At 67.0% G+C, this 56,354-nt stretch carries 53 protein-coding genes and 1 pseudogene (2 of these 54 only partly in view); 27 read left to right on the top strand and 27 right to left on the bottom strand.

Annotation, left to right across the window (positions count from 1 at the left end; all coding sequences use genetic code 11):
* A protein-coding gene (ptsP, locus tag OB2597_RS19750; protein WP_009807395.1) for a phosphoenolpyruvate--protein phosphotransferase crosses the window boundary here: on the top strand, nt 1–396 show its 3' end. The gene continues 1,848 nt to the left of window position 1, outside the view; only the last 396 of its 2,244 coding nucleotides appear in the window; the start codon falls outside the window, past its left edge; its stop codon occupies nt 394–396.
* A 12-nt stretch (nt 397–408) separates the two neighbouring features.
* On the opposite strand, the gene OB2597_RS19745 is transcribed toward ptsP, so the two are convergent.
* Nucleotides 409–1,281 (bottom strand): S-methyl-5'-thioadenosine phosphorylase, encoded by an 873-nt coding sequence (locus OB2597_RS19745; RefSeq protein ID WP_009807394.1) that lies wholly within the window; start codon nt 1,279–1,281, stop codon nt 409–411.
* Between the two features lie 220 nt (nt 1,282–1,501).
* Between OB2597_RS19745 and OB2597_RS19740 the strand changes: the two genes are divergently transcribed.
* A complete protein-coding gene (locus tag OB2597_RS19740) occupies nt 1,502–3,130 on the top strand; it encodes a SulP family inorganic anion transporter (RefSeq protein WP_040609465.1) in 1,629 nt (542 codons plus the stop codon).
* A 66-nt stretch (nt 3,131–3,196) separates the two neighbouring features.
* On the opposite strand, the gene OB2597_RS19735 is transcribed toward OB2597_RS19740, so the two are convergent.
* Nucleotides 3,197–3,946, bottom strand: coding sequence for a hypothetical protein (locus OB2597_RS19735; protein ID WP_009807392.1), 750 nt, complete (start codon nt 3,944–3,946; stop codon nt 3,197–3,199).
* Between the two features lie 162 nt (nt 3,947–4,108).
* Nucleotides 4,109–4,714, bottom strand: coding sequence for a flavin reductase family protein (locus OB2597_RS19730; protein ID WP_009807391.1), 606 nt, complete (start codon nt 4,712–4,714; stop codon nt 4,109–4,111).
* An 80-nt stretch (nt 4,715–4,794) separates the two neighbouring features.
* On the opposite strand from OB2597_RS19730, the gene OB2597_RS19725 reads away from it, so the two are divergent.
* Together OB2597_RS19725 and OB2597_RS19720 are read left to right on the top strand one after the other, a co-directional pair.
* Nucleotides 4,795–5,292 (top strand): GNAT family N-acetyltransferase, encoded by a 498-nt coding sequence (locus OB2597_RS19725; RefSeq protein WP_040609995.1) that lies wholly within the window; start codon nt 4,795–4,797, stop codon nt 5,290–5,292.
* Nucleotides 5,293–5,375: 83 nt separating this feature from the next.
* Nucleotides 5,376–6,143 carry an EcsC family protein gene (locus tag OB2597_RS19720; protein ID WP_009807389.1) on the top strand — a complete coding sequence of 256 codons (768 nt, stop codon included), beginning with the start codon at nt 5,376–5,378 and terminating at the stop codon, nt 6,141–6,143.
* Here OB2597_RS19720 and OB2597_RS19715 read toward each other — a convergent pair.
* From OB2597_RS19715 to coxB, 11 genes are all read right to left on the bottom strand, one after another.
* The gene (locus OB2597_RS19715) at nt 6,140–7,555 is read right to left on the bottom strand and encodes an FAD-binding oxidoreductase (RefSeq protein WP_009807388.1); all 1,416 of its coding nucleotides are present in this window, start codon (nt 7,553–7,555) and stop codon (nt 6,140–6,142) included. The genes OB2597_RS19720 and OB2597_RS19715 overlap by 4 nt on opposite strands.
* Nucleotides 7,556–7,593: 38 nt before the next feature.
* On the bottom strand, nt 7,594–8,433 hold the full coding sequence (locus tag OB2597_RS19710; RefSeq protein ID WP_009807387.1) for an MBL fold metallo-hydrolase: 840 nt from the start codon (nt 8,431–8,433) through the stop codon (nt 7,594–7,596).
* A gap of 201 nt (nt 8,434–8,634) precedes the next feature.
* On the bottom strand, nt 8,635–9,219 hold the full coding sequence (locus OB2597_RS19705) for a GNAT family N-acetyltransferase (protein WP_009807386.1): 585 nt from the start codon (nt 9,217–9,219) through the stop codon (nt 8,635–8,637).
* On the bottom strand, nt 9,219–10,481 hold the full coding sequence (locus OB2597_RS19700) for a M16 family metallopeptidase (RefSeq protein ID WP_009807385.1): 1,263 nt from the start codon (nt 10,479–10,481) through the stop codon (nt 9,219–9,221). Before OB2597_RS19700 ends, OB2597_RS19705 begins: the two co-directional genes overlap by 1 nt.
* Nucleotides 10,478–11,866 (bottom strand): threonine synthase, encoded by a 1,389-nt coding sequence (gene thrC, locus OB2597_RS19695; protein ID WP_009807384.1) that lies wholly within the window; start codon nt 11,864–11,866, stop codon nt 10,478–10,480. The genes OB2597_RS19700 and thrC overlap by 4 nt, the downstream gene beginning before the upstream one ends.
* Nucleotides 11,863–12,549 (bottom strand): SURF1 family protein, encoded by a 687-nt coding sequence (locus tag OB2597_RS19690; protein WP_009807383.1) that lies wholly within the window; start codon nt 12,547–12,549, stop codon nt 11,863–11,865. Before OB2597_RS19690 ends, thrC begins: the two co-directional genes overlap by 4 nt.
* Before the next feature lie 86 nt (nt 12,550–12,635).
* The gene (locus OB2597_RS19685) at nt 12,636–13,436 is read right to left on the bottom strand and encodes a cytochrome c oxidase subunit 3 (protein WP_009807382.1); all 801 of its coding nucleotides are present in this window, start codon (nt 13,434–13,436) and stop codon (nt 12,636–12,638) included.
* 31 nt (nt 13,437–13,467) lie between these two features.
* The gene (locus OB2597_RS19680) at nt 13,468–14,043 is read right to left on the bottom strand and encodes a cytochrome c oxidase assembly protein (RefSeq protein WP_009807381.1); all 576 of its coding nucleotides are present in this window, start codon (nt 14,041–14,043) and stop codon (nt 13,468–13,470) included.
* Complete coding sequence (locus OB2597_RS22320; protein ID WP_009807380.1) at nt 14,043–14,213, bottom strand: hypothetical protein; 171 nt, start codon at nt 14,211–14,213, stop codon at nt 14,043–14,045. The genes OB2597_RS19680 and OB2597_RS22320 overlap by 1 nt, the downstream gene beginning before the upstream one ends.
* Nucleotides 14,213–15,151 (bottom strand): heme o synthase, encoded by a 939-nt coding sequence (gene cyoE, locus OB2597_RS19670; RefSeq protein ID WP_009807379.1) that lies wholly within the window; start codon nt 15,149–15,151, stop codon nt 14,213–14,215. The genes OB2597_RS22320 and cyoE overlap by 1 nt, the downstream gene beginning before the upstream one ends.
* Before the next feature lie 76 nt (nt 15,152–15,227).
* Nucleotides 15,228–16,139, bottom strand: coding sequence for a cytochrome c oxidase subunit II (gene coxB / locus OB2597_RS19665; RefSeq protein ID WP_040609463.1), 912 nt, complete (start codon nt 16,137–16,139; stop codon nt 15,228–15,230).
* 195 nt (nt 16,140–16,334) lie between these two features.
* On the opposite strand from coxB, the gene tldD reads away from it, so the two are divergent.
* The 3 genes and pseudogenes from tldD (at nt 16,335) to topA (ending at nt 21,716) form a co-directional block, all read left to right on the top strand.
* Complete coding sequence (gene tldD / locus OB2597_RS19660; protein WP_009807377.1) at nt 16,335–17,753, top strand: metalloprotease TldD; 1,419 nt, start codon at nt 16,335–16,337, stop codon at nt 17,751–17,753.
* 93 nt (nt 17,754–17,846) lie between these two features.
* Nucleotides 17,847–18,988, top strand: a pseudogene (dprA, locus tag OB2597_RS19655) (DNA-processing protein DprA).
* Between the two features lie 124 nt (nt 18,989–19,112).
* Entirely contained in the window at nt 19,113–21,716 is a 2,604-nt protein-coding gene (topA, locus tag OB2597_RS19650; RefSeq protein ID WP_009807374.1) for a type I DNA topoisomerase, read from the top strand.
* Here topA and OB2597_RS19645 read toward each other — a convergent pair.
* Nucleotides 21,713–22,990 (bottom strand): Glu/Leu/Phe/Val family dehydrogenase, encoded by a 1,278-nt coding sequence (locus OB2597_RS19645; protein ID WP_009807373.1) that lies wholly within the window; start codon nt 22,988–22,990, stop codon nt 21,713–21,715. The genes topA and OB2597_RS19645 overlap by 4 nt on opposite strands.
* Nucleotides 22,991–23,174: 184 nt before the next feature.
* On the opposite strand from OB2597_RS19645, the gene OB2597_RS19640 reads away from it, so the two are divergent.
* The 3 genes from OB2597_RS19640 (at nt 23,175) to OB2597_RS19630 (ending at nt 25,175) form a co-directional block, all read left to right on the top strand.
* Nucleotides 23,175–23,747, top strand: a complete 573-nt coding sequence (locus OB2597_RS19640; protein WP_009807372.1) for a L,D-transpeptidase — start codon at nt 23,175–23,177, stop codon at nt 23,745–23,747.
* Between the two features lie 100 nt (nt 23,748–23,847).
* Nucleotides 23,848–24,552, top strand: coding sequence for a CoA transferase subunit A (locus OB2597_RS19635; RefSeq protein ID WP_009807371.1), 705 nt, complete (start codon nt 23,848–23,850; stop codon nt 24,550–24,552).
* Complete coding sequence (locus tag OB2597_RS19630) at nt 24,552–25,175, top strand: 3-oxoacid CoA-transferase subunit B (RefSeq protein ID WP_009807370.1); 624 nt, start codon at nt 24,552–24,554, stop codon at nt 25,173–25,175. The genes OB2597_RS19635 and OB2597_RS19630 overlap by 1 nt, the downstream gene beginning before the upstream one ends.
* A gap of 81 nt (nt 25,176–25,256) precedes the next feature.
* Here OB2597_RS19630 and OB2597_RS19625 read toward each other — a convergent pair whose 3' ends face one another.
* Complete coding sequence (locus OB2597_RS19625; protein WP_009807369.1) at nt 25,257–26,087, bottom strand: lytic transglycosylase domain-containing protein; 831 nt, start codon at nt 26,085–26,087, stop codon at nt 25,257–25,259.
* Nucleotides 26,088–26,421: 334 nt separating this feature from the next.
* Here OB2597_RS19625 and OB2597_RS19620 point away from each other — a divergent pair, with 334 nt between their 5' ends.
* From OB2597_RS19620 to OB2597_RS19570, 12 genes are all read left to right on the top strand, one after another.
* The gene (locus tag OB2597_RS19620; RefSeq protein WP_009807368.1) at nt 26,422–26,613 is read left to right on the top strand and encodes a hypothetical protein; all 192 of its coding nucleotides are present in this window, start codon (nt 26,422–26,424) and stop codon (nt 26,611–26,613) included.
* 123 nt (nt 26,614–26,736) lie between these two features.
* Nucleotides 26,737–26,907, top strand: coding sequence for a hypothetical protein (locus OB2597_RS22315; protein WP_009807367.1), 171 nt, complete (start codon nt 26,737–26,739; stop codon nt 26,905–26,907).
* 135 nt (nt 26,908–27,042) lie between these two features.
* Nucleotides 27,043–27,903 carry a Flp pilus assembly protein CpaB gene (cpaB, locus tag OB2597_RS19615; RefSeq protein ID WP_040609461.1) on the top strand — a complete coding sequence of 287 codons (861 nt, stop codon included), beginning with the start codon at nt 27,043–27,045 and terminating at the stop codon, nt 27,901–27,903.
* 171 nt (nt 27,904–28,074) lie between these two features.
* Nucleotides 28,075–29,499: a type II and III secretion system protein family protein gene (locus OB2597_RS19610; protein ID WP_009807365.1), complete on the top strand. Its 1,425-nt coding sequence runs from the start codon at nt 28,075–28,077 to the stop codon at nt 29,497–29,499.
* Between the two features lie 5 nt (nt 29,500–29,504).
* Nucleotides 29,505–30,164, top strand: a complete 660-nt coding sequence (locus tag OB2597_RS19605; protein ID WP_040609992.1) for an OmpA family protein — start codon at nt 29,505–29,507, stop codon at nt 30,162–30,164.
* A 194-nt stretch (nt 30,165–30,358) separates the two neighbouring features.
* Nucleotides 30,359–31,609: an AAA family ATPase gene (locus OB2597_RS19600; RefSeq protein ID WP_040609457.1), complete on the top strand. Its 1,251-nt coding sequence runs from the start codon at nt 30,359–30,361 to the stop codon at nt 31,607–31,609.
* Between the two features lie 18 nt (nt 31,610–31,627).
* On the top strand, nt 31,628–33,133 hold the full coding sequence (locus OB2597_RS19595) for a CpaF family protein (protein ID WP_040609455.1): 1,506 nt from the start codon (nt 31,628–31,630) through the stop codon (nt 33,131–33,133).
* Between the two features lie 5 nt (nt 33,134–33,138).
* Nucleotides 33,139–34,107 carry a type II secretion system F family protein gene (locus OB2597_RS19590; RefSeq protein ID WP_009807361.1) on the top strand — a complete coding sequence of 323 codons (969 nt, stop codon included), beginning with the start codon at nt 33,139–33,141 and terminating at the stop codon, nt 34,105–34,107.
* Nucleotides 34,108–34,122: 15 nt separating this feature from the next.
* A complete protein-coding gene (locus OB2597_RS19585; protein ID WP_009807360.1) occupies nt 34,123–35,115 on the top strand; it encodes a type II secretion system F family protein in 993 nt (330 codons plus the stop codon).
* 95 nt (nt 35,116–35,210) lie between these two features.
* Nucleotides 35,211–35,669 carry a tetratricopeptide repeat protein gene (locus OB2597_RS19580; protein WP_238529742.1) on the top strand — a complete coding sequence of 153 codons (459 nt, stop codon included), beginning with the start codon at nt 35,211–35,213 and terminating at the stop codon, nt 35,667–35,669.
* 31 nt (nt 35,670–35,700) lie between these two features.
* Entirely contained in the window at nt 35,701–36,546 is an 846-nt protein-coding gene (locus OB2597_RS19575; RefSeq protein WP_009807358.1) for a tetratricopeptide repeat protein, read from the top strand.
* A 3-nt stretch (nt 36,547–36,549) separates the two neighbouring features.
* A complete protein-coding gene (locus OB2597_RS19570) occupies nt 36,550–37,041 on the top strand; it encodes a prepilin peptidase (protein WP_009807357.1) in 492 nt (163 codons plus the stop codon).
* Here the strand turns inward: OB2597_RS19570 and OB2597_RS19565 are convergent.
* Nucleotides 37,014–38,555 carry a hypothetical protein gene (locus tag OB2597_RS19565; RefSeq protein WP_148234766.1) on the bottom strand — a complete coding sequence of 514 codons (1,542 nt, stop codon included), beginning with the start codon at nt 38,553–38,555 and terminating at the stop codon, nt 37,014–37,016. The genes OB2597_RS19570 and OB2597_RS19565 overlap by 28 nt on opposite strands.
* A 167-nt stretch (nt 38,556–38,722) precedes the next feature.
* Here OB2597_RS19565 and OB2597_RS19560 point away from each other — a divergent pair, with 167 nt between their 5' ends.
* Nucleotides 38,723–40,036: an ATPase gene (locus OB2597_RS19560; RefSeq protein WP_009807355.1), complete on the top strand. Its 1,314-nt coding sequence runs from the start codon at nt 38,723–38,725 to the stop codon at nt 40,034–40,036.
* Nucleotides 40,037–40,051: 15 nt separating this feature from the next.
* Here the strand turns inward: OB2597_RS19560 and OB2597_RS19555 are convergent, their stop codons facing one another.
* On the bottom strand, nt 40,052–41,596 hold the full coding sequence (locus OB2597_RS19555; protein ID WP_009807354.1) for an MDR family MFS transporter: 1,545 nt from the start codon (nt 41,594–41,596) through the stop codon (nt 40,052–40,054).
* A gap of 165 nt (nt 41,597–41,761) precedes the next feature.
* On the opposite strand from OB2597_RS19555, the gene OB2597_RS19550 reads away from it, so the two are divergent.
* The 4 genes from OB2597_RS19550 (at nt 41,762) to OB2597_RS19535 (ending at nt 46,032) form a co-directional block, all read left to right on the top strand.
* Nucleotides 41,762–42,340 (top strand): MarR family winged helix-turn-helix transcriptional regulator, encoded by a 579-nt coding sequence (locus OB2597_RS19550; RefSeq protein ID WP_009807353.1) that lies wholly within the window; start codon nt 41,762–41,764, stop codon nt 42,338–42,340.
* Between the two features lie 36 nt (nt 42,341–42,376).
* Nucleotides 42,377–44,785 (top strand): ligase-associated DNA damage response DEXH box helicase, encoded by a 2,409-nt coding sequence (locus OB2597_RS19545; RefSeq protein WP_009807352.1) that lies wholly within the window; start codon nt 42,377–42,379, stop codon nt 44,783–44,785.
* 79 nt (nt 44,786–44,864) lie between these two features.
* Nucleotides 44,865–45,557, top strand: a complete 693-nt coding sequence (gene pdeM / locus OB2597_RS19540; protein WP_009807351.1) for a ligase-associated DNA damage response endonuclease PdeM — start codon at nt 44,865–44,867, stop codon at nt 45,555–45,557.
* Between the two features lie 61 nt (nt 45,558–45,618).
* Entirely contained in the window at nt 45,619–46,032 is a 414-nt protein-coding gene (locus OB2597_RS19535; RefSeq protein ID WP_009807350.1) for a PaaI family thioesterase, read from the top strand.
* Here OB2597_RS19535 and folD read toward each other — a convergent pair.
* The 9 genes from folD to tolB form a co-directional block, all read right to left on the bottom strand.
* Nucleotides 46,029–46,931 (bottom strand): bifunctional methylenetetrahydrofolate dehydrogenase/methenyltetrahydrofolate cyclohydrolase FolD, encoded by a 903-nt coding sequence (gene folD / locus OB2597_RS19530; protein ID WP_009807349.1) that lies wholly within the window; start codon nt 46,929–46,931, stop codon nt 46,029–46,031. The genes OB2597_RS19535 and folD overlap by 4 nt on opposite strands.
* A 152-nt stretch (nt 46,932–47,083) precedes the next feature.
* Nucleotides 47,084–48,760: a formate--tetrahydrofolate ligase gene (locus OB2597_RS19525; RefSeq protein WP_009807348.1), complete on the bottom strand. Its 1,677-nt coding sequence runs from the start codon at nt 48,758–48,760 to the stop codon at nt 47,084–47,086.
* A 336-nt stretch (nt 48,761–49,096) separates the two neighbouring features.
* Entirely contained in the window at nt 49,097–49,726 is a 630-nt protein-coding gene (locus OB2597_RS19520) for an MOSC domain-containing protein (RefSeq protein WP_009807347.1), read from the bottom strand.
* Nucleotides 49,727–49,743: 17 nt separating this feature from the next.
* Complete coding sequence (locus tag OB2597_RS19515; protein ID WP_009807346.1) at nt 49,744–50,541, bottom strand: methyltransferase domain-containing protein; 798 nt, start codon at nt 50,539–50,541, stop codon at nt 49,744–49,746.
* A gap of 71 nt (nt 50,542–50,612) precedes the next feature.
* Nucleotides 50,613–52,532 carry an ATP-dependent zinc metalloprotease FtsH gene (gene ftsH, locus OB2597_RS19510; RefSeq protein ID WP_009807345.1) on the bottom strand — a complete coding sequence of 640 codons (1,920 nt, stop codon included), beginning with the start codon at nt 52,530–52,532 and terminating at the stop codon, nt 50,613–50,615.
* Nucleotides 52,533–52,612: 80 nt separating this feature from the next.
* Nucleotides 52,613–53,857: a tRNA lysidine(34) synthetase TilS gene (gene tilS / locus OB2597_RS19505; RefSeq protein ID WP_009807344.1), complete on the bottom strand. Its 1,245-nt coding sequence runs from the start codon at nt 53,855–53,857 to the stop codon at nt 52,613–52,615.
* 5 nt (nt 53,858–53,862) lie between these two features.
* Complete coding sequence (ybgF, locus tag OB2597_RS19500) at nt 53,863–54,702, bottom strand: tol-pal system protein YbgF (protein ID WP_009807343.1); 840 nt, start codon at nt 54,700–54,702, stop codon at nt 53,863–53,865.
* A gap of 13 nt (nt 54,703–54,715) precedes the next feature.
* Complete coding sequence (pal, locus tag OB2597_RS19495) at nt 54,716–55,231, bottom strand: peptidoglycan-associated lipoprotein Pal (protein WP_009807342.1); 516 nt, start codon at nt 55,229–55,231, stop codon at nt 54,716–54,718.
* An 82-nt stretch (nt 55,232–55,313) separates the two neighbouring features.
* Nucleotides 55,314–56,354 carry the 3' portion of a Tol-Pal system beta propeller repeat protein TolB gene (gene tolB, locus OB2597_RS19490; protein ID WP_009807341.1) on the bottom strand. Its footprint extends 291 nt past the window's final position, so only the last 1,041 of its 1,332 coding nucleotides appear in the window; its start codon lies beyond the right edge, outside the window; it ends in the stop codon at nt 55,314–55,316.

The raw sequence follows: 56,354 nt of genomic DNA, 5'->3' as shown, positions 1-56,354 counted from the left end.
TTCTTCGAAGAGGTGCAGTTCCTCTCGATCGGCGGCAACGATCTCAAGCAGTTCTTCTTCGCCGCGGACCGCGAAAACGAACGGGTCCGGCGGCGCTACGACACGCTCAACGTCTCGTTCCTGACCTTCCTGCAGGGGATCGTGGACCGCTGCACCGAAACGGGAACGCCGCTCAGCTTCTGCGGCGAGGATGCGGGCCGCCCGGTCGAGGCGATCTGCCTCGCGGCCATGGGCCTGCGCACGCTGTCGATGCGCCCGGCCTCGATCGGGCCGGTCAAGTCGCTGCTCATGCGCACCGACCTGCGTGCCCTGCGCGAGGTGATCGACAGGGCCCGGGACGAGGGCCGGCAGTCGGTGCGCGACCCGGTGATGGAGTTCCTGCGCAACCAGGGCTGAGGCGCGGCCGGCTCAGCGGGGCGTCAGCACCCGCCCCGCCACCGTCTCCAGCCGCGCCACAAGGTCGGGGTCGCGCCTCTCCGGGGCGGTCAGGACGGCATTGTCGAGCGCGCGGTCGCAGGATTGCGCGCAGTCCGATGTCAGCTCGCCGGGCATCCGCGCGATCATCTCCCGCGCATTGGCCGAATTCGCGGTCAGCGTGCGGATGATCTCGGTCACGTCCACCTCGCCGTGGTCCGGGTGCCAGCTGTCGTAGTCCGTCACCATCGCGACGGTGGCATAGTGCAGCTCGGCCTCGCGGGCCAGCTTGGCCTCGGGCATGTTGGTCATGCCGACCACGTCGCAGCCCCAGTGATCGCGATACATCCGGCTCTCCGCGAGGGACGAGAACTGCGGCCCCTCCATGGCCAGGTAGGTGCCGCCCTCGTGCACCGTGACCCCCGCCGCGCGCGCCGCCGCGGCCGCCGCCGCGCCGAGCGCGCGGCAGGTCGGGTGGGCCATCGAGACATGGGCGACGCAACCGCCCGAGAAAAAGCTCTTCTCGCGGTTCACGGTCCGGTCGATGAACTGGTCGGGGATGACGAAATGACCGGGCCCCATCTCCTCGCGGAAGGAGCCGCAGGCCGAGACCGACAGGACATGGGTCGCCCCCAACTGCTTGAGCGCGTCGATATTCGCGCGATAGGGGATATCCGTCGGGGCGTGGACATGGCCGCGCCCGTGCCGCGGCAGAAAGGCCAGCCGCAGCCCCCCGAGCTCGCCGGTCAGGATGGCATCCGAGGGCGCCCCCCAGGGGGTCGTCACCTCCTGCCAACCCGCGCCCCCGAGCCCCTCGATCTCGTAGAGACCCGATCCGCCGATCACCGCCAGCACCTGTTCACCCATCCGAGCTGCCCTTCCCTCTCACCGGGGCGCCGCCTCTGCCACGCGAGAGGCCGCCCCACCCTTCTTTGGTCCGGAAATATCCCGGGGTCCGGGGCAGAGCCCCGGTCCGGAATGATCCGCAAATGCAACGGCCGGGCCCGTCCGGACCCCGACCGCACTTGCTGCGACGCAGCGCTTGCGCTATCGGAACGGCATATCACATTCCCCGTCAAGGTCACGCATGACACGCTCACTCCTGGCAGCTTTTGCCAATCGCCTCGCATTGCCCGATCTCCGCCTGCTGCCCGAGGAACGGTTGACCCCCGGCCGCCTGCGGATCGAGATCCTGGCCGGCCTGACCGTCGCGCTGGCGTTGGTGCCCGAGGCCGTCGCCTTCGCCTTCGTGGCGGGGGTGCATCCGCTCGTCGGACTCTATGCCGCCTTCCTCGTGGGCCTCGTCACCGCGCTGATCGGCGGGCGGCCTGGCATGATCTCGGGCGCGACCGGCGCGCTGGCCGTGGTCATGGTCTCTCTCGTGGCCGAACACGGGGTCGAATATCTCTTCGCCACGGTCGTGCTCATGGGGATCCTGCAGGTCATCGCGGGGGTGATGCGATGGGGCAAGTTCATCCGCCTCGTGCCGCATCCGGTGATGCTGGGTTTCGTCAACGGGCTCGCCATCGTGATCTTCCTCGCCCAGCTGACGCAGTTCAAGGTGCCCGGCACGGCCGAGGTGTCGGGACACGGCGCCGGGGGCGGCGAATGGCTGAGCGGGCCCTCGCTCTGGATGATGCTGGCGCTGGTCGCCGGGACCATGGCGATCATCTGGCTGATGCCGCGCGTCACCCGCGTGATCCCTGCGCCGCTGGCCGGGATCGGGATCACGGCGGCTGTGGTCATCGCCTTCGGGCTCGACGTGCCGCGTGTCGGCGATCTGGCGTCGATCGAGGGCGGGCTGCCGCCGTTCCACATCCCCGTCGTCCCCCTGACCTGGGAGACCTTCGAGATCATCCTGCCATACGCGGTGATCCTCGCCGCCATCGGCCTGATCGAGAGCCTGCTGACCCTCAACCTCGTCGGGGAGATGACTGGCAAGCGCGGCGGGGCCAGCCAGGAATGCGTGGCGCAGGGCGCGGCCAACGTGATCACCGGGTTCTTCGGCGGCATGGGCGGCTGCGCCATGATCGGCCAGTCGATGATCAACGTGAAGTCGGGCGGACGGACGCGGATCGCTGCGGTGGCGGCCGCGCTCTTCCTGCTCAGTTTCATCCTCTTCGCGGCCCCGCTGATCGAGGTCATCCCACTGGCGGCGCTGGTCGGCGTGATGTTCATGGTGGTGATCGGGACCTTTGCCTGGAACTCGATCCGCATCCTCGCCAAGGTGCCGATGACCGACGCCTTCGTCATCATCCTGGTGACGGTGGTGACGGTCTATGCCGACCTCGCGGTGGCCGTGGTCGTGGGGGTCATCGTCTCGGCGCTGGCCTATGCCTGGAACAACGCGCGCCGCATCCATGCCAAGACCTATGTCACGCCCGAGGGCGCCAAGGTCTATCAGGTGCAGGGTCCGCTCTTCTTCGGCTCGGCCGAAGGCTTCACCGAACTTTTCGACGTCAAGGCCGACCCGGCGCGGGTGATCGTGGATTTCGCCGACAGCCGGGTGGTGGACCAGTCTGCGCTTCAGGCGATCGAGGCGATGGCGATGAAATACGAGGCGGCGGGCAAGCGGATCCAGCTGCGTCACCTCAGCCGGGACTGCCACCGTCTGCTCTCCAAGGCCGGCCATCTGATGGTCGACAGCGAGGACGACCCGGAATACGCGCTGGCAGTGGATTACGGCGTGCGGACGGGGATCCTCGGCGGTCACTGATCGCGGCGGCCTGAGGCCCAGCGCCATCGGTCGGCCGCCCCGGCGGGCGACACCGGGGCGGTCGTTTCAGGCGGGAATCGCCGGGCGGTCGTCGCCGGCCGCGACGAGGCGGTCGAACCAGCCCGTGTCCCGCTCGTATCCGAGGTCGATGACGATCTCGTGCAGCTCGGGAAAGCGGCTGAACTGGTCGATGATCCGCGCGCGGTGGTGCGGCGCGCGCCATTTCTCGATGCGCTCGCGGGTCAGGCCCGGCGTGTCACTAGCGCCTGAGGCCGAGCCCGCCCTCTCGTGCTTGTGGACCTCTCCGAACCTGCCGGTGAACTCCAGCTCGAGGCAGGTCGCAAGGAGGTTCTGCACACGGTCCGGATCCGAGACCAGGTGTTCGTATTTGAGAAGGACCACGCCCTGGGGCAGGTGGCCCGCCTCGATGGTCTCGTTGATCCGCGCATGGGTCTGGAGGACCCCCGGCAGAAGCTGCTCGGGCCGGCCCTGGGCGGCGACGAAATAGCTCTTGTCGGCGGAACAGGCGTAGTCGTCGGGCAGGCGCGGGTCATAGCTCGTCAGGATGTCGCGCGGGTCGCGCAGCATGACGATCATGTCCAGCCGCTTGCGCCCCTCGGCCGCGGCGACGATCTTTTCGAAATCGAAGATGTCGAAGGACCGGCGAGAGCAGGTGTTGCCGGGCATGTGCAGGACCGCCCGCGCCGGGAACTCGGGCCCGGGGATGTTGAAGCCGTCCAGACATCGCTGCAACATGCCGTACAGCAACGTGCTGCCCGCCCGGTTGTGACCGGTCACCAAAAGATGTCTGCTCATGCCCCATACCCCTTGTCAGGATAGTCTTCTTGTCTGGGCACAAGATTGGCGCGGAAGGTTTAAACTGCGTTAACCGACAGCGCGTTGCCGGCAGAGAGCCCTCCGGCGCATCTTTCGGGTCGTGACCGGCGGCGCCTGCAGGGCCCGCATCGGTCCCGCGGATCAGTCGTCGGGCCGGACCAGCGAAAAAACCTCGCGGATCACGGAATAGTCGCGGTATCCGAGACGCGTCAGCGGCTGGAAGCGGGTCACGTCGAAGATCCCGTCGATCAGGCAGTCGTCACGCATGTGCACCCCGACCACCTCGCCCAGAACGAGATGATTTCCCTCGCCTTCCAGGTCGACGATTTGCGTCAGGCGGCATTCCAGCGCGGCGGGGGCGTTGGCGACGCGGGAACAGGCGATCATCTCGCAGCCGGTCTTTTCGATGCCGGCCTTTTCGAACTCGTCCTCCTCCGCGGCGAAGCCCGACGAGGTGATGTTCATCACGTCCTTCGCGGCATATTCGACGATATTGACGCAGAAGACGCCGGTTTCCCGGATATTCGCCGTGCTATCCTTGCCGAAGTCACGGTCCGCCTTCGAAGAGGTCGAGGCGAACATCACCTGCGGCGGCACATAGGCCACGGCGTTGAAGAAGCTGTACGGCGCCAGATTGTCGAACCCGTTCTCGCCCCGCGACGAGATCCAGCCGATCGGGCGCGGCGTGACAATCGCGTTGAAGGGATTGTGCGGCAGGCCGTGACCATCCTTGGGTTGATAAAACATCGCGCGCTCCTTGGTTTGCCCTGCTGATAACCGCATGTTAGGTGCCGAAAAACCCCGAAAGCGACAAGGAGGTCGGCTGCGTGTTCGCCCTGCGGGAAGAAACCGCCGACGACTGGTGGGAGGTCGAGGCGCTCTACGACCTGTGCTTCGCCCCGGGTCGCGAGGCGCTGTCGTCCTACCGGCTGCGTGACGGGGCCGCCAAGGTCGCCCCCCTGTGCCTCGTCGCCCGCGACGACACCGCGAGCGTGGGCGGCGCGATCCGGTACTGGCCCGTGCGGATCGGCGGACAGCGCGCGCTGCTGCTGGGCCCGGTGGCCGTCCACCCCACCCACCAGGGCGAGGGGCTGGGTGCCCTGCTGATCGCCGAGTCGTTGAACAAGGCGCAGATGACGGGCTGGGCCCGGGTCATGCTGGTCGGGGATCCCCCCTATTACGGCCGCTTCGGTTTCGCGCGCCTCGACGGGGTCGAGATGCCGCCGCCGACCAACCCCGAACGGGTACTCGGACGCGATCTCGTGCCCGGGGCCTGGGCCGGCGTGCGCGGCGTGGTGCGCCGCGATCCGGACGCCGGGTCTTGAACCTGCGGCACGGGGTACAGATCTATCGGGATGATGAGGACAGACCCGTGACAGACCGCCGCCGCCGAGACCTATCCGCCACCGTGATCGACGACCTGCCGCAGAAGCCGGTGGATGTCGAAGCCGAGCTGGATGCCCTGGCCAGGCGCTACCGCCAGGCCGGCGGCGTCGGGTTGCAGATCCTGAACCTCGTCGGCGACAGTGCCGAGGGGCTTCTCAAGCGGCTGCCGCGCGACATCCGCGAGCGGCTCGACAAGACGACCGAAGCCGCGCTGGCCGCGTCGATGCGGGCCGCCCAGGGCTCGCGCCGCTACGTCGCGGACCAGCCCGGCTGGGTCAACCTCGCGGTCACCACCTCGATGGGCGCGGCGGGCGGCTTCGGCGGCCTGCCGAGCGCAATGGCCGAACTTCCCATCACCACGACGGTGCTTCTGCGGGCGATCCAGGGGGTGGCGGCGGAATACGGCTTCGACGCCGAAAGCGACGGGGTGCAGTTCGACTGCATCCGCGTCTTCGCCGCCGCCGGTCCGCTGGCCGAAGACGACGGCACCGACCTGGCCTTCTACACCTCGCGGGTGGCGCTGACCGGGGCCACCGTCCAGGGCCTGATCGCGCGGGTCGCGCCACGCCTCGCCACCGTATTGGGACAGAAGCTCGCTGCCCAGACCATCCCGGTGCTGGGGGCGGCGGCCGGCGCCCTGACGAACTATGCCTACACGAGTTATTACCAAGAGATGGCGCATGTGCATTTCCGCCTGCGCAAGCTCGCCATCGAGGCCGACCGCCCGCACCCGCAGCTTGTCGCGGAGCTGCAGGAGCGCGTCGCCAAGCCGCGCCTCCGCCGCTCCTAGCCGCGCAGCACCGCGCCCGGGTTCATGATGCCCTGAGGATCGAGCGCCGCCTTGATCGCGCGCATCATCTCGAGCTTGACCGGATCGCCGTAGCGTTCGAGGTCCTCGGTCTTGAGGCGTCCGATGCCGTGTTCGGCACTGACCGACCCCTCGAGCTCGTGCACGAGGTCATGCACCGCGCGCTTGACCTCGCCTGCCTGCCCGCGCCAGTCGGCGGCAGGTGCCCCCTTGGGCGGAAAAACGTTGTAGTGCAGGTTCCCATCGCCCAGATGGCCGAAACAGTTGATCCGGAAAGGTCCCATCCCGGCGACAGTCTCCGAGGCCCGGTCGATGAACTCGGGCAGGTTCGAGAGCGGCAGGCTGATGTCGTGGCTCGAGACCGATCCGATCAGGCGGTTGGCCTCGGGCACTCTCTCGCGAACCTCCCAGAAGGCGTCCGCCTGAGCCGCGGACTGGGCGATCAGGGCATCGCTCACCAGCCCCCGTTCGAGCGCCTCGGCAAAGATCGTCTCGAACACCGTGTCCGGATCGATCCCGGCCGGCAGCCCGAGGTCGATCAGCACCATCCAGTCGGGCGCGGGATCGAAGGGGCGCCGGATCTCCGGCTGCGTCTCCTCGAGAAAGCGCAGCCCCTCGCCGCCCATCAGCTCGAAGGCCGAGATCGCCTCGCTCACATGGTCGCGCGCCAGAGCCAGCAGGTCGAGCGCGGCGCGCGGGTCCGGCACGACCGCAAGGGCCGTCCCCTGCCCCGCCGGACGCGCAAAGAGCTTGAGCGCGGCGGCCGTGATGACCGCCAGCGTCCCTTCCGAGCCGACCAGCAGGTTGCGCAGGTCGTAACCGGTGTTGTCCTTGCGCAGCCGCGTCAGCCCGTTCCAGATGCGCCCGTCCGGCAGCACCGCCTCGAGCCCCAGGCAGAGATCGCGCGCATTGCCATAGCGCAGCACGTTCACCCCCCCGGCATTGGTCGCCAGGTTGCCTCCGATCCGGGCCGAACCCTTGGCCGCGAGCGAGAGGGGAAAGAGCCGCCCCGCGGCCTCTGCCGCCCGGTGGACATCCTCCAGCACGGCGCCCGCCTCGACCACGGCGACATTCTCGACCGGGTCGACCTTGCGGATCGCGGTCATCCGCTCCAGCGACAGGATCAGGGGCGCGGGCCCCTCCGGCACGACCTGCCCGCCGACAAGTCCGGTGCCGCCGCCATAGGGCACGACCGGCACCCGCGCGGCATGGGCCGCCGCCATCACGGCCGAGACCTCCTCGACGTCGCTCGGCGCCACGACCAGCCCGGCCCGGCCCACCCAGGTGCCCCGCGGCTCTTCGAGATAGCGGGGGGCCAGGTCGCGAAAGGCCCGGCGGTCCAGCCGGTCGCGCAACCGCGCGGCCAGCGTGTCGTCTGCGGGATTCAGTGTCATGCGCGGAGTGCTAGCACCCCGGCGCGCCATCGCCCAGCCTATTCCGCGTCACGCAGCCAGGCGGGCTGCAGCACGATCACGGTCCTCCGCTCCGGCAGGTCGCGCAGCGACAGGGTGATCTCGCTCTCGCGGCGGATATCGATGTCGAACGCGTCCTCGACCCCCTCGAGGAACCATTGCAGCGAGGCGCCCGAGAACCAGTGCATCGGCAGCACGACCGAGGATTTCAGCCGCTCCACCACCCGCACCATCGAGGCAGTGTCCAGGGTCATGCCGCCGTCCACCGGCACCATCACCACGTCGAGCCGCCCGATGGCGGCATACTGGTCCTCGTTCGGCTCGTGATGCAGATGACCCAGATGGCCGATGCAGAGTCCCTCGACCTCGAAGATGAAGATCGAATTGCCGTTCTCCTCGACCCCGCCCATCGACCGGATGTCGGTCGCGACGTTGCGGATCAGCATCTCTCCGAGATCGAGATGGTGGTCCGCCGGCTCGCCATAGGTCCCGGACCAGCCACGCAGCACATGGGGGATGGCCGGGTCCGGCGCGCCGGTGAAATGGCTGGTATGCGCATGGTTCATCGTGACGATATCGGGGATGAAATCCGCACTGCCGAGAAAACCGGCGTAATCTGTAACCGCCGACAGCCCGCCGGCGGTCTGGATGAGATAGGAGGAATGGGTGACATAGGAGATCCGGACCGAGAAATCCGGCACCGCGTCCCGGAAGCCGGCCTTGTGAAGATACTCCACCCCCGGCGCGGCATCCGCGATGGCGATGCAATGGCTCATCCGGGCCTGCGAATAGGCGGGCGCCGCCGGCAGCCCCAGTCCCAGGCCCAGTCCCAGCCCCATTCCCAGGATCAAGTTGCGCATCGCGATCTCCTCGCGGTGCAGCCTAGCATGGCCCCGCGCCCGGACCGCGCTCACAAATCCGTCAGCCGCCCCCGCGACCGCCCTTTGCCTCTTCAGCGGGCATCAACTTCTTCTTGCCGGTCAATATCCCCGCCGGAGGCCCCGCGACCATTCCCCCGGAATGGGCGCAAGATTCGCGTGCGCCGCAGGCGCGCAACCGGGTCACCCGGCGTCGGTGCGCCCGCGCCGGTCCATCCGCAGGGCGGCATAGAGGACATGCGTCCGCCACCGCCCGTCGATCTGGAGATAGCTCTGCGCCACCCCCTCGTACTTGAAGCCGCATGTCTCCAGCAGCGCGCGCGAGGGCGTGTTCTCGGGCAGGCAGGCGGCCTCGATCCGGCTCAGGTCCATGCGGTGGAAGGCGTGGTGGACCACGGCGTCGATCGCCTCGCGCATGTAGCCCTGCCGGGCAAACCGTTCGCCGGTCCAGTAGCCGATGGTGCCTGCCTGGGCCGGGCCGCGGCGGATGTTGTCGAGGGTGATCGCGCCCAGCAGCGTCTCGTCCTCGCGACGGATCAGGAAAAGGGGCACGGCCGAGCCGTTGCCGATCGACCGCTGCGCCCAGTAGACCCGGTTGGTGAAGGCCCGGCGCGACAGGTGGTCGGGCGCCCAGGACGGCTCCCAGGCCCTGAGATAGCGTTCGCTCTCGCGGCGCAGCTCCGACCAGGGACGGTGGTCGCCGTGAACCGGCGGCCGCAGCGTCATGCGCTCCGTCTCGATCTTCAGCTTGCGCCGGTTCAGGATCATCAGGCCGCGCGCGCGAGCGACAGGCCGGCGTGGTCCGGCACCCGGTCCACCGGTCCGTAGACCGCAAGGGCCATCGGCGCCTCGGTCGCCATGCGCCCGGCATAGGCGCGCAGATCGTCGCGGGTCACCGCCTCGATACGCTCCACCACTGTCTCCAGCGGCGGCACGTGGCCCCAGATCTGGACCATGCGCGCCATGCGTTCGGCGCGCGAGGAGGGCCCCTCGAGCCCCATGAGCAGCCCCGCCTTCATCTGCGCCCGGGCGCGGGCGGTCTCCTCTTCGCTGAAGTCGTCGGCGGCACGTTTCATCTCGTCGATGGTGATCCGGGCGAGATCGCCGGCCTTGTCGTCCGATGTGCCGGCATAGACCGTGGTCATCCCGGTGTCGGTATAGGCGCCGGCCTGGGCGAAGATCGTGTAGCAGAGACCGCGGCGTTCGCGGATCTCCTGGAACAGCCGCGAGGCCATGCCCCCGCCCATGGCCGCCGCGTAGACCTGGGCGACGTAGGCATCGGGATGCCTGTAGTCCGGGCTTTCGAACCCGAGCGCGATATGCGCCTGTTCCAGCGTCTTGACCACCCGGCTCTCGCCACCGACGAAGGTCGCGCCGTTGGCAAGCGTCTGGTCGACCGGGGTCATGTCGCCGAAGAGCCGTTCCGCCGCCGCGACGACCGCCGCGTGATCGACATCGCCCGCCGCCGAAAGGATCATCTGACCGGGGCCGTAGTTCTCGCGCACGAAGCGGGCGAGATCGTCGCGCTGAAATGCCCGGATGCGTTCCTCGGGCCCCAGGATCGTCCGGCCGAGCGGCTGCTCGGGATAGGCCTTTTCCTGCAACCAGTCGAAGATAATGTCGTCGGGCGTGTCGAGGGCCTGTCCGATTTCCGACAGGATGACCCCGCGCTCGACCTCTATCTCGTCCTCGTCGAGGGTCGAGTTCCGCAGTATGTCCGCGAGCACCTCCAGCGCCAGCGGCACGTCGGCACCGAGCACCCGCGCGTAATAGGCCGTCACCTCGCGCGAGGTATAGGCGTTCATGTAGCCGCCCACGTCCTCGATCGCCTCGGCGATCTGGACGGGGCTGCGCGTCGCCGTGCCCTTGAAGGCCATGTGTTCCAGAAAATGCGCGAGCCCGTTCTGCTCGGGCCGTTCGTCGCGGCCGCCGGCGGCGACCCAGATCCCGATCGAGGCGGATTTCAGGCCGGGCATCCGCTCGGTCACGATGCGGAAACCGTTGGGAAGCGTGTGAAGCTCAGGTGTCAATTCGCGATGTTTTCCCGGATGAAGTGTTCGATTTCGGCAAGATCGTTCTCGACCCGCGTGACTCTTTCGTCGCGGTCGAAGAGATCGGCCATGTGGGGCGGCAGGCCGGGCCGGGCCCCGGTGGCGGCCTCGACCGCATCGGGGAACTTGGCCGGATGCGCCGTCGCAAGGGTGATCATCGGGACGCCCGGGTCCAGATGCTCCTCGGCCACCTTCACCCCGACCGCGGAATGCGGGCAGAGCGTCTCTCCGGCCGTCTCGCGCAGGCGGCGGATCGTGGCGCCCGTCTCCTCTTCCGAGGCGCGGCCGGACAGGAACAGGTCCTGCAGCCGTTCCAGCGCGCCCTGCGAGACGGTGAAGCCGCCGGCCTTCAGCTCGTCCATGAGCTGGGCCACCGCCGCGCCGTCGCGGTCGTAGGCCTCGAAGAGCACGCGTTCGAAGTTCGACGAGACCTGGATGTCCATCGAGGGGCTGATCGAGGGGATCACCCCCTCGGGGAGGTATCTGCCGGTGGTCAGGCAGCGGTGCAGGATGTCGTTCTGGTTCGTCGCAACCACCAGCCGGTCGATCGGCAGGCCCATGCGGCGGGCGATGTAGCCGGCGAAGATGTCGCCGAAATTGCCCGTGGGAACCGTGAAACCGACCTTGCGGTGCGGCGCGCCGAGCGCCACGGCCGAGGTGAAGTAGTAGACGACCTGCGCCAGCACCCGCGCCCAGTTGATCGAGTTCACGCCGGCCAGCCGGACCTCGTCGCGGAAGGCGAAATCGTTGAACATGTCCTTCACCCGCGCCTGGCAGTCGTCGAAATGGCCGGTGACCGAGAGGGCGTGGACATTCGTCTCGGCCGGGGTGGTCATCTGGCGGCGCTGCACCTCGCTGACCCGGCCATGGGGGAACAGGATGAAGACATCCACCGCGTCGAGCCCCCGGAACGCCTCGATCGCGGCCGATCCGGTATCGCCCGAGGTGGCGCCGACGATGGTCACGCGGTCGCCCGAGCGGGTCAGCGAGGCCTCGAACAGCTGACCGATCAGCTGCATGGCGAAATCCTTGAAGGCCAGGGTCGGCCCGTGGAACAGTTCGAGCAGGAAGTGACCGGGGCCGAGCTGGACCAGCGGCGCGCGGGAGGCATGTTCGAAGCCGGCATAGGCGCGGGCGATGATGCCCCGGAATTCGTCGTCGGAAAAGGTGTCGCCGATGAAGGGCCGCATGATGCGAAAGGCGACCTCCTCGTAGGGCTGGTTGGCAAGTGCCGCGATCTCGTCGCCGGAGAGCGTGGGGATATCGGCCGGCACGTAGAGCCCGCCGTCGCGTGCCAGCCCGGTCAGCATCGCCTCTTCGAAGGTCAGCTCGGGGGCGCGGCCCCTGGTCGAGATGTACTTCACGTCGTGTCGTCCCCCTGCGGTCTCAGCGTCCGATAAAACAGATAGCCGGTCATGGCCAGCCAGATCGCGGCCAAAGAGAACCAGGTGATGGCATATTCGCGGTGGTCGTTGGGGATTCCCTCGGACGAGACCGGCATCGGATCGACGGCGCCGTCGTCGAAACCGGGGTCGCGGATGACGACCAGCACGGGCTCGGTTCCCAGAGCCGAGGCCATTTCCGGCACGTCGCGCGCGAACCAGAGCCCGCCGGCGAGATCGGGGGACGGCGTGAAGCCGTCGGTCTCGTCCGGCCAGAGCAGGTTGCCGCGGATCGTGACCTCTCCGGCGGGCAGTTCCGGCGCCTCGTCGGGCTGCGGCAGGAAACCGCGGTCGACGAGGATCGACCGCTCTCCGGTCTCGAAACGCTGGATCAGGCGGTGACCCGCGCCGGAATGCTTGCGGCTGGCCAGCACGCGCAGCCCGGTCTCGCCAAAGCGGCCCGTCACCTCGACCGGCAGGTACTGGTCCGTGCCCGGGACGGCGACCGTGGGCAGAGGGCCGGGCATGGCCGCGATGCGGCTCTCGATCCCGGCCAGCATCTCCTGCTTCCACTGCAGACGCTCGACCTGCCACAGGCCGAGCGAGACCAGAACCGCGCAGCCTCCGATGCCGAAGATCAGCGGTCCGATCAGTTTCTTGAACATGGCGTTGCCTTTTCAAAGCCGAAGGCGCGAAGCGATGCCCCGCGCCTTCCCATCAAGCGTAGGGTGGGGTTTCACCCCACCATGTGTCAGCCGCCCCAGATGTAGACGGCCGCGAAGAGGAAGAGCCAGACCACGTCGACGAAGTGCCAGTACCATGCCGCCATCTCAAAGCCCACATGGCTCTTGGCGGTGAAGTCGCCGGCATAGACGCGCAGCAGGCAGACGAAGAGGAAGATCGTTCCGATGATCACATGCGCACCGTGGAACCCGGTCGCCATGAAGAAGGTCGCGCCGTAGATGTTGCCCGAGAAGCCGAAGGCGGCGTGGCTGTATTCATAGGCTTGGAACAGGGTGAACACGATCCCCAGCCCGATGGCGAGCATCAGGCCCCATTTCATGTCCTGGCGGTTTTCCTCGTGCACCAGCGCGTGGTGCGCCCAGGTGGCCGCCGCGCCCGAGCAGAGCAGGATCAGCGTGTTGATCAGCGGCAGGTGCCAGGGGTCGAAGGTCTCGATTCCCGCGGGCGGCCACTGGCCGTCGACACCGGGGCTTTCGGGGCCCATCGGGTACATGGCGTGCTTGAAGAAGGTCCAGAACCAGGCCGAGAAGAACATCACCTCGGACATGATGAACAGGATGAAGCCGTAGCGCAGGCCGATCATCACCACGGGCGTGTGGTCCCCGGCCTTGTTCTCCTTCACCGTTTCGAGCCACCAGCCGAACATGGTGTAGAGGACGGCGACCAGCCCGATCAGGAAGAGCCAGGGCCCGCTGCCGTGCATCCACTGCACCGCCCCGAAGAGCATGATGAAGGCACCGACCGACCCGATGAAGGGGTACAGCGACGGTGTCAGGATGTGGTAGTCGTGGTTTTTCTCATGCGCCATCTTGGTGCCCTCGTTCCCTCGCCTGAGGTCTTCAGTTTATATCTTCGCCGGTCCCGGTCGCAAGCTGCGCCTGCTGTTCGGGAAGCTCCGTCTCGTAGAAAGTATAGCCCAGCGTGATCGTTCGAACGTGTTTCGCGTCGCGGTCCTCGACCATCTCGGGATCGACGTAGAAGGTCAGCGGCATCTGCACCGTTTCCCCCGGCTGGAGGACCTGTTCGGTAAAGCAGAAGCAGTCGATCTTGGTGAAATATCCGCCCGCCTCGTAGGGGAAGACGTTGTAGCTTGCCGTGCCGGCGACGGGGCGGTCGGTCGGGTTGTGCGCCTCGTAGAAGGCCAGCCCGGTCTCGCCGATGCGCACGGTCATCTCGCGCTCGACCGGCTTGAAGGTCCAGGGCATGCCGCTGTCGACCGTGGCGTCGAACCGGACCTTGATCGTGCGGTCGAGGATCACGTCCGAGCCGGCATCGGCCTCCTGCGTGACGCCGCCGAAGCCCGTGACGCGGCAGAACAGGTCGTAGAGCGGGACCGACGCGAAACCGAGCGAGGCCATGACGGCCACGATGCCCACGGTGGTCAGGACGGTCTTCTTCGGTCCGGTCAATGCCATCAGTTCCCCTCGCCGGTCTGGGCCGCGCCGGGCAGCTGGATCGGGCTCTGCGACACCTTCGCGATCGTCAGGCCGAAGACCAGCGACACGAAGACCGCCAGCACCACCCCGAGACCGAGGTTCCGGCTCCAGCGCCGCTTGTGCAGGTCATGGGGCTCGCGGAACGACATCACCACCCCCCCAGGCCCCAGGGCCGCAGCGCCGCCTCGGCGAGGAGGGCGCCGAAATGCAGGAAGAGATAGAGCAGCGAGAAGGTGAAGTAGCGTTTCTCGACCCGGTAGGCGTCGGCCTCCGCCAGGGGTTCGTCACGGCGCAGGATATCCCAGGCCCCCTTGACGAAAAGCGCGTTCATCAGGACGGCGACGGCCAAGTAGAGCGGCCCGCCGATCGAGGTGAAGGCGGTGCCGATCGCCAGCGCTGCCAGCGGGAAGGTGTAGGCGAAGATGTGCCTCCGCGTGGCGCGGCGGCCGTGCGTGACGGTCAGCATGGGCACGCCGGCCTCTTCGTAATCGGACTTCATGAACAGCGCCAGCGCCCAGAAGTGCGGCGGGGTCCAGAGGAAGGTCAGCCCGAACATCAGCACGGATTCGAGCGAGATGCCGCCCGTGACCGCGGCCCAGCCGATCATCGGAGGGAAAGCGCCCGCGGCGCCGCCGATGACGATGTTCTGCGGCGTCCAGCGCTTGAGCCACATGGTGTAGACGACGGCATAGAAGAAGATGGTGAAGGCCAGCAGCGCGGCGGCGGCCCAGTTGGTCGCCAGGCCCAGCATGATGACCGAAAAGCCCGACAGGGTCAGGCCGACGGCCAGCGCCTCCTCGGGCGCGACGCGGCCCGAGGGGATCGGCCGGCGCGACGTCCGCTTCATGACGCGGTCGATATCGGCGTCGTACCACATGTTCAGCGCGCCCGAGGCCCCGCCGCCGATGGCGATGCAGAGCACGGCGAAGAAGGCCACGAACGGGTGGATCGCCCCCGGCGCGGCCAGCAGCCCGACCGCCGCGGTGAAGACGACCAGCGACATGACGCGCGGCTTGAGCAGCGCGACGTAATCGCCGAACTGGGCCTCTCCGGGCGTGGTCTGTGTCTCGAAACTCGCGTCGGTCATGCGTGGTCCTGTGTCTGCCTGCACGGCGCGCCGTGCATCGTCGGCGCCGCCCGGCCGAGGGCCGGGCGGCCACCGATCAGCTGTTCACGTCGATCTCGGAGGGATCGACATAGCCGCCCGCCTCTTCCGATGCGGCGAGCCAGGCCTGGTAGAGTTCCGGGCTCACCACCTTGACCGTGATCGGCATGTAGGCGTGGTCCTTGCCGCAGAGCTCGGAACACTGGCCGAAATACACCCCCTCGCGGTCGGCCGAGAACCAGAGCTGCGCCAGGCGGCCGGGCACCGCGTCCTGCTTGACCCCGAAGGCGGGGATCGTCCAGGCGTGGATCACGTCGGCGGCGGTGACGGTCATCACCACCGTCGCGCCGACGGGGATCACCACGGCCGTGTCGGTGGCCAGCAGGAACTCGTCCTCGTTATAGCCGTTGGCGACCAGCTTGGCGCGCATCGCTTCGTTCAGCACATAGGCCCGGGCGCCGGTCTCCTCGTCCTCGGAGGTCATCGTGTAGGGCTGGCCGATCATGTAGCTGTCGAAGGCCAGCTCGGATTCGGTGTCGGTGTATTCGTAGCCCCAGTACCACTGGTAGCCCGTCACCTTGATGTTGATGTCGCCCTCGGGAAAGGTCTGCTGCTTGAAGAGCGTCGGCAGCGAGAAGGCGCCGATGAACACCAGGATCAGGATCGGAACGATGGTCCAGGTGATTTCCAGCGGCGAATTGTGGGTGAAGGTGCCCGGCGTCGGGTTGGCCTTGCGGTTGAAGCGGAAGATCGCGATCAGCAGCAGCGCGCAGACCAGGATGACGATGGCCGTGATGATCCAGAGGATCATGTAGTCCAGCCACTGCAGGTCGCGCGCGACTTCGGTCACGGCAGGCTGGAAACCCACGCCACCGTTTTCCGGCTTGCCGACGGTCTCCAGTTCCTGCGCCGCCACGGGCAGTGCGGCGAAGGACGCCATGAGGGCCGAAAGGCTGGTGATTTTACGCATGAGACACCCTGTTCCGTTAAGGCTCTTGTTCCGACAAGGGGCGAAAGGCCGAATTCCGGAGGCCGCCCGTTGTTTGCGGTCGTTTAAAACCATATTCTTTCCGTCACCACAATAATCCCGCTTGCGGCAAACGGACGCTTTTTTGATCTGGATCAAGAAAACGGGCCGGTTCCGCGCCGCGACAGGAGGCCTCGCATGCCCGATACACCATTCCGCCCGTTCGAAACCCTGCTGGACGAGGGGCGCGCCCTGTCGATCCTGCGCGAGGCGGTGGCCGGGGGCGACGACGGCGAGCTGTTTCTCGAACGCAAGCGGTCCGAGATGCTGCATTTCGACGACGGGCGGGTGAAGACGGCCAGCTATGACGCCTCCGAGGGATTCGGCCTGCGCGCGGTCGCCGGAGAGGTCACCGGCTATGCCCACGGGACCGAGATCTCGGAAGCGGCGCTCAAACGCGCGGCCGGGACGGCGCGGCTGGCGGTCGGGGACGGCGGCGGAACGATGGCTCCCGCCCCGCGCGCGACGAACCGCAGGCTCTACACCGATGCCGATCCGATCGCCGGAGCGGACTTTCCGGTCAAGGTCGAGACCCTGCGCGAGATCGACGCCTATGCCCGCGACCGCGACCCCCGGGTCGTGCAGGTCTCGGCGACGATCGCGGCCTCGCTGCAGGAGGTCGAGATCCTGCGGCCCGAGGGCGGCATCCTGCGCGACGCCCGCCCGATGGTGCGCGTCAACGTCTCGGTCATCGTCGAAAAGGACGGGCGGCGCGAAAGCGGCACCGCCGGCGGCGGCGGGCGCGTCGGGCTCGACGGGCTGCTGGATCCGGCGGACTGGCAGGCCAAGGCGGACGAGGCGCTGCGGATCGCGCTGGTCAACCTCGACGCCGTGCCGGCGCCGGCGGGGGTGATGGACATCGTGCTCGGCCCCGGCTGGCCCGGAATCCTGCTGCACGAGGCGATCGGCCACGGGCTGGAGGGCGATTTCAATCGCAAGGGCAGCTCGGCCTTCGCCGGGCTGATGGGGCAGCAGGTCGCGGCCAAGGGGGTCACGGTGCTGGACGACGGCACGATCCCCGACCGACGCGGGTCGATCACGGTGGACGACGAGGGCACGCCCTCGGGCAAGAACGTGCTGATCGAGGACGGCATCCTGGTGGGCTACATGCAGGACCGGCAGAACGCGCGGCTGATGGGGGTCGAGGCCACCGGTAACGGCCGACGCGAGAGCTATGCCCATGCGCCGATGCCACGGATGACCAACACCTACATGCTGGGCGGCGAGGCCACCCCGGAGGAGATCGTGGCCGAGATGAAGGACGGGATCCACGCCGTCGGCTTCGGCGGCGGACAGGTCGACATCACCAGCGGCAAGTTCGTCTTCTCCTGCACCGAGGCCTACCTGGTCAAGGACGGCAAGCGCGGCGCGCCCGTGAAGGGCGCCACGCTGATCGGCGACGGGCCGCAGGCGCTGACCCGGATCCGGGCGCTCGGCAACGACATGGCGCTGGACCCGGGCATGGGCAATTGCGGCAAGCAGGGACAGTGGGTGCCCGTGGGCGTCGGGCAGCCCTCGGTGCTGATCGGCGGGCTGACCGTGGGCGGGTCGGCCTGAGCCCCGCCTTGCCGGGACTCCGTTAACCATCGGATTCATCTAAAATTAACCGGGCCGACCCTATACCTGATTCCGCAAGCAGGCGGAGTCACGATGGTCGTGGATTTACATCCTTCCACTCACCCCCCACTCCCACCCACCACGGAAGAAGACCGGTTGTCGTGGCTCCGTCTCTTGCGCTCCCGCCGGGTCGGGATCTCGACCTTCTACAGGCTGTTGTCGGAGCACGGCACGGCCTCGGCGGCGCTCGTGGCACTGCCGGAGATCGCCGCCGCCGCCGGGGTCGAGGGATACGAGGTCTGCCCCGAACCCGTCATCACCGCCGAACTGCGCGACGCCCGCAAGGCGGGCGCGCGCCTGATCTGCATCGGGACGGAAGATTACCCCCCCGGACTGATGGATCTGGCCGATCCCCCGCCGATGCTCTGGGTCATCGGCCAGACATCCGCGCTGCACCGCCCGATGATCGGGGTGGTGGGTGCACGCAATGCCTCGTCGCTCGGGCTGCGCATGGCGCGCAACCTCGCTGCCGCCCTGTCCGAGGCCGGATACGTGGTTGTCTCGGGCCTCGCCCGCGGGATCGACGCCGCCGCGCACCAGGCCTCGGCCGAAACCGGCACCGTGGCGGTCATGGCCGGAGGCGTCGATGCCCTCTATCCGCCCGAGAACGCCACCCTGGCGGATGCGATCCCCGGGACCGGCGCGCGGCTGTCCGAGATGCCGATGGGCCGGCAGCCGCAGGCCCGCCACTTCCCGCGCCGCAACCGGATCATCCCGGCGCTGGCCCGCGCGCTCGTGGTGGTCGAGGCGGCGGCGAAATCCGGCAGCCTGCTCACCGCGCGCGCCGCGCTCGACCAGGGGCGCGAGGTGCTGGCCGTGCCGGGCCACCCCTTCGACGCGCGGGCGGCAGGCGGCAACATGCTGATCCGCGACGGCGCGATCCTGGTGCGGTCCGCGCGGGACGTCATCGCGCCCTGCCGCCCGAGCAACCCGAGCAGACGGTGCTGGACCTGCCCGAGACGCCCGCGCCCGAGGCCCGCGACCCGGCGCAGACGGCGGCGCTTCACCGGGAAATCCTCGACCGGCTCGGCCCCGCCCCCATTGCCGAGGATCAGCTTATCCGCGATCTCTCGCGCGCGGCCCGGCACGTCACACCGGCCATCACCCAGCTCGAGATGCAGGGACGCGTGCGGCGGCAGGCGGGCGGGCTGCTGGCCCTCGATCCCGGCGCGTGACGGGCCGACCTTGCCGCATTTCCCGGTCGCGCCCGGCGCTCCGCGTCCCCTCCATTGACATTAACCTCTTGCGGGTCACATGGTCCGCCGCCATATAGCTCGCCCAGAGTTGAGAGGATTGTTCATGCCAGTTGTTGTTGTCGAATCTCCGGCCAAAGCTAAGACAATCAACAAGTATCTGGGATCCGACTACACCGTTCTCGCGTCCTACGGCCATGTCCGCGACCTGCCGCCCAAGGACGGCTCGGTCGATCCCGAGCACGATTTCGACATGAAATGGGAGGTCGCCAGCGACAGCAAGAAGCATGTGAAGGCCATCGCTGACGCGCTCAAGGACGACAACGCGCTGATCCTCGCCACCGACCCCGACCGCGAGGGCGAGGCGATCTCGTGGCACCTGGAAGAGGCACTGCGCAACCGCAAGGCGCTGAAGAAGGACACCCCGGTGAGCCGGGTGGTGTTCAACGCCATCACACAGGCCGCTGTGACCGAAGCGATGAAGAACCCCCGGCAGGTCGACGGCGACCTGGTCGAGGCCTACCTCGCCCGGCGCGCGCTGGACTACCTTGTCGGGTTCAACCTGTCGCCGGTGCTGTGGCGCAAGCTGCCCGGCGCCAAGTCCGCCGGCCGCGTGCAATCGGTCTGCCTGCGGCTGATCGTCGAACGCGAGATGGAGATCGAGGCGTTCCGCGCCCGGGAATACTGGTCGGTCACCGCCCTTCTCGCCACGCCGCGCGGGCAGGAGTTCGAGGCGCGGCTGACCGTGCTCGGCGGCAAGAAGCTCGACCGGTACGACATCGCGGACGCGACCGCCGCCGAGCTGGCGGTCCAGGCCGTGACCTCGCGCGATCTGAGCGTGCAGTCGGTCGAGGCGCGGCCGGCCACGCGCAACCCGTCGCCCCCGTTCATGACCTCGACGCTCCAGCAGGAAGCCTCGCGCAAGTTCGGGATGGGGGCGCGGCAGACCATGCAGGCGGCGCAGCGGCTCTACGAGGCCGGACACATCACCTATATGCGGACCGACGGCATCGACATGGCCCCCGAGGCGGTCGAGGCCTGCCGCGCCGCCATCGCCGGCCGCTACGGCAAGGACTATGTCCCCGGTCAGGCGCGGGTCTACAAGAACAAGGCGAAGAACGCGCAGGAAGCGCACGAATGTATCCGCCCCACCGACATGGCCGCGGATGCCGAGGCCCTGCGCCTGACCGAGCCCGACCAGAAGAAGCTCTACGACCTGATCTGGAAACGCACGCTGGCCTGCCAGATGGAAAGCGCGCGTCTGGAACGGACCACGGTGGACATCGGGTCGCGCGACGGCCAGGTCGGCCTGCGGGCCACCGGCCAGGTCGTCCTGTTCGACGGTTTCCTCCGCGTCTACGAAGAGGGGCGCGACGATGTGGTCGACGATGACGACAAGCGCCTGCCGCAGATTTCGCAGGGCGATGCGATGGACAAGCGCAAGGTCACGCCCGACCAGCATTTCACCCAGCCCCCGCCCCGCTATACCGAGGCGACGCTGGTCAAGCGGATGGAAGAGCTGGGCATCGGGCGCCCCTCGACCTATGCCTCGATCGTCACCACGATCCAGGACCGGGGCTATGTGCGCAAGGACAAGAACCGGCTGATCCCCGAAGACAAGGGGCGGCTGGTGACGGCCTTCCTCGAGAACTACTTCCGCAAGTACGTGGAATACGACTTCACCGCGGATCTCGAGGAAGAGCTCGACGACGTGTCGGCGGGCGACCGGGATTACAAGGACGTGCTGGGCCGGTTCTGGCGCGACTTCTCGGCCGCCATCGCCGAGACGTCGGAGCTTCGGATCACCGAGGTGCTGGAAAAGATCAACGAGGTGCTCGAGCCGCATCTCTTCCCGCCGACCGAGGATGGAAGCGACCCGCGGCTCTGCCCGCATTGCGGCGCCGGCCGGTTGTCGATGCGCACCGCGCGCTCGGGCGGTGCCTTCATCGGCTGCTCCAACTACCCCGAATGCCGCTATACCCGGCCCTTCGGCCCCCCGGACGCCGAGGCCGAGGCCAGCGCCATCCCGCCCGAGGGCAAGCTGCTGGGCGTGGACGACGGAGACGAGATTCGCGTCTTCAAGGGCCGGTTCGGGCCCTACGTCCAGCGGGGCGAGGTGACGGAAGAAAACAAGAAGCCCCCGCGCCAGTCGGTGCCGAAGGACTGGGTCCCCGAGGATCTGACGCTGGAACAGGGCGTCATGCTGCTGACCCTGCCCCGCCTGATCGGGCAGCACCCCGAGGACGGGGTGAGCGTCTGGGCCAATATCGGGCGCTACGGCCCCTATATCAAACATGCCGAGAGCACCTCGGACCGCGGCGGCACCAACGCCAACCTCGACGGGATCGACGAGGTCTGGACCGTCGGCATGAACCGCGCGGTGCAGCTGCTGGCCGAAAAGGTGGCCAGCCGCGGCGGACGCGGACGGCAGGCCAAGGTGCTGAAGGAACTGGGCGAACATCCCGATGCGGGCGGCGCGGTCAGCGTCATGGAAGGCAAGTACGGCCCCTACGTGAAGTGGGAAAAGGTCAATGCGACCCTGCCGAAAGAGACCGATCCAGAGACCGTGACGATGGAACAGGCGGTCGACCTGATCGCGGAACGGGCGGCCAAGTCGGGCAAGAAGGCCCCGAAGAAGAAGGCGGCGCCCAAGAAGAAGGCCACCGCCCGGAAGACGCCGGCCAAGAAGGCCCCCGCCAAGAAGGACTAGCCGCCGAAATAGCTGCGGTCTCCGCGGCTTCTGATCGCGTGGGCGATCCGCTCGATGGCCAGCACGTAGGCGGCTTCGCGCACCTGGAGCCGCTCTTCCTCGGCCCGGTCGAAGCACCGGCCGGCGGTATCCTGCATGCGCTGTGTCAGCTGGTCGATGACCTTCCCCTCGCTCCACCGTTCGCCGGTGCGGCCCTGTATCCATTCATAGTAGCTGACGGTGACGCCGCCCGCGTTGACGAGCACGTCCGGCAGGACGGTCTTGCCCGCCCCGGTCAGGGCCGCATCCCCGTCGGGCGAGACCGGCCCGTTGGCAATCTCGAGCAGCAGCGGCGCCCGGACGGCCGCGGCATTGTCCCCGGTGATCGCGTTCTCCATCGCCGCGAGAACGAGGACGTCCACATCGAGCGACAGGAGAGCGGCCTGGTCTATTTCCTTGCCGCCATCGCCCTCCTTTACCGAACGGCCGGCATAGAGCGCGCCCGAAAGCTCCTTTTCCCTCTCCTTGTAGTCGAAGAGCCTGCGCGGTTCGAGGCCGTCGGGATCGTGGATCGCCGCCTGGCTGTCCGAGACCGCCACGACGCGATACCCCGCCTCGTGGGCGAGGCAGGCGAAATGCGACCCGGCATTGCCGAACCCCTGAACGGCGATCCTGGTCTGGCGCGGCGTGCGGCCCTGCCGCTTCATCCAGTTGTCCAGAACGATCAGCGCGCCGCGGCCGGTCGCCTGAGCCCGCCCTTCCGAGCCGCCTAGGCAGACCGGCTTGCCGGTCACGGCGGCCGGCTGGTGGCTGCGCCTGATGTCGGCGTATTCGTCCGCCATCCAGCCCATCACCCGCGCGTCGGTGTTGACGTCCGGCGCCGGGATGTCCCTGTCGGGGCCGATGATGTCGGCGACGGCGGTGATGTAGTTCCGCGACAGACGTTCGACCTCGAGCGGCGAGAGCTTCTTCGGGTCGACGCGGATACCGCCCTTGCCGCCGCCGAAGGGCAGCGCGTGCAGCGCGCATTTGACGGTCATCCAGAAGGCCAGCAGGGTGCATTCCCCTTCGTCCACGGCCGGATGAAACCGGACGCCGCCCTTGGCCGGTCCGAGTGTCTTGTCGTACTGCACCCGCCATCCCGGAAAGACCGCCAGCGACCCGTCGTCCCGCCGCAGCGGCACCGAGACGCCGAGGGATTTGTCGGGCTGGCGCAATATGGCCTGCACGTCGGGCGAGACATCGCGGTCGTCGAAAATCCTCTGGACCAGGGCGGGGAGTTCGAAAGGGTTCATCGATTGCGTCCGGTTCTGTGCTGTCTCGCCCATCAGCTAGGCGGAAAGGTGCGACCGGACAGGGGTGGAGCGGCTCGCAACCGCGGCCATGCGTCGCGAAAACATCAGTTCAACGGAATGTGAGTGGCCACTTCGCGGCGCTGCGGCAATTGTCGCGGCGAACCATGCAGACAGGAGTTCTACGATGAACAGACGACCTGGTCCCAGCCGGCGCGCCTTTCTGGCCGGCGGCGTCCTCACCCTGGCGACGCCACACCTCCTGCGTGCGCAGGATATCGCGGAAGCGCCCGAGGAGGGTGTCCGGCGGAATGTCTCGAGCTTCGCCTCGCAGGACTGGCAGGACCATTTCGACACGCTCGGCGCGGCGGCGATCGTGTGCGACACCACCAGCCGGGCGCTGCATTTCTGGTCCGGCGACGGCAGCGACTATCGCATCTATCCGACCTCCGTTCCCCGGACGGACGAACTGACCAAGCGCGGCTATACCCGGATCGTGCGCAAGAAGGTCGGCCCGGACTGGACGCCGACCCCCAGCCAGAAGGAACGCTTCGGTTGGGAATATATGCCGCCGGGCCCGGACAACCCACTCGGGACCCATGCCATGTACCTCGACTGGCCCGCCTATCTGATCCACGGCACCCACGATACGCGCAAGATCGGCCGGCAGAGTTCCGACGGCTGTATCGGCCTGTTCAATCCCGCGATCGAAGAGCTGTTCGCCATCACGCCGATCGGAACGCAGGTCCGCGTGATCTGACCATGCGGGCCGCCCGGCGGCCCGCTTTCCGCAGTGCGGCAAATCATTGACTCTCGTCCTCCGCCCAGCCATCACCTTGGCAATCACTCAGGAGGACCCCATGAAAAAGATCTACGGCTCCGCCGCAGAGGCGCTGGACGGGTTGCTGTTCGACGGGATGTTCATCGCGGCGGGCGGCTTCGGCCTCTGCGGCATCCCGGAACTGCTGCTGCAGGCGATCAAGGACGCCGGGACCCGGGACATGACCTTCGCGTCCAACAATGCCGGCGTCGACGATTTCGGCATCGGCATCCTGCTGCAGTCCAGGCAGGTCAAGAAGATGATCTCGTCCTATGTCGGCGAGAACAAGGAATTCATGCGCCAGTACCTCTCGGGCGAGCTCGAGCTGGAGTTCAACCCTCAGGGCACCCTGGCCGAGCGCATGCGCGCCGGCGGCGCGGGGATCCCGGGCTTCTACACCAAGACCGGCGTCGGCACCCAGATCGCCGAGGGCAAGGAGCACAAGGACTTCGACGGAGAGACCTACATCCTCGAACGCGGCATGTTCGCGGACCTGTCCATCGTCAAGGCGTGGAAGGCGGACGAAACCGGCAACCTGGTGTTCCGCAAGGCCGCCCGCAACTTCAACCCGCCCGCCGCCACCTGCGGCAAGGTCTGCGTGGTCGAGGTCGAGGAGATCGTGCCGACCGGATCGCTCGACCCAGATCACATCCACCTGCCGGGCGTCTATGTGCATCGCATCATCCAGGGCGAGCACGAGAAACGGATCGAACAGCGCACCGTGCGCAAGAGGGAGGAAGCCTGATGCCCTGGGATCGCAACCAGATGGCCGAACGTGCGGCCGCGGAACTCGAAGACGGCACCTATGTGAATCTCGGGATCGGCATCCCGACCCTGGTGTCCAACTATGTCGGCGACAAGGACATCACGCTGCAATCGGAAAACGGCATGCTGGGCATGGGCCCCTTCCCCTTCGAGGGCGACGAGGATCCGGACCTGATCAACGCCGGCAAGCAGACGATCACCGAACTGCCGCGCACCGCCTATTTCGACAGCGCGACCTCGTTCGGGATGATCCGCGGCGGCAAGATCGCGGCCGCCATCCTGGGCGCGATGGAAGTGGCCGAGAACGGTGACCTCGCAAACTGGATGATCCCCGGCAAGCTCGTCAAGGGGATGGGCGGCGCGATGGACCTCGTCGCCGGCGTCCAGAAGGTCGTGGTGGTCATGGATCATCAGAACAAGGCCGGAGAGTCCAAGGTGCTGAAGGAATGCACCCTGCCGCTGACCGGCACGGGCGTTGTCGACCGGATCATCACCAACCTCGGCGTGCTCGACGTGGTCGACGGCGGTCTGAAGATCGTCGAACTGGCCGACGGCGTGACCGAAGAGCAGTTGCGCGACGCCACCGAGGCGACCATCGTCTGAACCGGGCGGGCGGCTGTCGGGCCGCCCCCCCCCTCCTCTCCTATGCGCCGGATCGCGGCCGACCGTGCCCGGCGGGCCCCCTCATGGCTGGCGAAAGGCGCAGCCGTCCGAGATGAGCACCGGCGGCGTCAGGCAGAGACCGCGCGCCACCGAGAAGGCGGCCAGCACCTTCGGGACATAGGCGCGGGTCTCGTCGTAGGGCGGAACGCCGCCATGACGGAGCACGGCATTCTCGCCGGCATTGTAGCCCGCCAGCACCATCACCGGATCGCCGCCGAAGTCCGAGATCAGCCGGTCGAGATAGCTGACCCCGCCGCGGATGCTTTCGCTCGCGTTCATCCGGTCCTCGACGCCGAACCGCTCGCCCGCGGCGGGCATCAGCTGCATGAGGCCCTGCGCCCCGGCACTGCTGATGGCATCGGCCCGGCCGCCGGATTCCACCGCGATCACCGCAAGCGCCAGCGCCGGCGACACCTGCGTGCCGACCGTCGAGAGCAGGATATCCGCCCCGTGTGCCTGGGTGATCGCCAGCAGCGTTTCGAGACGCGGGACCGGCACCGCCTGGCCGTCGGGCGGGTTCGACAGGCGCACCAGCGCCGGATCCAGCCGGTCCGGCCGGGCGTCGGTGAGGGCGGGCGACACATCTTGCCAGAACCAGTCGTAGACCGCGCTGGCGGTGGTCCCGGCGGCCGGGTCGGCCGGGACATCCGCTTGGGGTTTCGCCTGCGCGGGCGGCGGCAGCGGATCGGTGATCTGCACCGTGATGCGGTTCCCGCTCGCGCCGGAGGGCGGCTTGACCCGCTTGAAGGTGAAGTCCGGGAACTCCGGCGGTTCCGCGCCGGCAGGTCCACCCGGCAGCAGGGCAAGCGCGACGCCCGACAAGAGTGCCAGAGAATATAGGATACGGCGCATGGCGTTCGCCTGTTTCGGACTGCTCGTTTTGCGCGAAGTCTGTCAGAAAGGCCGGATCATAGCCAGACTGGCGTGGCGGTTGTGACAAAATTGCCTCCTTCCGCAGGGTCAACAGCCGGGCCCGGAAAGATAAACTCGTTTAAATTCGGGTCGTTAATCTTTTGTCAGTTGCGTTTCGGGATTTCTTCTGTTTCGCGCCATTCGTGCCCAAATGATGCCCAAATCGGCTGGCTATATTGCCCCGTGCCGCGAAGGTGGGCCCGGAAAGAGAGAGCCGGTTCCGAAGATCGACGCGGACCACCGATACTTAACGATCCTCTGGAGGGACGACGATATGATCAAGTTCATCAAAAACTTCCGCAAGGACGAAGCCGGCGCCGTCACGGTCGACTGGGTCGTTCTGACTGCCGCCGTTGTGGGCCTGGGCGTTGCCGCCTACGGTTCGATCCGGGATGGCGCCACCGAACTGACCGGCAACGTCGGTTCGTACATGGGCTCCGTCACCGTTGGCGGCTCTGGCAGCTGAGTTCGGGCTCCGGCCTGACGACGTGAAACAGGCCGCGCCCGTCCCGTGGGCGCGGCCTTTCTCGTTCCGGCGCAGCCCGTGCCGGGACAGGTTCGGCACCTCCGACAGTGACAGGATCGAGACATGAAGAGCGTTCTCAGGACTTTCCGCGACCACGAGGCCGGTGCCGTCACCGTGGACTGGGTCGTGCTCTGTGCCGGCGTCATCGTCGTCTTCGCGGCCGCCTACAACACGGTGCGGGGCGATACCACGGAACTGGCCTCCAGCATCGGCTCCTACGTGGCCAGCCGCTGACGCGTCTTCGAACTTCCCCGCGGTGTCCCCGCTTTCGCCACAATCGACGGCAAGTATCGAAACAGTGGGTGCCCGCAGGCTGCGGGGACAGGTGGGGGGACCGCGCGGTCCGGCCCATTGCGAAAGGGACATAACATGAGAGCAGTTTTCGGAGTTGTATTTGCCCTCGGCCTCGGTCTTGCCGGGTTCGCGGTAATCATGGTCAAGGATTTCCTGGCGCAGCAGGCCGCTGCCGCGGAAGCCGCGGTGGCCGAGCCAGTGACAGTGCCGACCAAGATGGTCTATGTGGTCAACCGCCAGCTGAAATACGGCGAACAGCTGAGCCGTGCCGACGTGCGCCAGATCGAGTGGCCCGCGGCGGCCATCCCCGAAGGCGTCTTTCACGAGGAAAACACGCTGTTTCCCGAAAACGATCCCCGTCCGCGCTTCGTCCTGCGCACGATGGAACGGAACGAAGCCGTCCTGACGGGCAAGGTCACCGCACCCGGCGAGGATGCCGGGCTGACCTCGCGGCTGGAAAAGGGCATGCGCGCCTTCGCGATCAAGGTGGACGTGGCCTCGGGGGTGTCGGGCTTCCTGCGACCGGGCGACAAGGTCGACATCTACTGGACCGGCCGGGTGAGCGGCATGGACCGCAACGCGTCGGGCGAGGTCACCAAGCTGATCGAGACCGGGATCCAGCTGATCGCGGTCGACCAGATGGCGAACGGCGACCATTCCGAGGCGATGATCGCCCGGACCGTCACCGTCGCGGTGAACCCGCAGCAGGTCGGCGCACTGGCACAGGCGCAGTCCACCGGCCGCCTCGCCCTGTCGCTCGTCGGGAACCTCGACGACACGGTCGCCGAGGCGATCGAAGTGGACCAGCGGTCGCTTCTCGGCCTCTCCGAGGCACCGCAGATCAGCGAGGAACGCCAGAAACCCAAGGAGGAGGTCTGCACCATCCGGACCCGCCGCGGTGCCGAGGTCGTGGAGACGCCGATCGCCTGCAAATGACGTGATCCACACGTCGGTTGACACGAAGCCGCGGGCGCGCCCTGCGGCTTCGTTGCATCAGCGTCGGGCCGAAAGGCTTTGAATCTTGCATGAAAAACCAAACTGGCGCAGTATGTGGCCAATTCCGGGCGAAAAGACCCGATCCGAGGCGTGATCCGAGAGGCAGGTCACATGACATATAGCAGTTACCTGAGGGCCGCCCTTTTCGGGATGACCCTTGCTACAGGCAGTTTTCCCGTGACCGCGCAGGCCGAACGGCTGACGATCGTCAACCGCAATTCGGAAAGCCGGCTCAACGTGGCGATCAACCGGGCGGTCGTCGTCGAAAGCGACGTCTCCTTCGCGGAACTTTCGATCGCCAATCCGCAGATCGCCGACATCTCGTCGCTGTCCGACACGTCGATCTATGTGCTCGGCAAGACGCCCGGGATCACCACACTGACACTGCTGGATGCCGAGGGGCGGCTGATCTCGAACGTCGATGTGGTCGTCTCGGCGGACATCTCGGAATTCAAGGAACGACTGCGCCAGATCCTTCCCGACGAGAAGATCGAGGTGCGCACCGCCAATGACGGCATCGTCATGTCCGGCGTGGTCTCGTCCTCGCAGAAACTGCAACGCGCGCTCGATCTCGCCGAGCGCTACGCCCCCGAGCGGGTTTCGAACCTGATGTCGGTCGGCGGCGTGCAGCAGGTGATGCTCAAGGTGCGCTTCGCGGAAATGCAGCGTTCGGTCTCCAAGTCGCTCTCGGCCTCGCTCGCGGCGGACGGGTCGATCTTCGGCGGCAATGTCGGGGTGTCGGGCGGCACGGGGCGCTATTCGAACGCGGGCAATCAGGGCAACGGGCTGGGTGGCAACCTGCCGACCCCCAACACGAATTCCGGCGCGACCCTGCTGGGGTTCAACGCCGGAGCGGTCCAGGTCGGCGTGCTTCTGGAGGCGCTCGAAGCCAAGGGCGTCGTGCGCACGCTGGCCGAGCCGAACCTGACGGCCCTGTCGGGACAGGAAGCCAAGTTCCTCGCCGGGGGCGAATACCCGGTGCCGGTCGCGCAGGATGGCGGCACGGTCACGGTCGAATTCAAACCCTTCGGCGTCGAGATGAACTTCATCCCGCGGGTCGTGGACGACGACATCATCAACCTGGAGCTTCAGGCCGCCGTCTCGGCCATCGACCCGAACAACGGGTTCGAACTCAACGCCTTCCGCATCGACGCCTTCACCCGGCGCGAGACCTCGACCACGGTCGAACTGCGCGACGGCGACAGCTTTGCCGTCGCGGGCCTCTTGCAGGACGATTTCCGCGACACGAACAGCCAGGTGCCTTGGCTGGGGGACATCCCGGTGATCGGCGCGCTCTTCCGCAGCGCTGACTATCAGCGCAACCAGTCGGAACTGGTGATCATCATCACGGCACATCTCGTCTCCCCCACCCGGGGCGAGGCGCTGGCCCTGCCGACGGACCGGGTCAAGCCGCCGTCGGAGAAGGACCTGTTCCTCTTCGGGCGCACGGCCAAGGACACGCGCAAGCTGCGCGGCGCGGCCAAGGAAGTCGCGAAACAGGACTTCAACGGGTCCTACGGCTACGTGATGGAGTGATCGGCATGGTACGTTACGCGAAACTCATCCTCGCCGGGGCCATCGGGGTCACGATGGTCGCCGCCTGCACCCAGGAATCGAGCGACACGTTCCACGGCGAAGCCGGCGGCTTCAACGACATCGGCTTTGGCAACGCGACGATGAACAACACGCTCGTCCATTCGGGCGAGCGGGGCTACGTGCTCGACCTTGCCAACCGGTTCGCAGCGGAAGTCGACAGCTCGGTGAACTTCGCCTTCAATTCCGCCGCGCTGGATGCGACCGCCCGGCAAATCCTGGCCCGCCAGGCCCACTGGATCCGGCAGTTCCCCGAGGTCCGGTTGCGCGTCTACGGCCACACCGATCTTGTGGGGTCCAGTTCCTACAATTACCGCCTCGGGCTGCGCCGCGCCCAGGCGGTCGTGCATTTCCTGGTGGCGCAGGGCATCAGCCGCAGCCGGCTCGAGGCGGTGGTCTCCAAGGGCGAGACACAGCCCCTGGTCGTCACGCAGGGCCGCGAACGGCGCAACCGCCGGACGGTCACCGAGGTCAACGGTTTCGTCGCCAACAGCAAGCTGATCCTCGACGGGCAGTATGCCCAGGTGGTCTATCGCAACTATGTCGAAAGCGCAGCGCCGCGCACCGGCCTGACCGGCGTGGACTTCTCCAGCTCCGGCGGTGAATGATCCGCGGTCAGCGGGCCGGATCGTTTTCGCATACCGCACAATTATTTGGATTTGGCCCAATTATTGCCCTGATTGTTGCCCAGACTGCATAGAAGACAATGATGCCCGGACGACCCGGGCAGGCGCTACGGCTCCGGAACAATCCGGATTGCACAGGCACAAAAGCCGGGCGTCGCAGTGTGGGATTTGAGGCAATGACACCTACAGAGATAGTGCCTCCCGAGGAGGAACCGATCGTCGCCTGCACCATCAGGCGGGATCCCGACGGGTTCGAGCTTCTGATCGAGGACATGGAAGCGGCCCTGGGCGACCAATGGGGCGATCTCGGCATTGCCGAGGCCCTGCTGTTTTTCAACCAGCCCGAAGCGCAATCGCTGGAATTCATCGCGCTGGCGATGGACGAACAGGATGAATCCAACATCGCCATGCTCGGCGAGGTGATCAGTCAGGCGCGGAACAACGGGATCAAGGTGATCCTCATCGCCGAAGACGTCAGCCCCTCGGCCCTGCACCAGCTGCTGCGGCACGGTGCCGACGAATTCGTGCCCTATCCGCTGCCCGAAGGCGAGCTCGCGGCCGCCATCGACCGGGTCCAGACGCCGGTCCACGATCCCGAGGACGAAGCTCCGCGCAAGAGCAGCACGCCGCGCGGCACCCGCGAGGGGGCAGTCTTCGTCTGTCACGGCCTGGCGGGCGGCGTCGGCGCGACCTCCTTCGCGGTGAACCTCGCCTGGGAACTGGCTCATTCCGCCCGGAAGGAGGAAGATCAGCCGCGGGTCTGCGTCCTCGATCTCGATCTTCAGTTCGGCGCGGTCGGTACCTATCTGGACCTGCCCCGCCGCGAAGCGATCTACGAGCTTCTGTCGGACACCGAGTCGATGGATGACGACGTCTTCACCCAGGCCCTGCTGGATTTCGAAGGCAAGATCCACGTGCTGACGTCGCCGGCCGAGATGCTGCCGCTGGAGCTGATCAACTCGGACGACGTGACCCGGCTGATCGAAATGGCGCGGTCGCATTTCGACTTCGTGATCATCGACATGCCTTCGACGCTGGTGCAGTGGTCCGAGGTCGCCCTGAACGCCGCGCATGTCTATTTCGCGCTGATGGAGCTCGACATGCGGTCGGCCCAGAATGCGCAGCGCCTCAAGCGCGCACTGCAGGCCGAGGATCTTCCGGTCGAGAAACTGCGATATGTTCTCAATCGCGCCCCGAAATCGCTCGATTTGTCGGGCAAGTCGCGGGTCAAGCGCCTGGCCGACAGCCTGGACATCTCGATCGAGATCCAGTTGCCGGACGGCGGGCGTCAAGTTTTGCAAAGCTGCGATCATGGGCAGCCACTGGGCATGTCGGCGGGCAAGAACCCGCTGCGGAAAGAGCTGCAAAAGCTGGCCCGGTCGCTTTTCGAAGTCGGTGAACATTCGTCAAGTGTAGAGGCGGCCTGACCAAGTACGGGGTAGACCATGTTTTCGAGATACAAGAAGGAAAGTACCGCGGCGCCGGCCCCCAGGCCAAAGCCGGCCGCCGCGCCACGCCCCGCCGGAGGGGCACCGGGTTCGGCGCCCGCGCTTCGCGACGCCACCTCGCCCAAGACGGATGCCCCGCCCCGCCCTGCCGCCGCGCAGGGCGCCGCGATGCGGAAACCCATGCCGAAATCGGCCGCCGTTCCGCTGGCCGCCGACAAGAGCCGCAAGCGAAAGGAACGCCTCGGCGAGATCAAGCTGGAACTGCACCGGGCGCTGCTCGACAACCTGAACCTCGCCGCGCTCGACAATGCGACCGAGCAGGAACTGCGGATGGAGATCAACTCGATCGCCACCGAGGTGCTCCAGGAAAAGGGGATCGTGCTGAACCGTGAGGAGCGCACGACCCTCAACCAGGAACTCTACGACGAGGTGAAGGGGCTGGGCCCCCTCGAAAGCCTGCTCAAGGACGAGACGGTCTCGGACATCCTCGTCAACGGGCCGCATCAGATCTTCATCGAACGCAACGGCAAGCTGCAGCTGTCGGACATCACCTTCAAGGATGAAAAGCACCTGCTGCGGATCATCGACAAGATCGTGTCCGCCGTCGGCCGCCGCGTCGACGAGATGAACCCCTATGTCGACGCCCGCCTCCAGGACGGGTCGCGTTTCAACGCGATGGTTCCGCCGATCGCGGTCGACGGGTCGCTGGTTTCGATCCGGAAGTTCAAGAAAGACAAGCTCGGCATCGACGAGCTGGTCAATTTCGGCGCCTTCACCGAAGAGATGGCGGCATATCTGCAAGCCGCCGTCGCCACCCGTCTGAACGTCATCGTCTCGGGCGGGACCGGTTCGGGCAAGACGACCACGCTGAACGCGCTGTCCTCGTTCATCGACGACAGCGAGCGGATCCTGACCATCGAGGATACCGCCGAACTCCAGCTGCAGCAGACCCACGTGGGGCGGATGGAAAGCCGTCCGCCGAACGTCGAGGGCAAGGGCGCGGTCAGCCCGCGCGACTGTCTCAAGAACGCGCTGCGGATGCGTCCCGACCGCATCATCGTCGGCGAGACGCGCGGCGACGAGGTGATCGACATGCTGCAGGCGATGAACACCGGCCACGACGGGTCGATGACGACGATCCACGCGAACTCGGCCCGGGACGGGGTCGCGCGACTCGAGAACATGATCTCGATGTCCGGGATAGACATGCCGCTCAAGGCGATGCGGTCGCAGATTTCCAGCGCCGTGCATCTCATCGTGCAGGCCTCGCGTCTGCAGGACGGCACGCGCCGCATGACCTCGATCACCGAGATCACCGGCATGGAGGGCGACGTGATCTCGATGCAGGAGGTCTTCCGGTTCCAGCGCACCGGGCTGACGCCCGAGAACAAGATCGTCGGCCATTTCACCGCGACCGGGGTGCGCAGCAACTTTGCGGACCGGTTCAAGATGTGGGGCTACGACCTGCCGCCGCATATCTTCGAACCGACCAAGGTGGGGTAAGGGGCATGGCCGTCAGTCCGGAACCGATCATCTTCATCGTGATCTTCGTCGGGGTCCTCGCGCTGGTCGAGGGCATCTATCTGGTCGCCTTCGGCAAGTCGATCAGCCTGAACAAGCGGGTGAACCGCCGCCTCGAGATGCTGGACAAGTCCGGCAACCGCGAGGAAGTGCTGGAGAAGCTGCGCAAGGAGATGCAGCAGCACATGACGGCGCAGAAGGTGCCGCTCTATTCGCTGCTGGCCGACAAGGCGCAGAAGGCGGCGATCGCCTTCTCGCCCAAGCAGCTGGTCATGCTGATGTTCGGGCTGTCCTTCGTGGCCTTCTCGGGGCTGACCATCCTGACCGACACCTCCCTGCCCCTGCGTGCCGTGCTGTCGACCGCCATCGGGGTCGGCGCGATCTATTTCTGGGTCAACAGCAAGGCCAAGAAGCGCATGAGCCTGATCGAGGAGCAACTTCCCGATGCCGTCGAACTGATGGTGCGGTCGCTGCGGGTCGGGCATCCGTTCTCGTCCGCGATCCAGATCGTCAGCCGCGAGGTCGCGGACCCGCTCGGTTCCGAATTCGGGATCATCGCGGACGAAAACGCCTATGGCCGCGACATGGGCGAGGCGCTCAAGGATCTGGCCGAACGGATCGGGCTTCAGGATCTGCGTTTTCTCGCCGTGGCCGTGACCATCCAGCAGCAGTCGGGCGGCAACCTGGCCGAGATCCTCGCCGGGCTGGCGAATGTCATCAGGGCCCGTTTCCGTCTGTTCCGGCGGGTCAAGGCGATCACAGCCGAGGCGCAGTGGTCGGGCATGTTCCTCTCGGCCTTCCCCATCGTCGCGCTGATCGCCATCAATGTCATGGACCCGCACTACTACGACGAGGTCATGGATCACCCCTTCTTCCTGCCGGCCTGTTTCGCGGTGGCGGGCTTCCTCGGGGTGAACCTGATCGTCATGCGCAAGCTGGTCGACATCAAGGTCTGACGGGAGGGGAGGACCATGGAGGCACTGACGAACATCCTGACCGACATGATGGGGCCGCTCGGCCCCCTCATCGTGGTCGGCGGCCTGGGGGTGCTGATGATCGTCGGCGCCCTGCCCTTCATGCTGAAGAAAGAGGTCGATCCGCTCGAGAAGCTCAAGCAGAACGGAACGCCCGCGACGGCCGACAACAAGGACAAACTGAGGAACAACAAGCGGAACCAGCGGCTCGAGCGCTACTCCTCGTTCCTCGAGCCCCAGAACGAAAAAGAATACTCGGCCATGCGGATCAAGCTCCTGCAGGCCGGCTACCGGTCGAAGGACTCGGTACGCTATTTCCACTTCGCGCAGTTCGCGCTCGGAATTTTCGGGCTTCTGGGCGGGGTGATCTATTTCATCGCCGTCAAGGCCGCCGACCAGCCGGATACGCAGACGACGGTCATGTACATCCTCGGACCCGGCGGCGTCGGCTATCTGATCCCGAAATACTGGATCAACAAGCGGCAGGCACAGCGCCAGGAGGAAATCACCAACGGCTTTCCCGACGCGCTCGACATGCTGCTGGTCTGCGTCGAGGCCGGGCAGTCGATGGATCAGGCCATCCTGCGCGTCGCCAAGGAAATCCGGGTCTCCTATCCCTCGCTCGCCGATGAATTCGAACTGGTCAGCCACGAGATCAAGGCAGGCAAGGACAAGGCGAGCGTCCTGGGCGACATGGCCGAGCGCTGCGGCGTCCCGGACATCGCCAGCTTTGTCACGGTGCTCATCCAGTCGGCCAGCTTCGGCACGTCCGTTGCCGACGCGCTTCGGGTCTATGCCTCGGAAATGCGCGACAAGCGCGTGATGCGGGCCGAGGAGAAGGCCAACAAGCTTCCCACCAAGATGACGCTGGCGACCATGATGCTGACCGTGCCGCCGCTGCTGATCATCCTGATCGGCCCGTCGGTGCTGGGCATCACCAAGATGGGCGAAATCGCCTCGCCGCAGGCCCAGCAAGAGGCGCAGAATTGATCCGGGCAGCCCTTGCCGCCCTGCTCTTCTGTTGCCTCGCCGGTTGCGCGGGGGGACTTGATCCGGCGCGGGGAACGGACGGCTACGCGCCCGGCGTGGACCGGCGCAAGGACGCGGTCAGCGGCACCGTCGTGGGCAATCGTCTTCTGGACGCGAAACAATATGAACTCGCGCTCGATGCCTTCACGCGCGCGGCCGCCGAAGAGGGGATGAACGGCGAAATCTATGCCGGCATCGGCGCCGCGAACCTCGGGCTCGGGCGGCTGGGGCAGGCGGAAGAACAGCTGCGCAAGGCCGTCGAATACGAGGGGGCGGCCCCGGAAACCTGGAACAACCTCGGCCTCGTGCTGCTGGATACCGGCCAGGAGCCCGAGGCGGTCGAGGTGCTTCGCCGCGCCTTTGCCCTGTCGAATGGCCAAAATGACGATATCAGGGACAATTTGCGCATGGCACTCGCATTGCAGGGCAAAACAGTTTATGATGCGGAACTAGAACAAGAACTCGACGTGGTTCGCAGCGGACACGGCCGATACCGGCTGACGCGGCAACCCTGATTGAGGCGACGGCAGTAAAGGACGCAGGCACATGCGCCACCCTGGTATCGTGATCTCCTGTCTGGCGGGGGCATTGGCCCTATCCGCCTGCTCGAAAACTTCCACCGGCGAGGTCAATCGCGCCTTCCAGGACGTGAACGTCGTGGATGAAAGCAATCTCAACGACATCATGCTGACCGTCGGCGATCCGAACGAGGCGGTGGTCTATTTCCAGCGCACGCTCAAGGACAATCCCGACCGGATCGAGCTGATGCGCGGCCTTGCCGAAAGCCTGGTGCGCGCGAAACGCCCGACCGAGGCCGCGTCGGCATGGCGCAGGGTCGCCTCGCACGAGGAGGCGACCGCCGAGGACCAGGTGGATTTTGCCGATGCGCTGATCCGCGACGGTCAATGGGAACGTGCCGACGGCGTGCTGGACGGTATCCCGCCGACCCACGAGACCTACAAGCGCTACCGGCTCGAGGCGATGATCGCCGACAGCAACAAGGAATGGACCAAGTCCGACAGCTTCTACGAGACGGCGGTCGGGCTGACCACGCGGCCGGGCGGCGTGCTGAACAACTGGGGATATTCCAAGCTGACACGCGGCGATTTCGCCGAGGCCGAAAAGCTGTTCGCCCAGGCGATCCAGCATGATCCCGATCTCTTCACCGCGAAGAACAACCTGGTTCTCGCAAGGGGTGCGCAGCGCAACTATTCGCTGCCGGTCATCCCCATGCAGCAGTCGGAACGGGCGCAGCTTTTGCACACGCTTGGGTTGAGCGCCGTAAAGCAGGGCGACGTCGAAACCGGCAAGACCCTGTTGCGCGAGGCGATCGAGACACATCCGCAACATTTCGAAGATGCCGTGCGGTCGCTGCGCGCGCTTCAGGGCTGACCCATGCTCGGCCTCGACCCGGTCGCGGCCCGGCTCTTCCTGCCCTTCGTCCTGCTGATCGGGCTCTATGTTTCCTGGACCGACCTCAAGGGGATGCGGATCCCCAACGCCAGCGTGGTGACGCTGGCGCTGGTCTTCGTCGTGCTGGGGCCGTTCGTCTTGCCGTTCGAGATCTACGGCTGGCGTCTGGTGCATCTCGTCGTGGTGCTCGTGCTGGGCTTTGCACTGACCGTCGCCGGCGTGATGGGGGCCGGAGACGCCAAGTTCCTCGCCGCCGCCGCCCCCTATGTGGCGCTGGTCGATCTTAGGCTGATGTTCATGCTCCTTGCGGCGACGATGCTCGCCGCCTTCGCCACGCATCGCGCGGCCAAGCACACCGCACTCAGGCGGCTCGCCCCGGACTGGGAAAGCTGGGAGAGATCGCGGGACTTCCCGATGGGAACGGCGCTCTCGACCGCGCTGACGCTCTATGTCGCGCTGGCGGCCTTTTCCTGACGCTCGATCCGGTAGAGCTTGAAATCCGGCGTCTCGCCGATTGCGCGCAGGATGACCCCCGCCTCGACAAGCAGCCTCAGAACGTGCCGGCGCGCCCGGATGTCGGCGGGACAGGCGGGGACGAGCACATGGGCCGCCTCGGCCAGCCCCGGCAGCCCGTCGTAGTACCACGGCGCGCCTCCGGCCAATGGCCGCAGATCGGAAAAGAGCCAGTGGGGGCTGAACAGGTCTGCCACCAGCGGCTGCCGGTCGAGCTCGGGCGCCAGTGAGACGAGCGCCGCCGCATCCCGCTCCAGGCGCGCCACCAGACCCCCCGAAAGCTCGCATTCGGCAAGCGTCTCGCCCCGGAACACGGTCGGCTCGGTCTTCTGCGGAAAGATGACCGTTTGCTTGACCCACGCCCCCTCGCCCCGGGCGGTGGCCATGCGCAGGTCGGGATGGGATTCCAGCATCGGCCGGAACCCATCGTCGGCCAGCATGAGATGGCGCACCGGGCTGTAGAGCATGTTGATCGCCGCCGGCAGGATTAGCACCGTCGCCACCAGCGCCGTGCCTCGCGACAAGAGGCGCGCGGGGCCTGTCAGGCCGTCCGAGACCACCCAGAGAACGAGGGCCAGGGCCAGCAGCCAGACCGGATCGTTCCCGAAATTCTGCCACGTTATGAAGACGAAGGCCGGGTAGAAGAGCAAGAGCATCGCCGCAAGGTCGCGCCGCCCCCCCTTGCTCAGACACCACAGGCCGAAGAGCACCGCCGCCGTCACCGGCGTACCGGCCGGGGACAGCAGCAGCGCCCGCCAGTGGGCCGACGGCATCGGGCGGTTTTCCGATCCCGTGACGGCCAGCAGATCCGCCGCATAGGCCCACCAGAATTCCGCTCCGTGGAATAAAGTGACTGCCAGAAGCATTGCAAATGCCGCCGCGAATGCGACGAACAGGTCAGGACTGCGGCCCCCGCGCAACAGTGCGAATATAACAGGCGCCGCCAATGCAATGGCGAAGGTGACTTTGGTCATGGCCATGGCCGCCATCAGTGCCCCTACGGCAATTCCGTCCACATAACCCGTGCCCGGCGTGCGCGGGGGGATCAGCACCGCGATCACGACCAGAATAGACGCGGCCCAGCACCAGCGATTGTAGTGCATCGACAGAGAGATCAGCGGATCCGCCGAACCGAAGACCATTGCCATGCACAGCCCCATGACGACGAGGAACAGGGCCAGGGATTGCCGCAGGGTCAGGCGGGTCAACGACAGCCAGGCACAGACCGGGAATAATGCGGCTGCGACAAGGACTTGTGATGAGATCATCGCATATCCGAGGCCCACACCGGCGCGGTGCAGCAGGGCCATGGGCAAGATTGCCCAATGGCCGATCGGCGTCATGAAATCGAGATGGGGAACCGCACCGGCCGAGACCCGGAGGACCAATTCGACGAGGTGGATCATGTCCGCCTCATGGCTGGTGAAGCGAAAGGCGCCGCCAATCAGCGTCAGCGCTGCATAAATTGCGAACACCGCCGCGCCGGTCATTAAAATTCGAAGCTTTTCGCCTGCCACGCCGCGACCCCGGTTCGTTTTTCCTCCACGTTATCAGCCGAAACTGATTGTTGCATGGAAAATTCATGGAAGGCCGATTCGAAACACGTTATGATTGAACAACAAGGACGTAAGAGCAGAAGCCAATGAACATGCAGGTATCGACGGCGGTCGTTGCCCCGCCGCCACCGCGGACGCTGGAAGAGCTTGAGCTTCCGGTCGTGATGGCGCGCGACATTCTCATCAAGACGATGTTCCGCAAGAGCGTCGACAAGCTCTCGAAAATTGCCGCGGCGGTCTGTCTGCCCGGAAACGTGACGCAGGAACTGGTCGATCTCGCGCGGGAACAGCTGCTGCTCGAGGCGACGGGGACGCTCAAGGCGACCTCGAACCAGGAAATGGGCTATCAACTGACCGACAACGGCAAGGCGCGGGCTCTGGATGCCCTGTCGCAGTCCGAATATTTCGGCGCCATGCCCGTGCCGCTGCACATCTATCAACAGCAGATCCGCCGCCAGTCGATCCGCGACATCCAGATCTCGCGCGAACAGCTCACCTCGTCCATGGGCCACCTCGTGCTGCCCGGCGACCTGATATCGAACCTCGGCCCTGCCGTCAGTTCGGGCCGGTCGATCCTGATGTACGGCCCGCCCGGCAACGGCAAGTCATCGATCGCGAACGGGATACGCGACGCCCTGGGCGACAAGATATACGTGCCGCGCGCGGTGGAATATTCCGGCCAGGTGATCACCGTCTACGACCCGGTCGTCCATTCCGCGGCCGAGGAACAAGTGGACGACCCGACCGCGCTGCGCCGCTCGGGCAACCGGTTCGACAGCCGCTATGTCCGCTGCGAGCGCCCCACCGTGATCACCGGGGGCGAGCTGACGCTGTCGATGCTCGACCTGAATTACAACAGCGTCGCGCGTACCTATCAGGCCCCCCTGCAGATGAAGGCGACCGGCGGGGTCTTCATCGTCGACGACCTCGGACGCCAGGCGGAACCGCCGCAGTCGCTGATCAACCGGTGGATCGTGCCGCTGGAAGAGGGCAAGGACATCCTATCGCTCCAATCCGGCGAAAAATTCGAGGTACCCTTCGACACGCTGGTGATCTTTTCGACCAACTATCACCCGAACGAAATCTTCGATCAGGCCGCGCTGCGCCGGATCTTCTTCAAGATCAAGATCGACGGCCCCACGCAGGAGAACTTTCTCAAGATCTTCGCGCTCGTCGCCCGCAAGAGAAAGATGCCGCTGGACGAAGGGGCGCTGGTGCATCTGCTAAAGAAGAAATACCCGACGATCGACAACAACTTCGCCAACTACCAGCCGGTCTTCCTGATCGACCAGATGATTTCGATCTGCGAGTTCGAGGGGCTTCCCTATCAGATGACGCCCGACCTGATCGACCGCGCCTGGGGCAACATGTTCGTCAAGCACGAAGAGATCGTGAAATAGCCGGGGCCGACCGCGCTATTCGGCCGGCGTTCCGCGCCGGTCGCGCGGCACCGGGCCCAGCGGCAGTTCCACCAGCCGGGTCGAGGCCAGGCAGGCAATGGCGGCCACCGCCGCTCCGACGAAATAGACCGGCATCAGCGCATCGCTGAACCCCTGCAGGACAGCGGCCTGCGCCGCCGGCTCGAGCCGGTCGACCATCGCACTGGTGAGTTCGCGCACCTCCTGGACCTGCGGCATCAGGGGCTGGACGTGCCGGCCGAGGCCGAGCGTGAAGAGCGCGCCGAAGACCGAGGTGCCGATCGCGCCGCCGATCAGCCGGAACATGTTGGCGCTCGCCGTTCCGACGCCCAGATGCTCGCGCGGGACGGCGGACTGGATCGACACGATCCCGACGCTCATGGTCGGGCCGATGCCCGCCCCCACGAGAAACAGATAGAGCGTGATGACCGCGAGCGGCGTCTCGGGGTTGATGGTGGTCAGCAGCAGCATCGCCCCGGCCAGCACGGCAGTCGAGACCGTGGGCATGACCTTGTACCGGCCGGTCGAGGAAATCACCCGCCCGGCGGCGAACGAGGTGCCGATCAGCCCGCCCATCATCGCGACGAGGTAGAGCCCGCTGCTCACCGGGCCGACGTGCTTGACCACCTGCAGGAACATCGGGATGAAGGCGATCGTGCCGAACATGGCCATCCCGACGAGAAAGTTGACGCTGTTCGCGGCCTGGAAATTCCTGATGCGGAACAGGTCGAGCGGCATCACCGGTTCCGCCGCGCGGCGCTCGGCCGAGACGAAGCCGACCAGCGCCATCGGCGCGAGGGCCAGCAGGAACAGGACCGTCAGCGAGGTCCAGGCATAGACCGAGCCGGCCAGGTTGGCGATCAGCACGACCGAGGACAGCAGGATCAGCAACAGGGCCGAGCCGACGAAATCCATCTTGTGCGGCACCTTCTCGGTACTCGATTTCAGCGTGCGCGTCAGGATGACGAAGGCCACGACGCCGATGGGAAAGTTGACGAAGAAGATCCAGTGCCAACCGACCGTCTGCACGAGGAATCCGCCGATCAGCGGACCGACCACCGTGGAAAAGCCGAAGACGCTGGACAGGGCGCCCTGCACCCGGCCCCGTTCCCGCGGCGGCAGGACATCGGCCACCACCGCCATCGAGACGACGATCAGCGCGCCGCCGCCCAGCCCCTGCACGAAGCGGCCGGCGATCAGCACCTCCATGGACCGGGCCACGCCGCAGATCAGGCCGCCCAGAAGAAAGACGCCGATGGCCACCTGCAGCACGATCTTGCGGCCGTACATGTCGCCCAACTTGCCGGCGATAGGGGCGCCCACGGTCGAGGCCAGCAGGAACGCCGTCACCACCCACGAGATATAGGCCAACCCGCCCAGATCGCTGACGATGCGCGGCAGGGCAGTCGTCACGATCGTGTTGCCCGTCGAGGCGAGGAACAGCGTCGTGGCCACCGTGATCAGGAGCACGCGGAGCGTCGCCGCGTCCGGACCGGGAAGGTCGGGGGGCGGGGTCACGGGATGTTCTGTCTTGCTCGGCATGATGGTCCTGGCGCCAATTTGCTATGGCGAAATGGTGCGAACCCGGAGAAAAGGGGCTGAAGAGCGTTCGGCACGTGGTGACTTATATGTGCCGCTCACATATACATGTCAATAGCACGCATTCCGGACAGGGAGGATCAGGCCATAGGCGCGCGCGACGATGAAATGAAGCAGGTTCTGAGCAGGTTCGGCGTGGCCGAGGACACCACGGACCATGCGCTGGAACTCGACGCCATCCTGCAGGCATGGCGGAGGCGCGTCCAGAAGCGCGAACTGGGGCAGATGGCCGTGCAGGAACTGGGACTGCCCATCGATCTGCCCAAGCTCGACGTGATGATCGCGATCTGGGCGCCGTCGAACGAATTCGAGACGGCGAGCGAAGGCGAGACCATGGTCGCCACCATCGCCGCGCGCCTCGGGATCGACCCCTCGCGCGCCTCGCGACTGGTGACCGAGCTGATCTCCGAGGGCTATGCCGCCCGGGCCGTCAGCCAGCAGGATGCGCGCCGCACGATCGTGACGCTGACCGAAAAGGGAACGGCGGTGGTGACGGCGGTGCGGACGATCAAGTTCCTGATCCTCGGCTCGTTCCTGTCGGACTGGACCGAAGACGAACTGGCCACGCTGACACCGCTGCTCAATCGCCTGTCGCTCTGGCAGGACGAACTGGGCAGCACCGCGCCCGCCAGGTTCCGCGACGAAATCGCCGAATTGCGTCAGGGTCTTTCGAAATACATGGATTGACCTCGCCGGGGCGGACGGGGCATCTATATTCACGTTATGTTCGCCCCCGCCCTGCCCCCGAAGTTTCACGACTGGTTCGCCGCGCGCGGCTGGGAGATCCATCCGCACCAGGAAGAGATGATGGCCCGCTCGCACGAGCCGTCGTTACTGCTGATCGCCCCCACGGGCGGCGGCAAGACCCTGGCGGGATTCCTGCCCACGCTCGCCGAGTTGTCCGCCGGCGGGCATGAGGGGCTGCACACGCTTTATGTCTCGCCGCTCAAGGCGCTGGCGGCTGACATCCGGCGGAACCTGTCCACGCCGATCTCGGAGATGGGGCTGCCGATCAGGGTCGAGGATCGCACGGGCGACACGCCCTCCTCGCGCAAGAGGCGGCAGCGCGCCGATCCGCCGCATATCCTGCTGACCACGCCGGAAAGCCTGGCGCTGATGACCTCTTACGAGGATGCCGCGCGGACCTTCGCCGGCCTCAGACGGATCGTGGTGGACGAAATCCACGCGCTGGCGGAAAGCAAGCGGGGCGATCAGCTATGGCTGGCGATGGCGCGGTTGCAGCGGCTGAGCCCGGAGATGCGGCGGGTCGGGCTGTCCGCCACCGTCGAGGACCCCGGGGCCATCGCGCATCTGCTGGCGCGCCATCCCGACCCCTGCCCGATCCTGCAGGCGGATCCGGGGCCGGATCCGGAGATCCGGATGCTCGAGACCGAGGCACGGCCGCCGTGGTCGGGCGGCGGCGGCGCCTATGCCATCCCCGCGATCCTCGATGAGGTCCGACGGCACCGGACCACCCTGATCTTTCACAACACCCGGGCCCAGGCCGAGATCTTCTTTCACAACCTGTGGCTCGCGAACGAGGACGGGCTGCCCATCGGGATCCACCACGGATCGCTCGACCGGGAGCAGCGGGAACGGGTCGAGGCGGCGATGGTGCAGGGACGGCTGCGGGCGGTGGTCTGTACCGGATCGCTCGACCTCGGGATCGACTGGGGCGACGTGGACCTCGTCATCCAGGTCGGTGCACCCAAAAACGTGAAACGGCTGGTGCAGCGGATCGGGCGGGCCAACCACCGCTACAACGCGCCCTCGAAGGCGCTGCTGGTGCCGGCGAACCGGTTCGAGGTGGTGGAATGCGTGGCGGCGCTGGAGGCGGTGAAGGAACATGACCTCGACGGCGAGCCGCGCGGCCCGGGGCCGCGGGACGTGCTGTGCCAGCATATCCTCGCCACGGCCTGCGCCGGGCCGTTCGACGCCGATGCCCTGTTCGACGAGGTGAAGACCGCAGGCGCCTATTCCGGCCTCGGCCGCGCGCAGTTCGACGACTGCCTCGAGTATTGCGCGACCGGAGGCTATGCGCTCAGGGCCTATGACCGGTGGCAGCGGCTGATGCAGGATACCGAGGGACGCTGGCATCTGCGCGATCCGCGCGCCGCGCAGCTGATCCGGATGAACCTCGGGACCATTCACGACAGCGACAAGCTCAAGGTGCGGATGCGGTTCGGCGGCGGACGGCCCCTGGGCGAGGTCGAGGAGCATTTCGCGGCGCAGCTGAACCGGGGCGACACCTTCCTGATCGGCGGGCGCATCGTGCGCTACGAGGGGCTGAAGGAGATGGTGGTCGAGGTGACGCGGGCCAGCGTGAGAAAGCCCAAGATCGCCGTCTTCTCGGGCACCAAGTTCGCCACCTCGACGCAGCTGTCGCACCGCATCCTGCGGATGTTCCAGCAGGAGAACTGGCCCGGATTGCCGCGCCACACGGCGGAATGGCTGGCCCTGCAGCGCGAGATCTCGGCCCTGCCCCAGCCCGGGCGGCTGCTGGTCGAGAGCTTTCCCTTCGAGGGGCGCGAGCAACTCTGCCTCTACGGCTTCGCCGGGCGGAACGCGCAGCAGACGCTGGGACTGATCCTGACGAAGAGGATGGAAGAGATGGGGCTGGCCCCGCTGGGCTTCGTCTCGTCCGACTACGCGACGCTAATCTGGGGGCTCGAGGCGGTGACCGACCCGGCGCCGCTGCTGGACCGGGCGGCGCTGCATGACGGGCTGGACCGCTGGCTGGCCGGCAATGCCGTTATGAAGCGGACCTTCCGCGTGGCCGCCCATATCGCGCAGCTTCTGCAGCGGAACGCGCCCCAGGCGCGCAAGAGCGGCCGGCAGGCGACCTTTTCCTCGGATATCCTCTATGACACGCTGGTCAAGTACGACCCCGACCACCTTCTGCTGAACATCACGCGAGAAGAGGCGATGCGGGGCCTCGTGGATTTCGGCCGGATCGAGGAGATGCTGGCGCGGGTCGAGGGCCGGATCGACGTGGTCCGGCTGGACCGCGTGACACCCCTCGCCGCGCCGCTGTTCCTCGAGGTCGGCAAGGTTCCGGTGGAGGGCATGGGACGCGAACGGCTGGTCGAGGAAGAGGCGGAGCGGCTGATGGCCGAGGCGGGTCTGTCGTGAGGACGTTCGATCCCGGCATGGAGGGGCGCTGCCCCTCTTGGCCGTGCCGGCCAATTCACCCCGGAGTATTTTCGGCAAGATGAAGCAGGGGCGCGGCGCGATATCCGAACGGGCAGTGGCGGGTGGCCATCGTTTCGGGTTCTGCGGGACGGACCTGGTGGCGGTCGGTTCCGGGGCCTTGTGGTGGCCGGAGCGGCGCATGCTGGTCGTCTCGGACCTGCACCTGGGCAGGTCGGAGCGGATGGCGCGGCTGGGCGGGGCCTCCCTCCCGCCCTACGAGAGTTTCGAGACGCTGGAGCGGCTGGAGGCGGATATCGCCGCCTGCGATCCGCGCGAGGTGGTCTGCCTGGGCGACAGTTTCGACGATTCGGCGGCTGTCCGGGGGTTGCCGGAGGCGATCACCGACTGGCTGGTGCGGTTGCAGGCGGGGCTGAGTTGGGTCTGGATCGAGGGCAATCACGATCCGGGGCCTGTGGCGCTCGGCGGGGCGCATCTGGGGGAGATGCGTGCCGGACCGCTGGTGCTGCGTCATATCGCGGCGGCCGGGGCGCGGGGCGAGATTTCGGGGCACTATCATCCCAAGGCGCGCATCGCCTCGGTCAGCCGGGCCTGTTTCCTGCTGGACCGCGACCGTCTGATCCTGCCGGCCTACGGCACCTACACCGGCGGGCTTCGGACCAGCGACCCGGCGCTGACGGGGCTGATGCGGCCGGAGGCGCTGGCGATCCTGACCGGACGTCAGGCCCGCGCGATCCCGATGCCGCGGAGGTGACGGCCCCGGCCGCGCGGTGTATGGCCGGAGCATGGATAGGCGGTTCGGATCGGAGGGCAGGATGGATCAGGCGCTGGAGAAGCGGATCAGGGCGAGTTTCGAGACACAGGCGATGATGCAGACCTTCGGGGCCGAGGTCGTCTCGGTCCTGCAGGGCGAGGTGGTGCTCAGGGCACCGATCCTGCCGCTGGCGCTTCAGCATACCGGGCACGGCCATGCCGCGCTGACCTTCGCGCTCGGCGATACGGCGGCGGGGTTCGCGGCGGCGACCTACCTGCCCGAGGATGCGGCGGTGGTGACGGCGGAGATCAAGATCAACCTGCTGGCGCCGGCGGCGGGGGACCACCTGATCGCCACAGGCCGGGTGATCAAGCCGGGGCGGCGGCTGATCGTGGTGACCGCGACCGTGGCCGCCTACACCGACGGCGTTGCGCGGGACGTGGCCATCCTGCAGGGCACGATGGTGGGAACCTAGGCCGTCAGCCCCTCGGGTTCGTCGAGCCCGTTGATCCGGCAGGCCGCCGTCACCGTGTTGGCCAGGAGGCAGGCGATGGTCAGGGGGCCGACGCCGCCGGGGACCGGGGTGATCTGGCCCGCGACCTCCCTCGCGCTGTCGAAGTCGACATCGCCCACGAGGCGGGTCTTGCCCTCGCCCTTCTCCGGCGCGGGGATGCGGTTGATGCCGACGTCGATGACGCAGGCGCCGGGCTTGATCCAGTCGCCGGGGACCATCCGCGGCCGGCCGACGGCGGCCACGACGATATCGGCGCGGCGGACGGTCTCGGCAATATCGGCGGTGCGGGAATGGGCGATCGTCACCGTACAGCTGTCGCGCAGGAGGAGCTGCGCCATCGGCTTGCCCACGAGGTTCGAGCGGCCGATCACCACGGCGTCCTTGCCGGAGAGCGACCCCAGAGTCTCGCGCAGGAGCATGAGGCAGCCGAGCGGCGTGCAGGAGACCATCGCGCGCTGCCCGCTGGCCAGCAGGCCCGCATTGGTCACCGAGAGCCCGTCGACGTCCTTGGCGGGATCGATGCGGGCGACGATGTCGCGTTCGGAGAGCTGATCGGGCACGGGGAACTGGACGAGGATGCCGTGGATCGTCGGATCGGCGTTCAGCTCGTCGATGAGGGCGTAGAGATCGGCCTCGGTCGTGTCGGCGGGCAGCTTGTGCTCGACCGATTTCATGCCGGCTTCCTTGGTGGCGATGCCCTTGTTGCGGACATAGACCTGGCTGGCCGGATCCTCTCCGACCAGAACCACGGCGAGGCCGGGGCGCAGATCATGGTCGGCGACGAGGCGCGCCACATGGTCGGCCACCCTGGCGCGGATCTTGGCGCCGAAGGCCTTGCCGTCGAGGATCTCTGCGGTCATGCGTCTGGGTCCTTTGCGGATGTCGGTTTGCCGGGGTTGTGGCGCCGGAGGATCCCCGGGTCAAGCCCGGGGATGACGCTGCGCCGGAGGGACGGCGGGCGGGACGGCGGGTGGGGCGTCGGGCCCCGCAGGGCCCGCGCGTCGCGCGACCGTCAGAACAGGCCTTCGACCTCGCCCGCGTCGTTCAGCATGATGTTCTCGGCCGATGGTACGCGCGGCAGGCCCGGCATGGTCATGATGTCACCGCAGATCACCACGATAAAGCCGGCCCCGGCCGAGAGCCGCACTTCGCGCACAGGCACGCTGTGGCCGGTCGGCGCACCGCGCAGGTTCGGGTCGGTCGAGAAGCTGTACTGCGTCTTGGCCATGCAGACCGGGAGGTGACCGTAGCCGGCATCCTCCCAGGCGCGGAGCTGGTCGCGGACGGACTGGTTCGCCAGCACCTCGTCGGCGCGGTAGATGCGCTTGGCGATGGTCTCGATCTTCTCGAAGAGCGGCATCCCGTCGGGGTAGAGCGGCGCGAACTGCGACACGCCGCTGTCGGCCAGTTCGGCGACGCGGGTGGCGAGGTCGGCGACCCCCTCGGAGCCCTTGGCCCAGTGCTGGCAGAGGATCGCCTCCGCCCCCTGCTCGGCCACGTAGTCCTTGACCGCCTGCACCTCGGCCTCGGTGTCGGTGACGAAGTGGTTGATCGCCACGACGACCGGGACCCCGAAGCTCTTCACGTTGGCGATATGGCGGCCGAGGTTGGGGCAGCCGGACTGCACCGCCTCGACATTCTCGGCGCCCAGGTCGACCTTGGCGACGCCGCCGTTCATCTTCATGGCGCGGACGGTGGCGACCAGCACCACCGCGTCCGGCGCCAGGCCGGCCTTGCGGCACTTGATGTTCATGAACTTCTCGGCGCCCAGGTCCGCGCCGAAGCCGGCCTCGGTCACGACGTAGTCGGCCAGTTTCAGCGCCGTCTTGGTGGCGATGACCGAATTGCAGCCATGCGCGATATTGGCGAAGGGGCCGCCGTGCACGAAGGCGGGGTTGTTCTCGAGCGTCTGCACCAGGTTCGGCTGCATCGCGTCCCTGAGCAGGACGGTCATCGCACCGTCGGCCTTGATGTCGCGGGCGTAGACGGGCGTGCGGTCGCGGCGATAGGCGACGATCATGTCGCCCAGGCGCTTCTGCAGGTCCTTCAGGTCCGACGACAGGCAGAGGATCGCCATGACCTCGGAGGCCACGGTGATGTCGAAACCCGACTGCCGGGGAAAGCCGTTGGCCACGCCGCCGAGCGAGGTGACCACGTCGCGCAGGGCCCGGTCGTTCATGTCCAGCACCCGGCGCCACACCACGCGGCGCTGGTCGATTTCCAGGTCGTTGCCCCAGTAGATGTGGTTGTCGATCATCGCCGACAGCAGGTTGTGGGCGCTGGTGATGGCATGGAAGTCGCCGGTGAAATGAAGGTTCATGTCCTCCATCGGCACCACCTGCGCCAGCCCGCCGCCCGCCGCGCCGCCCTTCATGCCGAAGTTCGGCCCGAGCGATGCCTCGCGGATGCAGATCGCGGCCTTCTTGCCGATGCGGTTCAGCCCGTCGCCGAGACCCACGGTGGTCGTGGTCTTGCCCTCGCCCGCCGGTGTCGGGTTGATCGCCGTCACCAGGATCAGCTTGCCGTTCGGGCGGTCGTCGAGCGAATCGATGAACTCCTGCCCCACCTTCGCCTTGTCGTGGCCGTAGGGCAGCAGATGGTCCGAAGGGATCCCCAGCTTTTCCCCGATCTCCTGGATGGGCTTCTTCTTGGCGTCGCGGGCGATCTCGATATCGGTGCGGTAGGTCATCGCGGGGTCATCCTGACTGTGGGGCTGCGGCCTCGTGGGCAATGATCCCACGGATAGAGGAACCGAATTCCGGGGTAAGCGGCAATTCCGACCTTTCCGGGCCGAATTCGTCCCGTTCATGTTTCGATTCGGAAACAGTTTTATGCGATCCGAAACGTCAAGTGTGGGAACCATCCGTGGTATGGTGCCGTTGTCCCAGCAAGATGGGACATGAGGATCGGCGCATCGCGCACCCCGGCCTCGACTGATTTTGGAGTTTGATTATGAAAGCTGCTGCTGTTGTTTTTCACGCGAGTTTCGCCCTGACGCTGACCCTGGCGGCAGGCGTGCTTGCCCTCATTTGATCAAGATCGGCTCCGGGGCGCTTTTCGGCGCCCCGGCCATTTCCAGAGGCGCCCAGACCGGTTGATCCGGGATCGCGAGGCGCAATTCCTCCCCCACTGACAACCGACCCTCGCGCTCGACCCAAGCTGTCACGCCGCGACGCCCCTTGGCCGCCGTCTTGAACCGTTTGCCGACGCCCGGCAGGTGATCGTCGATCACGCGGGCGGGAAGGTGGCAGGGGCGGTTCGCCATGTCCACCACCAGCGTGACCCCGTCCGGCCCCTGCAGACGGGAGGAGGGCGGAAGATGCGAGAAATCCTCGAGCCCCTCGACCACCATGGTCGCGCCCAGCCATTCGGGGCGCAGAGCCACGATCCCCATTGTCGCGGCTATGTGGGCGAGTTCCTCGACCGACAGGATCGAGAACTGGCGGACATTCCGGATCGTCGTATCGCGCGGATGCAGGTGAAGGACCCGGCTGCAGGAGGGGCGGTCGATCCCGCCGTGCGCCTCGCCCTCCGGGCCGTCGAAACGGGCGGCAAGGCTCTCGACCGGGGCCGAGGTAAGGGCCGCGCCGCGATCCGCCACGCGGCCCAGCCAGGTGATGCGACAGGTGAAATCGGTAAGCTTCAGGGCGGGCATCCGGCGTCCTTTCGCGATCAGGTGGGCCGCGTCAGGGTATAGAACATCCGCTTGAACGGGAAAAGCACCGTGCCGTCCGGGCGGCGGGGATAGGCGGTTTCCATGGCCTCGTCGTAGAGCGCACCGATCCGGTCGCGTTCCTCGGGGTCGAGGGCCTCAAGCACAGGGCGCGCAAAGGTCGACGCGGTGAAGAGCCGCACGGGATGCGCCTCGTCCGAGGCGTCGAGGGGCTGCATGTACTCGGTCTCCCACATGGCGACCGACCCGAGACCGTCGAGGATCGCCCAGGTGGTGCGCGCGTCGGGGATCCCGGGCATGGCGTCGGGATCGACGCGCCCGGGAAAATGCTGCGCCACGAGGTCGAGCCAGAGCCGATGCGAGGGGGCGTGGTTCTGATGCGGCACCTGCACCGCAAGCGTCCCGCCCGGCGCGAGCCGGTCCACCAGGGAGGGCACCAACGTTTGATGATCCGGCAGCCAGTGCAGCGCGGCGTTGGAAAAGATGATCTCGGGCGGGCTGCCGGGGTGCCAGGTTGCGATATCCTCTTCGGAAAGCGCGTCGTAGGCCCCGGTCTTCCAGGCCTCGGCCAGCATGGCGGGCGAGCTGTCGATCCCGACGATACGGGCATTGGGGAACCGCGTGCGCAAGACCGGGCCCACGCCCCCGTTGCCGCACCCGAGGTCGACGATCGCACCCTCTGCAAGTGCCGGCAGTCGCATCACGAGATCCACCGCCGGTCTCAGTCTCAGCCCCGCGAACCGAGAATACTGCTGCGGGTTCCAGTCGGTCATGCCCTCGCCCCCTTCGTCGCGCATGCCACGGTATCCCGCACGACGGACGGCAACAAGACAAAGGGCCGGAACACTGTCCGGCCCTCGCGTCGATGTCAGGCTGTCGGTTCGGGCTCGAGCCCGCCGGACCCGCCCGGCTTGGGCTTGGGCTTGGTCTTGGGGATCGCGGTGACCGAGGGCGCGCTGCCCTCGTCCGAGCCTTCGTCCTCGTCTTCGGAATTCGGCGGCTCGCCGTTCATGACCCGCTTGATCTCGTCGCCGGTCAGCGTCTCGTATTCCAGAAGCCCCTGGGCCAGCCGCTCCCACTCTTCCTGCCGTTCGGTCAGGATCTTGTAGGCGTGGTTGTAGGCGTCCTCGATCATGCGCTTCACTTCTTCCTCGATCAGCTCCTTGGTATGAGCCGAGACCGAGAAGCCGCCGGCGCCGTTGCCCATGTAGCCTTCGTGCGCCTGTTCGTAATCGACATTGCCCACCTTGTCGGACATGCCCCACCTCAGGACCATGGCGCGCGCCAGGGCCGAGGCCTGCTGGATGTCGCCCGCGGGCCCGTTCGAGACGTCGCCCTCGCCGTACTTGATGATCTCGGCGGCCTTGCCCGCCATGGTCATCGCCAGCTTCTGTTCGCATTCCGACTTGTGCCAGTTCAGACGGTCGATCTCGGGCAGGGAAACCACCATGCCAAGCGCGCCGCCGCGCGGAATGATCGTCGCCTTGTAGACCGGATCGCACTTGGGCAGGGTCAGGCCCACCACGGCGTGACCGGCCTCGTGATACGCGGTCTTTTCCTTCTGGTCTGGGGTCAGGACCATGGAGCGTCGTTCGGCCCCCATCATGACCTTGTCCTTGGCGTTCTCGAAATCGACCATGGTGACGAAGCGGCGGCCGACACGGGCGGCCATCAGCGCCGCCTCGTTCACGAGGTTGGCGAGATCGGCGCCCGAGAAACCGGGCGTGCCGCGCGCGATGATGCGCAGATCGACGTCCGGGCCGAGGGGGGTCTTGCGGGCATGGACGCCAAGGATCTTCTCGCGCCCCTTGATGTCGGGGTTGGGCACGGTGACCTGACGGTCGAACCGGCCCGGACGCAGCAGCGCGGGGTCCAGCACGTCGCGGCGGTTGGTGGCGGCGAGGATGATGACGCCCTCGTTCGATTCAAAGCCGTCCATCTCGACCAGCAGCTGGTTCAGCGTCTGTTCGCGTTCGTCGTTGCCGCCGCCATAACCCGCGCCACGGTGACGGCCGACGGCGTCGATCTCGTCGATGAAGACGATACAGGGCGCGTTCTTCTTGGCCTGCTCGAACATGTCGCGCACGCGGGAGGCGCCGACGCCCACGAACATCTCGACGAAGTCCGAGCCGGAGATGGTGAAGAACGGCACGCCCGCCTCGCCCGCGATGGCGCGCGCGAGCAGCGTCTTACCGGTGCCCGGAGGGCCGACCAGCAGCGCACCCTTGGGGATCTTGCCGCCAAGGCGCGAGAACTTCTGCGGGTTGCGCAGGAATTCCACGATCTCCTCCAGCTCTTCCTTGGCTTCGTCGATGCCCGCAACGTCGTCAAAGGTCACGCGGCCGTGCTTTTCGGTCAGCATCTTGGCCTTGGACTTGCCAAAGCCCATCGCGCCGCCCTTGCCGCCGCCCTGCATGCGGTTCATGAAATAGATCCACACGCCGATCAGCAGAAGGATCGGCAGAAGCGAGACGAGGAAGGACTGGAACCCGGATTCTTCCTGGCTTTTCGCGGTCACGGGGATGTCGTTCTGGATCAGCGTGTCCGTCAGCGTCGCGTCCTCGGGCTTGATGGTCACGTAATCCTGACCGTCCGTGCCGCGATAACGCACCTGCTCACCGTCGAGCGTGACCGAACTGACATTGCCGCTTTCGACTGCGGTGACGAAGTCGGAATAGGCGATCTCGCGGCTTTGGAGGGTACCACCCGATCCGCTGAACAGATTGAACAGGGCCACGATCAGCAGAAGCAGAACGACCCAAAAGGCGAATTGACGCGCGTTGCCCAAGGAAAACTCCTCCAGATTGGGGATAGGCGGGGGCCTATCACACCCGCTTGCGAACTAAAATAAGATTTGCGGCGACAGGTTCAATGTGTGCGGAAGGTCGCATGGTAATCTTCCGCGCTCCGGCACAGCTCGGCCGAGAAGCCCGCGCCGAACCCGGCCAGGGGGGCGGCGCGCAGCGCTCCGTCCCGCCAGACCGCGGGGGCGGCCAGCAGCGTCCGGCGCGGCAGACCTGTCCCGCGCCACTCGGTGCAGGCCCGCAGACCGGCCTCGCCCGTCGCCGCGATGCGGTCGCCCGGCCGGAACGGGCCGGTCAGGCGCCAGCGCCCGTCCCAGAGCGTGCCCGGCGCGGCGACGGTTTCGGCAACGGCCGCAGGTTCGCGCGAGATCCGGATCGTATCGTCGCGGATCGCGATCAGGCAGCCGCTCAGCGGCATCCCCTCGCCCCGCGCGATGGCCTCGACGAGGCGCTGGATCCCGCCGCGCCGGGGCGGATACTCCTCGCCCGAGACCCAGTGCAGCGCCGCCTGAAGGATCAGGCGTGCGGTCTCGCCCGGCATCGCACCGAAGGCCGCGCACGGGATCAGCACGTCGCCGGCCTCGAACTGGACATGTGCGCGCGCCTCGGCCTCGGCGTAATGGCCCAGGGTCTTGCGCAGGGCGGCCATGTTGCCGGCCACCATGTTCAGCGCCTCCACCGTCAGGCCGAGCGGTTCGAGCTCCCGCAGGGCCCGGCGCGCCTTGGGCCGGTCGAAGCGCATGTCCTCGTTCGTCGGATCCTCGATCCACTTCTGGTCCCGCGCGTCCAGATAGCGGCGCAGCTCGGCCCGCCGCACAGTGAGCAGAGGACGGAGAAAGGTGACGCCCGCGTGGCTGCGGCCGGGGGACATCGCCGCCAGGCCGGCGACGCCCGAGCCGCGCGCGAGGCGCATCAGCAGGGTTTCGGCCTGATCGTCAGCGGTGTGCCCGAGCGCGATCCCGGCCACACCGGCCCCGCGCGCCCATTCGGCCATCAGGTCATAGCGCGCCCGGCGTGCCCGATCGGAAAGATTGCCGGCTCCGTCCCAGCCGGTCCAGTGCAGGACCGTGTGCGGGACGCCGAGACGGCCCGCGATCTCGCCGACGCACGCGGCCTCTGCGGCCGAGTCCGCGCGCAGCCCGTGATCCACGGTGACGGCATGAAGCGCGAGGCCCGAGCCCGAGGCCCAGTCATGCAGCAGATGGAGAAGCGCGAGACTGTCGGAGCCCCCCGAGACCGCGACCCCCAAGGGTCCCGCAGGCGGAGGATCGAAAAAACCGGCGACCGCACGGGCGGGATCGCCGGACATTGCGCTCACTGGCAGCCCAGCTCGGCCCGGGCGGTCTGGGCCTGCGCGACCTGCGGCGCGTCGGGGAAACGGTTGGCGACCTCGGCCAGCGTGGTGCAGGCCTCGGGCCCCTGCCCCAGCTGTCCCAGCCCCTGCCCCAGTTTCAGCAGCGCCTCGGCCGCGACAGGCCCGTCGGGGGCGGCGGAAAAAGCGGCGAGATAGGCGCGCGACGCCTTGGTGATCTCCCCCTGCGCCTCGAGCGCCCGCCCCTTGCCCAACTCGGCCTGCGCCTGAAGGGGCGAGCCGGGATAGGTGGTCAGGAAGCTGTCGAACCTGGTCGCCGCACCGGCCGCATCGCCATCGTCGAGCGCCGCCTGCGCCGCGTCGAAATCGCTCCTCTCGGCGACGGCCAGCTCCGTCTGCGGCGTTTCGGGCGCGGCGATCGACCCGGCGGGCGGGGTGATGGGCGCCGCGGCCGAGCCTTCGGGCAGTTCACCGCCGAGCGTCGAGGTCTCGGCCAGCTGCGAGACGTCGCCGCCTTCCAGTTCGACGAGGCGGAACTCGAGGTCGCCGATCCGGTTCGTGCCGTCCCGCACGACCGAGTTGATGCGGAATTCGAGCTCTTCGGTCTTGGAGGTGAGGCGCGAGGCCTCGGCCTCGAGCGCGTCGAGCCGTTCGAGTACCGATCCGCCCACGGTCACGCCCGAGGCGGTACCGGTGGTGGAGAGTTCGCGCTTGAGCTTCTGGATCTCGACGTTGAGGACGGTCAGTTCCTGCCGGATGTCGGCGAGGGTCTGGTCCTGCGACTGCGCCGCCGCCCCGAGAGGCAGCAGCGCGATGAGACCGACGGCGAGAAGGTTCCGCATCAGGCGCTCCGATTCAGCTGATCGCACCGGCAGCCAGCACGGTGACGGCGCGGCGGTTCTTGGCATAGCAGGACTCGGTCGAGCAGATCTCGATGGGACGTTCCTTGCCATAGGTGACGGTCTTGAGGCGCGAGGCCGCGACGCCCTGGGTGATCAGGTATTCGCGGGCCGCGTTGGCGCGACGGGCGCCGAGGGCGAGGTTGTATTCGCGCGTGCCCTGTTCGTCGGCATGGCCCTCGATCACGGCGGTATAGTCGCTGTTGGTCATCAGCCATTGCGCCTGGGCGTTCAGCGTCGCCCGCGCCTCGTCCGAGAGGGTCGACTGGTCGACCGCGAAAAGCACGCGGTCGCCGACGGCGCTCTGGAAATAGAGGGGGGAGGTCGGATCGTTGGCCGATCCGGGGACGACGGCGCCGTCGGCGCCGGCAGTGCCGCCGAGGGCCACGTCGTTGTCGAACCGCTCGCTCTGCGAACAGGCGGCCAGCGCCAGGGCGGATACGACCAGCATCGCGCGTGTCAGGTGTTTCATCTCGTGCCTCGTTTCATCTCGTTGCCCGACTGTATCATCTGCGGGACAGGTGGAAAACTCTGCGCCTCGGCGCGGGCCGTCGTCAGTCCTGCAACGGCGACCAGGACGGGTCCGAGGCCGCGCCCTCGGTGCGGACCCGCTTGAGGTTGCGCCCCGATATATCGACGGAATAGAGCGATGCCGAGCCCTGTTCGCCCTGCGTCTCGCGGGTGAACATGATCACCCGACCGTTCGGCGCCCAGGTCGGCCCCTCGTCGAGGAACGAGGCGGTGAGCAGCCGTTCCTCGGAACCGTCGGTGCGCATGACGCCGATGTGAAAGCGGCCCTTGCTCTGCTTGGTGAAGGCGATCAGGTCGCCGCGCGGGGACCAGACGGGCGTGCCGTAGCGGCCCTGGCCAAAGCTGATGCGGGTCGGCTCTCCTCCGCCCACGGGCATGATATAGAGCTGCTGCGTGCCCGAGCGGTCGCTTTCGAAGACGATCTGCGAGCCGTCGGGCGAAAAGCTGGGGGCGGTCTCGATCGAGGGGGCCTGCGTCAGCCGGGTGGATTGGCCCGAATTGATGTCGAGCGAAAAGATGTCGGTATTGCCGCCCTGCGTCAGGGAATAGACCACGGTCTGTCCGTCCGGGTGGAAGCGCGGCGCAAAGGACATGGTGCCCTCGGGCGTGTTCAGGGTGCGACGCCCGACCGATGCGACGTCGAGGACATAGATCTTGGGAAAGCCGGTCTCGTAGCTGGTATAGAGAACGCGGTCGCCGGTCGGGCTGAAGCGCGGCGCCAGCACGATGGAGGAACTGTCCGTCAGGTACTGAACGTTCGCGCCGTCGTAATCCATGATGGCCAGACGCTTGCGGCGGTCGTTCTTGGGGCCGGTCTCGGACACGTAGACGACGCGGCTGTCGAAATAGGGCCCCTCGCCGGTGATGCGGGAATAGACCGCGTCCGCCACCTTGTGCGCCATGCGCCGCCAGCCGGCGGTGGTCCCCGAGAATTGGAGGCCGTCGCCCATCTCCTGCCCCGAGAAGACATCGTAGAGCCGGAACTTGACGTTGACCCGGTCGCCGGTGACGCCGACCGCCCCGGTGATCAGGGCCTGGGCGTTGATCGCCTTCCAGTCGGCGTA

Origin of the sequence: Pseudooceanicola batsensis HTCC2597 (genome assembly GCF_000152725.1) — a bacterium.
GTDB classification, from domain to species: domain Bacteria; phylum Pseudomonadota; class Alphaproteobacteria; order Rhodobacterales; family Rhodobacteraceae; genus Pseudooceanicola; species Pseudooceanicola batsensis.
The sequence above is the reverse complement of the archived record's forward strand: the minus strand, read 5'-3'. Positions and strand labels throughout refer to the sequence as shown.

Excerpts from the sequence above, each read along its gene's own strand:
- OB2597_RS19745 (WP_009807394.1), bottom strand. The coding sequence starts at position 1,281 with ATGGGTGAACAGGTGCTGGCGGTGATCGGCGGATCGGGTCTCTACGAG.
- OB2597_RS19740 (WP_040609465.1), top strand. The coding sequence starts at position 1,502 with ATGACACGCTCACTCCTGGCAGCTTTTGCCAATCGCCTCGCATTGCCC.
- OB2597_RS19735 (WP_009807392.1), bottom strand. The coding sequence starts at position 3,946 with ATGAGCAGACATCTTTTGGTGACCGGTCACAACCGGGCGGGCAGCACG.
- OB2597_RS19730 (WP_009807391.1), bottom strand. The coding sequence starts at position 4,714 with ATGTTTTATCAACCCAAGGATGGTCACGGCCTGCCGCACAATCCCTTC.
- OB2597_RS19715 (WP_009807388.1), bottom strand. The coding sequence starts at position 7,555 with ATGACACTGAATCCCGCAGACGACACGCTGGCCGCGCGGTTGCGCGAC.
- OB2597_RS19710 (WP_009807387.1), bottom strand. The coding sequence starts at position 8,433 with ATGCGCAACTTGATCCTGGGAATGGGGCTGGGACTGGGCCTGGGACTG.
- OB2597_RS19705 (WP_009807386.1), bottom strand. The coding sequence starts at position 9,219 with ATGATCCTGAACCGGCGCAAGCTGAAGATCGAGACGGAGCGCATGACG.
- OB2597_RS19690 (WP_009807383.1), bottom strand. The coding sequence starts at position 12,549 with ATGTTCAAGAAACTGATCGGACCGCTGATCTTCGGCATCGGAGGCTGC.
- OB2597_RS19685 (WP_009807382.1), bottom strand. The coding sequence starts at position 13,436 with ATGGCGCATGAGAAAAACCACGACTACCACATCCTGACACCGTCGCTG.
- OB2597_RS19680 (WP_009807381.1), bottom strand. The coding sequence starts at position 14,043 with ATGGCATTGACCGGACCGAAGAAGACCGTCCTGACCACCGTGGGCATC.
- OB2597_RS22320 (WP_009807380.1), bottom strand. The coding sequence starts at position 14,213 with ATGTCGTTCCGCGAGCCCCATGACCTGCACAAGCGGCGCTGGAGCCGG.
- cyoE (WP_009807379.1), bottom strand. The coding sequence starts at position 15,151 with ATGACCGACGCGAGTTTCGAGACACAGACCACGCCCGGAGAGGCCCAG.
- coxB (WP_040609463.1), bottom strand. The coding sequence starts at position 16,139 with ATGCGTAAAATCACCAGCCTTTCGGCCCTCATGGCGTCCTTCGCCGCA.
- tldD (WP_009807377.1), top strand. The coding sequence starts at position 16,335 with ATGCCCGATACACCATTCCGCCCGTTCGAAACCCTGCTGGACGAGGGG.
- topA (WP_009807374.1), top strand. The coding sequence starts at position 19,113 with ATGCCAGTTGTTGTTGTCGAATCTCCGGCCAAAGCTAAGACAATCAAC.
- OB2597_RS19645 (WP_009807373.1), bottom strand. The coding sequence starts at position 22,990 with ATGAACCCTTTCGAACTCCCCGCCCTGGTCCAGAGGATTTTCGACGAC.
- OB2597_RS19640 (WP_009807372.1), top strand. The coding sequence starts at position 23,175 with ATGAACAGACGACCTGGTCCCAGCCGGCGCGCCTTTCTGGCCGGCGGC.
- OB2597_RS19635 (WP_009807371.1), top strand. The coding sequence starts at position 23,848 with ATGAAAAAGATCTACGGCTCCGCCGCAGAGGCGCTGGACGGGTTGCTG.
- OB2597_RS19630 (WP_009807370.1), top strand. The coding sequence starts at position 24,552 with ATGCCCTGGGATCGCAACCAGATGGCCGAACGTGCGGCCGCGGAACTC.
- OB2597_RS19625 (WP_009807369.1), bottom strand. The coding sequence starts at position 26,087 with ATGCGCCGTATCCTATATTCTCTGGCACTCTTGTCGGGCGTCGCGCTT.
- OB2597_RS19620 (WP_009807368.1), top strand. The coding sequence starts at position 26,422 with ATGATCAAGTTCATCAAAAACTTCCGCAAGGACGAAGCCGGCGCCGTC.
- OB2597_RS22315 (WP_009807367.1), top strand. The coding sequence starts at position 26,737 with ATGAAGAGCGTTCTCAGGACTTTCCGCGACCACGAGGCCGGTGCCGTC.
- cpaB (WP_040609461.1), top strand. The coding sequence starts at position 27,043 with ATGAGAGCAGTTTTCGGAGTTGTATTTGCCCTCGGCCTCGGTCTTGCC.
- OB2597_RS19610 (WP_009807365.1), top strand. The coding sequence starts at position 28,075 with ATGACATATAGCAGTTACCTGAGGGCCGCCCTTTTCGGGATGACCCTT.
- OB2597_RS19605 (WP_040609992.1), top strand. The coding sequence starts at position 29,505 with ATGGTACGTTACGCGAAACTCATCCTCGCCGGGGCCATCGGGGTCACG.
- OB2597_RS19600 (WP_040609457.1), top strand. The coding sequence starts at position 30,359 with ATGACACCTACAGAGATAGTGCCTCCCGAGGAGGAACCGATCGTCGCC.
- OB2597_RS19595 (WP_040609455.1), top strand. The coding sequence starts at position 31,628 with ATGTTTTCGAGATACAAGAAGGAAAGTACCGCGGCGCCGGCCCCCAGG.
- OB2597_RS19590 (WP_009807361.1), top strand. The coding sequence starts at position 33,139 with ATGGCCGTCAGTCCGGAACCGATCATCTTCATCGTGATCTTCGTCGGG.
- OB2597_RS19585 (WP_009807360.1), top strand. The coding sequence starts at position 34,123 with ATGGAGGCACTGACGAACATCCTGACCGACATGATGGGGCCGCTCGGC.
- OB2597_RS19575 (WP_009807358.1), top strand. The coding sequence starts at position 35,701 with ATGCGCCACCCTGGTATCGTGATCTCCTGTCTGGCGGGGGCATTGGCC.
- OB2597_RS19570 (WP_009807357.1), top strand. The coding sequence starts at position 36,550 with ATGCTCGGCCTCGACCCGGTCGCGGCCCGGCTCTTCCTGCCCTTCGTC.
- OB2597_RS19560 (WP_009807355.1), top strand. The coding sequence starts at position 38,723 with ATGAACATGCAGGTATCGACGGCGGTCGTTGCCCCGCCGCCACCGCGG.
- OB2597_RS19555 (WP_009807354.1), bottom strand. The coding sequence starts at position 41,596 with ATGCCGAGCAAGACAGAACATCCCGTGACCCCGCCCCCCGACCTTCCC.
- OB2597_RS19550 (WP_009807353.1), top strand. The coding sequence starts at position 41,762 with ATGAAGCAGGTTCTGAGCAGGTTCGGCGTGGCCGAGGACACCACGGAC.
- OB2597_RS19545 (WP_009807352.1), top strand. The coding sequence starts at position 42,377 with ATGTTCGCCCCCGCCCTGCCCCCGAAGTTTCACGACTGGTTCGCCGCG.
- pdeM (WP_009807351.1), top strand. The coding sequence starts at position 44,865 with ATGAAGCAGGGGCGCGGCGCGATATCCGAACGGGCAGTGGCGGGTGGC.
- OB2597_RS19535 (WP_009807350.1), top strand. The coding sequence starts at position 45,619 with ATGGATCAGGCGCTGGAGAAGCGGATCAGGGCGAGTTTCGAGACACAG.
- folD (WP_009807349.1), bottom strand. The coding sequence starts at position 46,931 with ATGACCGCAGAGATCCTCGACGGCAAGGCCTTCGGCGCCAAGATCCGC.
- OB2597_RS19525 (WP_009807348.1), bottom strand. The coding sequence starts at position 48,760 with ATGACCTACCGCACCGATATCGAGATCGCCCGCGACGCCAAGAAGAAG.
- OB2597_RS19520 (WP_009807347.1), bottom strand. The coding sequence starts at position 49,726 with ATGCCCGCCCTGAAGCTTACCGATTTCACCTGTCGCATCACCTGGCTG.
- OB2597_RS19515 (WP_009807346.1), bottom strand. The coding sequence starts at position 50,541 with ATGCGCGACGAAGGGGGCGAGGGCATGACCGACTGGAACCCGCAGCAG.
- tilS (WP_009807344.1), bottom strand. The coding sequence starts at position 53,857 with ATGTCCGGCGATCCCGCCCGTGCGGTCGCCGGTTTTTTCGATCCTCCG.
- ybgF (WP_009807343.1), bottom strand. The coding sequence starts at position 54,702 with ATGCGGAACCTTCTCGCCGTCGGTCTCATCGCGCTGCTGCCTCTCGGG.
- pal (WP_009807342.1), bottom strand. The coding sequence starts at position 55,231 with ATGAAACACCTGACACGCGCGATGCTGGTCGTATCCGCCCTGGCGCTG.